Below are 55,324 nucleotides of genomic sequence, written 5' to 3'. Positions count from 1 at the left end.
GGAGTGACCATGGCGGTCAGCATCCGTCCGAACGGAGCGTCAGTCGTTGTGCTGGGTGCCATGCAACGAACGGTACCGTTCCGGCCGATCGACTTGGACCCGCAGGTCGAAGCCGACCTACCCCAAAATGGGAGGAAGCCGCCGCCACACGCTCGGGGGTACGCGTGGCGGCGGCTCCCACATCCGACATCGTGGCACGCAAATGCCTCGTTACGGGGTCAGTCCGGCCACTTCCCGGACTCGGTTGGATAACGCGACCCCACGGTCATCTCGTGCAGCCGGACCCGGAGCTCCTCGACGTCGGGGGTGCGCACGAGATCGTTGCCGCGGACGGCCCACCAGAGGCCGGACCCGCCCCGTCCGATCCGCCAGCCGGCGAACTCGGCTGCCAGCTCGCCGATCCTGTCGGCGTCGTGCCGCGCGGACTGCTGAACGCCCATCGGCCTCGTCCCCACTTCCTTTGCCATCCGCCGGTCGTATCCTGACCGTCCGCACCGAGCCTTACCCCCCGGCATCCCGGACTATCCACCCCTTTTTACCTGGGCATACGCGAGAAACGAAACGTGACCGCGCAGGTTTCTCAGGCGCCAAGACTTTCTGTCGTCCGGGGCAGCCAGGTGGCGCGGTAACGGGCCCATTCGTCCGGGTTCGTGGTCCACTCCGCGTACACGCCGACGCCGTACGGCCGCTTCGGCGGCCGCTCCAGGTCGTCGATCCCGCGGCGGACGCCGCGCAGCGCGACGGAGAGGTCCTCCGACCACTCCATGAGGGGGCGGTAGGTGGGGACGCCCATGAAGACGGTCGTCCGGTCGCCGATGAGCTCCAGCGTCGTCCGGGTGTGCCGGGCGAAGTGCCATCCGGCGAGCGCGCGGGTCGGCAGCGACACGTCGTACGTCATGATCGCCACCTGGTCGGCCCGGTCCGCGACGGCGCGCAGGAAGTCCTCCGTCGGACGCGGCGGGTAGTGGAACGAGAACGACGTCCCGCCGCGCGGCAGGAGCGCCTTGTAGACGGGCTGCGCGGCGTCCAGGAGCGTCTGCTGCTCCAGCGCCACCGACAGCAGCCTGCCCCTGCTCCTCGTCAGCTCGCGGGTCCGGTCCATGAGCGTCAGGAACGCGCGGTCGTCGGGGTAGATGGGCTCGAAGTCGTAGTGGATGCCGTCGAAACCGAGATCGAGGAAGATCGCGTCGGTCCGGAGGACCTGCTCCCGGACGGCCGGGTCGTCGAGGTCGATGACGCCCTTGCCGTCCACCACCCGGATCTGGCCCAGGTACGCCTGCGCGCGGACGCCCGGCGCGTACTCGCGCATGGCCTCGATGAGCCGCCGCGCGTTGCGGTACTTGGCGGCGGGGACCGACCCGTCCGCCTCGAACGGGCCGGTGTGGAAGAACACGTCGGTGATGCGGTGCCGCTTCAGCAGGGTCCCGAGCGCGCGGTACTCGGCGTCCGTGTGCGGCTCCCCCACCCACTGGTGCCGGGCCCACAGCGCGTTGGCCTCGGTGCCGCGCGCCTCGGGCTCCTGCTGCCACCACACCCAGGCGCCGGCGAGCACGAGCGCGGCCAGGCCGAACCCGTAGGCCACCGCCCACCCCGTCCAGCGCAGAAGCCGCCCGACCCACCCGAATCTCCTCATCGGGCAATGATCCCGGATCATCCACCTACCTCGAACGCGCTCCACCAGGATTCCGTCTCGCCGCTCCCACACCGCGGCCACGAAATGATCATGGTTGGGCCGAGACCGCGCGCCGCGCGGGACGGCCGGGCGCGGCGCGGGAACCCTGTTGAGACGAGGCGGCTCGGCAGTGTCGGCCCCCGTGGTCTCGATGGGGAGCCGCCCCGGTCCTTACGTCCAGATGGATGGAGGTCGAGCCGGCATGCGAGTCCCACCGAGCCAGGGCGAGCCGCGCCCCCTGATCAGCACCCGAACGCTCGTGATCGTCTTGGTGGCGGTCGGCGCCGCCGTCCTCACCGCGGTGGCCCCGCGGTTCGCCGTTCCCATCGGCGTCGGCGTGGCCGTCATCACGCTCCTCGCCCAGATCGTGAAGGACTGACGAGCGCCTGCTCCGCCGGGTCCCGCGGGGCCCGGCGGACGCGGGTCCGCTGGGTGAGGGCGACGCACACCAGCACGGCCACGGCCGCGAGCACGGTCGTGGCGTCGACCACCTCGGCGAGCATGATCCCCGACCACGCCAGCGTCAGCACCGGCTGCGCGAGCTGGACCTGGCTGGCGCGGGCGATCCCGGCCCGCGCCAGCCCCTCGTACCAGGCGAAGAAGCCCAGGTAGGCGGAGAAGGCGGCGACGTAGCCGAAGCCGAGCACGGCGTGCCCGGTCCAGACGGGACGGGTGGTGGCGAGCAGCCACGCGGTCACCGGGACGGTGATGGGCGCCGCCAGCACGAGCGCCCAGGAGATGACGCGCCAGCCCGGCATGTCGCGGGCCAGCCGGGCCCCTTCGGTGTACCCGGCCGCGGCGGCGAGGAGCGCGCCGAACAGCAGCAGGTCGGCGGCCGTGACGTGGCCGGCGCCGCGGATCAGGGCGAAGCCGGTGACGCAGACCGTGCCGGCCGCGCTCGCGAGCCAGAACGCGCCGGAGGGCCGCTCCCCCGCGCGCAGCACGCCGCAGACGGAGGTGGCGGCGGGCAGCAGCCCGACGACGACCGCGGAGTGTGCGGACGAGGCGCCGTGGTCGAGGGCGAGCGTGGACAGCACCGGGAAACCGAAGATCACGCCGGCCACGACGACCGCGAGGCTCCCCCACTGGCCGCGGCGCGGAGGGCGCGCCCGGACCGCAAGCAGCACGGCCGCGGCGAGCAGGGCCGCGGCGGCGTTGCGGCCGACGCCGATCATGTACGGGTCGAGGCCTTCGAGCGCGAAGACCGTCGCGGGCAGGGTGAAGGAGTAGATCAGGACGCCCAGCCCGGCGAGCCACAGGCCGGGCCCGGAGGCCGGGTCCGCTACCGGCGTCAGGACAGTAGCGCTATCTTTGTTCCTCATGAAAGACGATAGCAGTGTGATGGCGCTCGCCGGAACGCTGCGCGCCGCCGTCCAGCGGATGAGCCCCGGGGAGCGGCTCCCGTCGAGCCGCGCGCTGGTCGAGCGGCACCGGGTCAGCCCGGTGACGGTGTCCCGGGCGCTGGGCGTGCTGGCCGCCGAGGGCCTGGTGGTGACCCGTCCGGGCAGCGGCACGTTCGCCGCGGAGCGCCGGGAGGGCGTCCCGGAGCCGGCCGACCTCGGCTGGCAGGCGGTGACGCTCGGGGACCGGTCCGTCGACCCGTCCGGGGTGGCGTGGCTGCTCACCCCGCCTCCCGAGGGCGTGGCCGCGCTCAGCGGTGGCTACCTGCATCCCTCGCTCCAGCCGGTGCGGGCGCTGGCCGCGGCGGGGGCGCGGGCGGCCCGGCGGCCGGACGCGTGGGAGATGCCGCCGCTCGGCGGGGTGCCGGAGCTGCGCGCCTGGTTCGCCCGCACCGTCGGGGGCGGCGTCGCCCCCGCCGACGTGGTGATCACCAGCGGCGGGCAGCAGTCGCTGACGACCGTCCTGCGGGCACTGCTCCCGCCGGGCGCGCCCCTGCTGGTCGAGTCGCCGACCTACCTCGGCGTCCTCGCGGTGGCGCGGGCCGGCGGGCTGCACCCGGTGCCGGTCCCGGTGGACGCGCACGGCGTGCGCCCCGACCTGCTCGCCGAGGCGTTCGCGATGACCGGGGCGCGCGTCCTCTACACGCAGCCCGCCTTCCACAACCCGACCGGCGCGGTGCTGGACGCGGAGCGGCGCGAGCGGGTGCTGGACGTGGCGCGCGCCGCCGGCGCGTTCGTGGTCGAGGACGACTTCGCGCGCCACCTCGGCATCGACGCGGCCCCGCCGCCGCCGCTGATCGCCGCGGACGGAGATGGCCGGGTCGTGCACATCGCGTCCCTGACCAAGGCCACCGCGCCCAGCCTGCGGGTGGCCGCGGTGGTGGCCCGGGGCCCGGTCGCCGAGCGGGTCCGCGCCACCCAGCTCGTCGAGGAGTTCTTCCCGGCGCGCCCGCTGCAGGAGACGCTGCTCGAACTGGTCAGCTCGCCCGGCTGGCCGCGGCACCTGCGCGCCGTCCGGACCGCCCTGCGGTCGCGCCGCGACGCGCTGCTCGCCGCGCTCGCCCGCGACCTGCCGGAGCTGCGCGTGAACCGCCCGGCGGGCGGTCTGCACCTGTGGGCCCGGCTGCCGGACGGCGCGGACGACGCCGCGCTGGCGGAGGCCGCCCTGCGCGCCGGGGTCCTGGTCAGCGCGGGACGGCCCTTCTTCCCCGCCGAGGCCCCGGCCCCGCACCTGCGGATCGGGTACGCGACCGCGGCCTCGGAGGCGGAGCTGGCGGAGGGCGTCCGCCGCCTCGCCGCCGTCCTGCTGTCATAGCGCGGTTGTCATGAGGCGGTGCAGAAGCAGAACTCGTTGCCCTCGGGGTCGCGCCACACCTGGAAGGGGGAGGCCGGGTTGCCCATCGGTTCGGCGGCGGGGGTCGCGCCCAGCCGGGCCGCGCGCTCGCCGGCGGCGCGGACGTCGGGGACGTCCAGGTCCAGGTGCAGCCGGTTCTTGACCTTCTTGCCCTCGGGGACGCGCTGGAAGGACAGGACCGGGCCGCCCTCCCCCAGCCGCTCCAGGTCGAGCCAGTCGGCGTTCGCGACCGTCGTCTTCAGGCCGAGCAGGCCGCCCCAGAAGGCCGCCATCGCCTCCAGGTCGGCGCAGTCGATCACGATGTTGCCCACCACCGGGGTCATCGGGCACCTCCGGTGAGGCCGACCGCGCCCGCGGAGCGCGCCGCGGCACGCGCGCAGTGCGGGGCCGGCCGGTCGCGGCGCGGCAGCGGCAGGCCGCCGAACCGTGCGCGCAGGCGGGCGCGCCGCTCGGCGGCCTTCTCCGTCGCCCGCGCGCGGGCGGTCAGCCTCGCCTCCACGATGTCGGCGTGGAGGCGCGCGTACTCGCGCTCCGCCCAGGCATGCCGCATCGCGAGCGCCCCCAGGTACGGCAGCTCGTTCATGTCGTCCTCCCGTTCATTGACACCACCAAAAGCCTAACGCCGGTGTCGCCGTCGCGCAACCGGTGAAACCTTTATGGCGGTGTCGCCGGTTGGTAGGCTTGACGAGGACAGGCAGGAGGGGCGATGGCCGACACTCGCGAGAACGAGGACGCCGCGCTGCTGCTGACCGGCTTCGTCAACACACTCGACGTCGAGTCGGGCGCGGACGCGCTCGCGACGCCCGGCGAGCTGGCAGGGTGGCTTGCCGACCGCGGCCTCGTCCCGGACGGGACGCGGGCCGGCGAGGCCGACCTGCGCACCGCGCTCACCCTGCGCGAGGGCCTGCGCGAGGCCATGTCCGCCAACCACGGGCCGCAGGAGTCGGACCTCCCCGGCGACCTGGACGACGCCCTGGCCGCCCTGCCGCTGCGTGTCGAGCTGACCGGCCCGCGCCCCGCCCTGCTGCCGCTCGACCCGCCCGGCACGGCCGCCGCGGGGCTCGCCCGCATCGCCGCCGCGATCATGGAAGCGGTGTCCGCCGGGATCTGGCCCCGGATGAAGGTCTGCCAGCAGGACACCTGCCGCTGGGCGTTCGTGGACACGTCCAAGAACCGGTCCCGGGCGTGGTGCTCGATGAGCACCTGCGGGAACCGCACCAAGACGCGCGCCTACCGGGCCCGGCGGCGCACCCCCGCCTGACCGGCGCTCGCTAGGGTGAGCGGGTCTCCGGATGAAGGCCGGGGCCCCGGAGAGAGGACGTGGGACGGCATGGCGGATGTGGGGGTGCGGCCCGCGCGGCGTGCGGACGCGGCCGCCGTCGCCGATATCCAGGTGCGGGCGTGGCGGCACGGGTACCGCGACCTGCTGCCGGCCGGCGTCCTCGACGAGGTGACCGGCGACGCCGCCGTGGAGCGGTGGCGGGAGAAATGGGCGGAGGCCGCCACGGCGCCGCCGAGCCCCCGGCACCGGCTGCTGGTCGCGGTGGCGTCCGACCTGGTCGTCGGCTTCGCCGCGCACGGGCCGGCCGAGGACCCCGACACCGGCCCGGACGACACCGCCGAGCTGATCGGCCTGCTCGTCGACCCGCTGCACGCCCGCGCCGGGCACGGCAGCCGGCTGCTCGCCGCCACCGTGGACCTGCTCCGCGAGGACGGCTTCACCACCCTGATCTCCTGGGTGTTCGAGGGCGACGAGGTCACCCGGTCGTTCCTCGGCTCGGCCGGGTGGGCGCCCGACGGCACCGCCCGCACCCTCGACATGGGCGAGCCCGTCCGGCAGATCCGGCTGCACACCGACATCGGCGTCCGGTGAGGGGTCGGTGAGCCGCACCGGCGTCCCGGCCATATCTTTGACGTCGTGCCCGAGTCCACCTCGCTGACCCCGCCGCGCGCCCCGGCGCCGGCGCCCGCCGCCCGGCACCGCCGGCTCGGCGTCGCCGTCATGAGCCTCGGCGTCTCGCTGGTCGTCGTGGACGCCACGATCGTCGGGGTCCTGCTGCCCCGGATCATCGGCGACCTGGGCCTCATGGCCACCGACGCCGAATGGGTCACCTCGGTGTACTCGCTGGTGTTCGCCGCGCTGCTCATCCCGTTCGGGCGGGCCGGCGACCTGTTCGGGCGGCGCCGAATGTTCGTGCTCGGCGTGGCGGTGTTCTCGGTGGCGAGCGTCGCCGCGGCGGTCGCCGGAAGCGGGTCGGCGCTGCTCGGCGCGCGGGCTCTGCAGGGCGTCGGCGCCTCGATGATCATGCCGGCGACGCTGTCCACGGTGAACGCGGTGTTCACCGGGCGGGACCGGGCCGTCGCGTTCGGCATCTGGGGCTCCATGATCAGCGGGATGGCCGCGCTCGGGCCGCTGCTCGGCGGGGCGCTGGCCACCGGCGGCGGCTGGCGGTGGGCGTTCGCCGTCAACCTGCCGCTCGGCGCCGTGCTGATCGCCGGGGCGCGGCGGTTCATGCCGGAGACCCGCCGGCCGGGGCGCGGGAGCGCGCGCCGCGAGATCGACTGGCCCGGCGGCGTGCTGTCCGCGCTCGGGCTCGGCGCGCTGGTGTGCGGGCTCATCGAGGGCCAGACCTACGGCTGGTGGACCGCGACCCGCCCGTTCTCCACGGCCGGGCCGGACTGGCCGGAGGGCGGCCTGTCGCCGGTCCCGGTCGTCATGGCCCTCGGGGCCGCGCTGATCGCGGCCCTCCTCCTGGTGGAGCGGTCCCGGGCGGCGGCCGGGCGCCCGGTGATGCTCGACCTCGACCTGTTCCGGATCCCGAACTTCCGGCGCGGGAACCTGGCCTCGGCCCTCATCAACGTCGGCGAGCTGGGCCTGCTGTTCGTCCTGCCGCTGTTCCTGCTCGGCGTGCACGGGACGAACCCGCTGCAGATCAGCCTGGCGATCCTGCCGCTGGCCCTCGGCGCGTTCGTGTCCGGCGGGTGCGCGGGCCGGCTCGCCAACCGGCGCGGCGCCCACCGGGTCGTGCAGATCGGCATGGTGCTGGAGGTCGCCGCGGTCACGGCGCTCGGCGTCACGGTCTCGGCGACGACCGGCTGGCCGGGCCTCGCGCCCTGGATGCTGCTGTACGGGCTCGGCCTCGGCCTGACGGCGGCGCAGCTGACGAACGTGTCGCTGGCGGACGTCCCGCCGGACCGGTCCGGGCAGGCGTCCGGGACGCAGTCCACGGCCCGGCAGGTCGGCGCGGCGCTCGGCATCGCCGCCATCGGGACGGTGTTCGCGACGAGCCTCGGGCACGCGATGGCCGACCGGCTGTCCGGCTCGGCGCTGCCGCCCGAGCAGCGCGCCGCCATGGCCCACGGCCTGCGGGAGAGCGCCGGGACCTACGGACGTGATCTTCACGACACCCCGGGCCTCGCCGCCGAGGCGCGCGCCGCCGACGCCAGCCTCGCCGCCGCGACCAGGCACGCGGCGCTGACCACCGCGGCGATCCTCGCGCTCGGGCTCGGCCTGTCGCTGCGGCTGCGCCCAAGTAGTGATCTTCATCGGGAAGAATCGGACCGCCAGCCCCCTGTCGTCCCACAGAACAAGCGGTGATCGTGGCCACGCTCTCCCAATGGGTCGCCGGCTCCCGGCCCCGAACCCTGCCCGCCTCCCTCGTCCCCGTCATCGTCGGCACCGGCGTCGCCGCAGGCCAAGGCGACCCCGTCTGGTGGCGCGCCGTCCTCGCCGCGGTCGTCGCCCTCGTGCTCCAGATCGGGGTGAACTACTCCAACGACTACAGCGACGGCATCCGCGGCACCGACGAGGACCGCGTCGGCCCGCTCCGGCTCGTCGGGTCGAAGGTGGCGCCGCCGAAGCAGGTCCTCGCCGCGGCCCTCGGCTGCTTCCTCGCCGCCGCCGTGGCCGGGCTCGTCCTCGCCGCGGTGACGACCTGGTGGCTCCTGCTCGTCGGCGCGTGCGCGATCCTGGCCGCCTGGTTCTACACCGGCGGCAAGACCCCGTACGGCTACCGCGCGCTGGGCGAGGTCTCGGTGTTCGTCTTCTTCGGCCTGGTCGCCGTCGTCGGGACGGTCTACGTCCAGGTCGAGGCGCTGCCGTGGGAGGCGTGGGCGGCGGCGGTGCCGATCGGGCTGCTGGCGTGCGGGCTGCTGGTGGCCAACAACCTGCGCGACATCCCCACCGACCGCGAGTCGGGCAAGCGGACCCTCGCCGTCGTGCTCGGCGACCGCTGGACCCGGATCCTGTACGCGGCCTGCACCGCGCTGCCGTTCATGATCGTCCTGGCGCTGGGGGCGGTGCGCCCGTGGGCGCTGATCGCGCTGCTCGCGGCGCCGCTGTCGCTGCCGCCGACGCAGAAGGTGCTGAACGGCGCGGCCGGCCCCGCCCTGATCCCCGTCCTGGGCGAGACCGGCCGGCTCCAGATCGCCTACGGCGTGCTGCTGGCGGTCGGCCTGGCGCTCTGACCCCCGGCGGCGCCCCTCGCGTCGCCGTGGCTCTCGGCGAGCAGGACGGCGCCGGTGAGGCCCATGAGGAGCCCGCCGAGCACCCCCGCCAGGGCGGTCAGGCCCGCCGCGGCGGTGAAGTCCGACGCCAGGCCGGCCGGCTGGCCGATCATCACGAGCAGCCCGTACAGGGACCCGGTGAACGTGGCGGCGGACCCCACCCAGGCGGCGGCGAGCGGCGCAGCCAGGGGCCCCGGCCGGCCCGCGCGCCGGACCATCAGCACGAGCGCGGCCGCACCGGCGATCGCCAGCACGCCCCAAGCGCCGTCGGCCAGATGCTGCGGCACGTTCCGGTGGTCGAGGACGTCGCCGCGGAGGCCCGCCGTCCCACCGAACGCCCAGTACAGGTGCACGGCGGCGAAGGCGAACGCCGGGACGGCCGCGGCCCGTGCCAGGAGCGCCTGCAGCGACGAGGTCGCGCCCTTGGGGAGGTCCTTCGTCCGGGTCGTGAAGACCCAAGCCCACCGGTCCCGCGAATACAGGACGAACGCCGTCAGCAGCCCGAGCCCCTGCACTGTGAACCCCGTGTAGACGAAGCCGTACACCCAGCCCTGGAGCCCGTTGGCGTCTCCGGTCACCGGCTGCGCGGAGAACAGCGTCTGCAGGAGCGTCCCCAGCGGGACGGCGAGGACGATCGGCGCGAGCAGCCCGGCCGCGACCCAGATCGGCGCCAGCACCAGCCAGGCCGGCAGGCGCCGCCCCCAGGGGAACGTGAACGCCATCGCGACCAGCACGGCCACCGCGTCCATGCCCATGGTGATCGCGTTGCCCGCGTAGAGCGCGCTGTCCTCGGCGGCGGAGACGTCGTTCCAGCCGACCGTGCTGCCGGAGAGCCACGCGATCTTGATGGTGAGGTAGGGGACGCACGCGGCGATCGTCGCCGCGCACACGGCCAGGCGCAGGCGGCCGGGACCTCGGCGCGCGGCGCGCGCCCGGCCCGGCAGCGGATGGGCTGAAACGGTCATGCTCCGACGATGCGCCAGACCGCCCGTCCCGCGCCTCCCGCCGCCGGGTGACGCGCGTCCCCCGCGAGGGTGAACGCCGCCCGCTAGCCCCAGCTGATCTCGGGCAGGCCGGCGTCGACGAGGGCCTTGTTGACCGCGCTGAACGGGCGCGTCCCGAAGAACTTCTTCGCGCTGAGCGGGCTCGGGTGCGCCGACTCGATCACCGTGTGCTGCGGGCCGGTGATCAGGCGGGCCTTCTTGCGCGCGTAGGCGCCCCACAGGACGAACACGACGCGCTCGGTCTTGTCGTTCAGCGCGCGGATCGCGGCGTCGGTGAAGTCCTCCCAGCCCTTGCCGGCGTGCGAGCCCGCCTCGCCGGCGCGCACGGTCAGCACGGCGTTCAGCAGCAGGACGCCCTGGTCGGCCCACCGGGTGAGGTCGCCCGACGCGGCGGCCGGGACGCCGAGGTCGGTGGCCAGCTCCTTGTAGATGTTGCGCAGCGACGGGGGCAGCCGCACGCCGTCGCGGACGCTGAAGCTGAGCCCGTGCGCCTGGCCGGGCCCGTGGTAGGGGTCCTGGCCGAGGATCAGCACGCGGGCGCGGTCGAACGGGCAGTGCCGGAACGCGTTGAACAGGTCGTCGCGCGGCGGGTACACGGTCTGCCCGTCGTACTCCCCCGCGACGAACGCGCCCAGCGCGGCGGTGGCGAGCGGATCGAGCAGCGGGTCGAGCCGCTCCCGCCAGTCGCCGGGCAGCAGTTCCATCAGGTCGAGGGACATCGTCGGGCCTCCGGGGAACGTGATCTCCAGTTCCCCGAAACACTAGTGCGGACCACTGACACGCCAGGCCGAATCCGGGGAGCGCGAGTGCTCCGACCCTAGGATGACGCCATATGCCCGATTCCCCCCGGCGGCGGCTGCTCCGCGCATCCGCGCTGCTCGCCGTCCTCGTCCTGCCCGGCCTCGGCGCCGGCTGCGGCCGCCCGTCCGGGCCGGTGACGCTCACCGTCCTCGCCACCGGGTCCATGACGGAGGTGTTCGGCGAGATCGCGACGGCCTACCACCAGGACAACCCGGGCGTCCGGCTCCGGCCGGTGTTCGGCGGCGCGCCCGAACTCGCCGACCGGCTGTCCGAGCACGACCCGGGCGACGTCCTGGTGACGGCGGACGGGGCGAGCATGGAGGAGACCGCCGAGCAGCTCGGCGCGCCCCGGCGGACCGTCGCCAGCGGCGCGCTCACCATCGCCGTCGCGCCCGGCAACCCGCGCCGGATCCGAGGCCTGCGGGACCTGCGGAGGCCGGGCCTGCGGGTCGTCGTCGGCGCCGGGACGGTCCCGGTGGGCCGCTACACCCGCCAGGTCCTCCGCAAGGCGGGGCTGACCGTCCGGTGGAGCAGCGAGGAGATCGGCGCGCGGGCCGTCCTGGACCGGATCCGCGCGGGCGAGGCCGACGCGGGGCTGGTGTTCATCACCGACATGCGCTCGGCCGGCATCGCGGCGAGCAGCGTGCCCATCCCCGCGGACCAGAACGTCACCGCCGCCTTCCTCGCCGCCCCGGTCCGCGGCGGCGCCCACGAGGACGACGCCGCGGCGTTCGTGTCGTGGCTGGTCACACCCGCCGCGCAGAAGCTGTTCAACAAGTACGGCTTCGTCACCCCGGCCTCCCTCCGCTGAGGCGGCCCCGCGGAGCGCGGGAACGGATGGGGGGCCGACTCCGTTGACCTCCCCGGGGACCCGACGGGGGTTCCGGTGCCGGCCGGCACGGCGGGCACCAGCGAGAGCACCGCGATCGATCCGGGGAGATGGCAGACGTGCCGGAGCAGCGACCCGCGCCAGGGTCCGACGAGGCGCCACGGCCCACCACGGGCACCACCACGCCGCGGCCGGGCGGGACGCACCGCTCGGCCGCCGGGCCCGACCGGCGCCGGTCCGTCCCGCCCCGCACCGATCCGGAGCAGCCGTGGCGCGCCGAGGGCGTTCCCGGCCGAAGCGAGCGGCCGGTGCGCCGCCTCGGCGGCTGGAAGCCCGGCCGCAACACCGGCGTCTTCTGGGCGCTGCTCCTCGCCGTCTTCGCGCTGAGCTACGTCTCCATGCACGTCACCGGGCAGAAGGAGCGGGTGACGATCCCCTACACGGCGTTCACGCAGCAGGTCGCCGCCGGGAACGTCAAGGACGTCTACACCAAGGGCTACGAGATCCAGGGCCAGCTGAAGAACAGGCAGCAGGTCCCCGGGCAGCGGGACGCGGGCGAGACCTACACCGCGTTCGAGACGCTGCGGCCCGCGTTCGCCGACGACAAGATCTACACCCAGATGGTGCAGAAGGGCGTGCAGGTCGAGGCCAAGCCGGTCAACGCGGACCGCGGGCCCCTCGCCAACCTCCTGCTCTCGCTCCTGCCCACCCTGCTGTTCGTCGGCCTGTGGATCGGCGTGATGGTGTGGCTGCAGCGCCGCATGACCGGCGGCGGGGGCGGCGGGCTCATGGGCGGCTTCGGCCGGTCTCCGAAGCCGGTCACACCGGACGAGAAGCGCGCCACCTTCGCCGACGTCGCCGGCATCGACGAGGTCGAGGCGGAGCTCAGCGAGGTCGTCGACTTCCTCAAGGACCCCGGCAAGTACCGCCGGATGGGCGCCCGCGTCCCCCGCGGCGTGCTCCTCACCGGTGCGCCCGGCACCGGCAAGACGCTGCTCGCCCGCGCCGTCGCCGGCGAGGCCGGCGTCCCGTTCTACTCCGCCGCCGCGTCGGAGTTCATCGAGATGGTCGTCGGCGTCGGCGCGGCCCGCGTGCGCGAGCTGTTCACCGAGGCCCGCAAGACCGCGCCGTCCATCATCTTCATCGACGAGATCGACACGATCGGCCGGGCGCGCGGCGGCGGCGCGAGCATGGGCGGGCACGACGAGCGCGAGCAGACGCTCAACCAGATCCTCACCGAGATGGACGGGTTCTCCGGCTCCGAGGGCGTGGTGGTGATCGCCGCGACGAACCGGCCCGACATCCTCGACCCGGCGCTGATGCGCCCCGGCCGGTTCGACCGGCAGGTCGCGGTGTCCCCGCCCGACCTGGACGGGCGCGTCGCGATCCTGCGGGTGCACACCCGCGACGTCCCCCTCGCCACCGACGCCGACCTCACCTCGATCGCGAAGATGACGCCCGGCATGACCGGCGCCGAGCTGGCCAACCTCGTCAACGAGGCCGCCCTGCTCGCCGTCAAGCACGAGAAGGACGCCGTCGCCATGGACGAGTTCCAGAGCGCGCTGGAGAAGGTGCAGCTCGGCACGCGGCGCTCCCTCGTCATGCCGTTCGAGGAGCGGCGCCGGACGTCCTACCACGAGTCCGGGCACGGGCTGCTCGGCATGCTGCAGCCGGGCGCCGACCCCGTCCGCAAGATCACCATCGTGCCGCACGGCCGCGCGCTCGGCGTCACCGTGTCCACGCCGGACGACGACCGCTACGCCTACGACGAGCGCTACCTGCGCGGCCGGATCATCGGCGCGCTCGGCGGCATGGCGGCCGAGGAGCTGGTCTTCGGCGTGATCACCACCGGCTCGGAGAGCGACCTGGAGCAGGTCACCAAGATCGCCCGCGGGATGGTGGGCCGCTGGGGCATGTCGCCGAAGGTCGGCCCGCTGTCGATCCTCCCCGCGGACGGCGACGGCCCCATGGGCCAGTACGCGGCCCAGGGCACGCTGGACGCCGTCGACCTGGAGGCCCGCCGGATCGTCGACGAGTGCTACGCCGAGGCCCTGGAGACGCTCCGCGCCAACCGCGACCGGCTCGACTCGCTCGCCGCCGCCCTCCTGGAGAACGAGACCCTCGACGAGAAGGCCGCCTACGCCGCCGCCGGCGTCGACCGCACCATCCGCGAGGCCGACCTGTCGAAGACCTGACCCCGCCGGGCGAACGCCGGAGGGTGCGAACGCCGGTCACATCCGCCGCGTCCGGTCCGTCAGTGCTATGACGGAGCCGACGAGGGGAACGTGATGGACGAGCGCGAGTTTCTGGCCGAGCGGTTCGAGGAGCACCGCACCCACCTCAGAGCGGTCGCCTACCGGATGCTGGGCTCGCTCGCCGAGGCCGACGACGCCGTCCAGGAGTCCTGGCTGCGGCTCAGCCGCTCCGAGGCCGGCGGCATCGAGAACCTGGGCGGGTGGCTGACGACCGTGGTCGGGCGGGTGTGCCTGGACATGCTGCGCTCGCGCACGTCCCGCCGCGAGACCCCTCTGGAGGAGCGTCTCCCCGACCCGGTCGTCGGCCCGGCCGCCGGACCGGACCCCGAGCACGCGGCGCTGATGGCCGACTCGGTCGGGCTCGCGCTGCTGGTCGTGCTGGAGTCCCTCACGCCCGCCGAGCGGCTGGCGTTCGTCCTGCACGACACCTTCGGCGTCCCGTTCGAGGAGATCGCCCCGATCGTGGGGCGGTCGCCGGCCGCGGCGCGGCAGCTGGCCAGCCGCGCCCGCCGCCGGGTGCGCGGGACGGCGCCGTCCCCCGAACGCGACCCTGTGCGGCAGCGGGCGGTCGTCGACGCGTTCCAGGCCGCCGCGCGGGACGGCGACTTCGAGGCGCTCGTCGCCGTCCTGGACCCGGACGTGGTGCTGCGCGCGGACGTGGGCGCCGTCGCCGGCGGCCTGACCGAGATCCACGGCGCCGCGGGCGTCGCCGGGCAGGCCCTCGCCTTCCGCGGGAGCGCCGGCGTGGCCGTGCCCGCGCTGGTCAACGGGACCGCGGGGATCGTCAGCTTCGAGGAGGGCCGGCCGAAGTCGGTGCTGGCCTTCACGATCGCGGACGGCAGGATCATCGAGATCGACATCCTGGCCGACCCCGCCCGCCTCGCCGCGCTGGACCTCTCCTTCCCCGGCTGACGCGCGCCGGGCGCCGCGCCGTGGAGGGGTTCCCCGGTGTTCTGCCGTAGTCGGCCGGGGTCGCCGGGCGGACGTCCGTCACAGCGTCTCCGGGAGGTCGGCGACGGTGAGGGTCCGCATGCCCTGCAGGGCCTTGAGGACCGTGGGGTGCGGCACCGCGTGGACGGTCGGGAGGATCGGGTCGGCGGGGTAGGCCAGCGCGTCCTCGGACGCGGAGAAGGCCACGTCCGTGCCGCGCGGATCCAGGCGGACCCAGCGGTCGTCGACCAGGGCGGCGGTCAGGCCGTGGACGAAGCGGGGGCACAGCTGGTAGCAGAGGCCCGCCTGGACGCCGCCCGCGCGGAGGAGGGCGGCCAGGGCGTGCGACTGGGCGAAGCAGAGGCCGGTGCCCTGGTCGAGGACGTCCGAGGCACGCCACGTGACGCGGGTGTCGCCGGTGTCCATGGGGTGCGAGATCCGGTCGCGGACGTGGTCGAACGCCGCGCGGGCGTAGGCGATGTCGTCGCCGGTGCGCAGCTCCGAGGCGATCGACTGGACGATCGGGTGCTCGATGTCGATCGCCTCGGAGGCGGCGAGGTAGTCCCAGGGCTCGGCCGCGAAGTCCATCACAGCCCGAGGAGCGTCTCGATGCCGATCGTGAGCCGGTCCATCTCGGGGACCCTGCGGACGGCGAGCAGCACGCCGGGCATGAACGACTCGCGGTTCATCGAGTCGTGCCGGATGGTGAACAGCTCGCCGTGGCCGCCGAGGACCACCTCCTGGTGGGCGATGGCGCCGGACATGCGGACCGCGTGCACCCGCACGCCGTCCACGTCGGCGCCGCGCGCCCCGTCGATCTCGGAGGTGGTGGCGTCCGGGGACCGGGACACCCCGGCCTCGGCGCGGGCGGCGGCGACCAGCTCGGCGGTGCGGTACGCGGTGCCGGAGGGGGCGTCCGCCTTGTTCGGATGGTGCGTCTCGACGATCTCGACGGACTCGAAGAACGGGGCCGCCTTCCGCGCGAAGTGCATCATCAGCACCGCGCCGATCCCGAAGTTCGGGGCGATGATGACGTTCCCGGCCGACTCTTCGGTGAGCCAGGAGCGGACGGTGTCGAGGCGGGACGGATCGAACCCGCTGGTGCCGACGACGGCGTGCAGGCCGTGCTCGACGCACCACTTCAGGTTGTCCATGACGACGCCGGGGTGGGTGAAGTCGACGACGGTCTCGGCGGCGGTCAGGGCGTCGAGCGCGTCGCCCTGGTCGACGGCCGCGACGAGCTCCATGTCGTCCGCCCCCTGCACGGCACGGCACACCTCGGCTCCCATGCGGCCCCGCGCGCCCAGCACCCCGACCTTGATCACGTCTTCCTCCCGGTTCGCGTCCCGCCCGAGCCTATCGTCAGAAGCGCTTGCCCAGCTCGCCCGCCTCGGAGTGCGCGGTGCGGCGGCCGGTCTCGGCGTCGGCGGTGGCGAGGTCCGGGCGGAACTCGACGGTGCTGATGTCGGTGATCCCCGTCCAGCGCAGCCAGCCCTCCAAGAACGGGGCCTGGTGGTCGCGGCCGAACGCGGGCGGGCGGCCCTCCCCGTAGACGGCGCTGGTGTAGACGACGGCGGCCTTCTTGCCGCGCAGCAGGCCGCGGTACCCCTCCAGCGGGTCGAAGGCGAACACCCAGCCGGGCTGCGAGACGACGTCGATGAACTGCTTCAGGATGTACGGGACGCTGGAGTTCCACATCGGCACGCTGAACAGGTAGCGGTCGTAGGAGTCGTAGCGCTCGAAGACCTCGCGGGCGGCCTGCCACGCGGCGACCTGCTCCCCGGACGGCTCCTCCCCCGAGAGCACGGTCATCTTGGCGCCCGCCCCGGCGGGGCCGAACTCGGGGAGCGAGCCGTCCCACAGGTCGAAGTGGTCGACGACGTCGCCGTGGACGTCGCGGTAGGCGTCCAGGAACGTCGTCGCGATCGCGAGCGACTCGGAGGCGCCCGCGCGGGGCGAGGCGGAGATGTGCAGCAGACGGGACATGGGGGCGTTCCTCTCGAAACAGCATACGGACCGGAGTCCGATTACTCCTGGAAGAGTAACGGACTCCGGTCCGGTTAACAACCCCGTCCCGCGGTCAGGCGGTGAACTCCCGGTCCCCGACCGGTCCGATCACGGTGAGGGCCTGCGGGCCGGCGAGGACCTCGGCCGCGATGGCCCGGACGTCGTCGAGGGTGACGGCCTCGACGCGCGCCAGGACCTCGTCCACCGGGAGCAGCGACTCGTAGACCAGCTCGCTCTTGCCGATCCGGCTCATCCGGGAGCCGGTGTCCTCCAGGCCGAGGACCATGGCTCCGCGCAGCTGCCCCTTGCCGCGCTCCAGCTCCTCGGCGGTGAGGCTCTCCTCCGCCGCCGTGCGGAGCTCGTCCCGGCAGATCGCGAGGACCTCCTCCGCCTTGGCCGGCTGGCAGCCCGCGTAGACCCCGAAGATGCCGGTGTCGGCGTACTGGGCGGTGTAGCTGTAAACCGAGTACGCCAGACCGCGCTTCTCGCGGATCTCCTGGAAGAGGCGGGAGGACATGCCGCCGCCGAGCGCCGCGTTCAGCACGCCGAGCGCGAACCTGCGCTCGTCGGTGCGGGACGTCCCGGCGCCGCCGAGGATGATGTGGGCCTGCTCGGTGTCCTTGTCGATGACGACGGTGCGCGGGTCGATCGGCGCCGGCGTCCCGTCGAGGCGGGGCGCGGCGGGCGCGGCGTCGCCGGTGAGGTGCTCGGCGAACGCCCCGGACACCAGCCGGACGACCTCGTCGTGGTCGATGTTGCCCGCCACCGACACCACCAGGCGGGACGGAACGTAGTGCTCCCGGTAGTAGCCGTGGATCCGGTCCCGGGACAGCGCGTTGATCGACTCCTCGGTGCCGAGGATCGGGCGCCCGAGCGGGGTGTCGCCGTACAGCGCGGTGGCGAACTCGTCGTGGATCAGGTCGCCCGGGTCGTCGTCCCGCATGTGGATCTCTTCGAGGATCACCCCGCGCTCGGCCTCGACGTCCTCGGGGCGGTTCACCGACTCGGCGACCATGTCGGACACCACGTCCACGGCGAGCGGCAGGTCGGCGTCCAGCACCCGCGCGTAGTAGCAGGTGTACTCCTTGGCGGTGAACGCGTTGAGGTCGCCGCCGACCGCGTCGATCGCCGCGGAGATCTCCAGCGCCGACCGCCGCCGCGTGCCCTTGAACAGCACGTGCTCCAGGTAGTGGCTGGCGCCCGCGTCGGCGGGCGCCTCGTCGCGGGAGCCGACCGCCGACCAGATGCCGAACGCGGCGGACCGCACGGTCGGCATCGACTCGGTGATGATCCGCAGCCCGCCGGGCAGGACGGTGCGGCGCACCGCGCCGGCACCGTCGGTGTGGATCGTGGTGGTGGTGCCGGGCTCCTGCGCCCTCGCCGGCAGGGTCACTGTCGCTCACATTCCATGGTGGGAAAACGGCCGGCCCGCCCGTGGCGGGCGGGCCGGCCGGTTCATGCCGGGGGTCAGGAGTTGCGCTGGCCTACGTCGTCGCCGCCGCGGCGGGTGCGGCGGCGCCGCGGCCCGCGCCGCTCGCCGTCCTCGCGGCGCTCCCGGCGCTCGCCGGAGTCGCCCTCGCCGGACGCGGCGGCCGGGGCGGCCGGGGCGCCGCCCTCGCCGCCGTCCTCCGCCTTGTCGGCGGCCTCGCGCTCGACCACCTCGACCGGCACCAGCGACAGCTTGCCGCGCTGGTCGATCTCGGTGACCTCGACCTGGATCTTCTCGCCGACGCCCATCACGTCGTCGACGTTCTCGATCCGGGCGCCGCCGTGCAGCTTGCGGATCTGCGACACGTGCAGCAGGCCGTCCTTGCCGGGCAGCAGCGACACGAACGCGCCGAACGTCGTGGTCTTGACGACGGTGCCGAGGAAGCGCTCGCCGACCTCGGGCATGTGCGGGTTCGCGATCGAGTTGATCGCCTGCCGGGCGGCCTCCGCGGACGGCCCGTCGGTCGCCCCGACGTAGATCGTGCCGTCGTCCTCGATCGTGATGTCGGCGCCGGTGTCGTCCTGGATCGAGTTGATCATCTTGCCCTTGGGGCCGATGACCTCGCCGATCTTGTCGACCGGGACCTTGATGGTGATGATCCGCGGCGCGTTCGGGCTCATCTCGGCGGGCGCCTCGATGGCCTCCTGCATCACGTCCAGGATCGCCAGGCGGGCGCCCTTGGCCTGCTTCAGCGCGGCCCCCAGCACCGAGGCGGGGATGCCGTCGAGCTTGGTGTCCAACTGCAGCGCGGTGATCAGGTCGCGGGTGCCGGCGACCTTGAAGTCCATGTCGCCGAACGCGTCCTCGGCGCCGAGGATGTCGGTGAGCGTGACGTACTCGTCGCTTTCGTTGATCAGCCCCATCGCGATGCCCGCCACCATCTGCTTGAGCGGGACGCCCGCGTCCAGCAGCGACATGGTGGACGCGCAGACCGAGCCCATCGAGGTGGAGCCGTTGGAGCCGAGCGCCTCCGACACCTGCCGGATCGCGTACGGGAACTCCTCGCGGGACGGCAGCACCGGGATCAGGGCGCGCTCGGCGAGGGCGCCGTGCCCGATCTCGCGCCGCTTCGGCGAGCCGACGCGGCCCGTCTCACCGGTGGAGTACGGCGGGAAGTTGTAGTTGTGCATGTAGCGCTTGGTGCGCTCGGGGTTCAGCGTGTCGATCGTCTGCTCCATGCGGAGCATGTTCAGCGTCGTCACGCCGAGGATCTGCGTCTCGCCGCGCTCGAACAGCGCCGAGCCGTGCACGCGCGGGATGACGTGCGCCTCGGCGGTCAGCTGCCGGATGTCCTTCAGGCCGCGGCCGTCGATGCGCAGCCCGTCGCGGATGACCCGCTCGCGGACCAGCTTCTTGGTGACGGCGCGGTAGGCGGCGGAGATCTCCTTCTCGCGCCCCTCGAACTGCTCGGCGAGCTTCTCGGCGGCGGTCGCCTTGATCTCGTCCAGCCGGGTCTCGCGCTCCTGCTTGCCGGCGATGGTGAGCGCCTGCGCGAGGTCGTCGCTGACCGCGTCGGTGACGGCGGCGAGCACGTCGTCCTGGTAATCCAGGAAGATCGGGTACTCGGCGGTCTCCTTCGCGGCGACGGCCGCGAGGTCGCTCTGCGCCTTGCACAGCACCTTGATGAACGGCTTGGCCGCCTCGAGGCCCTCGGCGACGCTCTCCTCGGTCGGGGCGGCCGCGCCCTCGCCGACGAGCTTGAGGGTGTCGCGGGTGGACTCCGCCTCGACCATCATGATCGCGACATCGCCGTCGGCCAGCACGCGGCCGGCCACGACCATGTCGAAGGTGGCGCGCTCCAGCTCGGGGTGGGTCGGGAAGCCGACCCACTGGCCGTCGATCAGCGCGACGCGCACGCCGCCGATCGGCCCGGAGAACGGCAGCCCGGCCAGCTGGGTGGACATCGAGGCGGCGTTGATCGCCACGACGTCGTACAGGTGGTCCGGGTGCAGCGCCATGATCGTCTCGACGATCTGGATCTCGTTGCGCAGGCCCTTGGTGAACGACGGGCGCAGCGGCCGGTCGATCAGCCGGCAGGTGAGGATCGCGTCCTCGGAGGGACGGCCCTCACGGCGGAAGAACGAGCCGGGGATCCGCCCGGCCGCGTACATCCGCTCCTCGACGTCCACGGTCAGCGGGAAGAAGTCCAGGTTGTCCTTGGGCTTCTTCGACGCGGTGGTCGCCGACACCACCATCGTCTCGTCGTCGAGGTAGGCGACGGCGGAGCCGGCGGCCTGCCGGGCCAGCCGGCCCGTCTCGAAGCGGATGGTCCGGGTGCCGAACGAGCCGTTGTCGATCACGGCCTCGGTGCTCTGCGCGCCGTCTATGCGCACGGCTTCTGTCACGGGAAACCTCCTCAAGGTTCCATTTCGGTCCTCGCGGCCGTTTCCCGTTGGCTTGTCACGCTGCCGGTCTTCGATCGAAGCACCCGGATCGACAGGTCCGCCGATACGGCGGAACGGATCCGGAAGCCACTACCGAGGACCGGCCCGCACCAGCGGTGTCCGCGAGGCTTGTCTGTAATTGTCCGGCCGGGGCCCTCCCGGGCACGCCGACGGTAAAAGGAAGGGAGTGGCCCCGCGGGCCACTCCCCGACCGCACTAGCGGCGCAGTCCGAGTCGCTCGATCAGCTGCCGGTAGCGGTTGATGTCCTTGTTGCTCAGGTACTTCAGGAGCCGGCGACGACGGCCGACCAGCAGCAGGAGGCCGCGGCGGCTGTGGTGGTCGTGCTTGTGCTCCTTGAGGTGCTCGGTCAGATCGTTGATACGGCGCGTCAGCAGCGCGACCTGGACCTCCGGGGATCCGGTGTCACCCTCAGTGGTCGCGTACTCGGCGATGATCTGGTTCTTGGTGGCGGTGTCGAGCGACACGTGGCTCCTTCGATGAATTCGTCACCCGCAGATCCAGGGCCCGGTGGGCGCAACGGGTCCGCATGGTGCGTGTTAAGAGAGTGGCGGGCCGCATGAGGGTGCAGCCAACCGCACCGGGGCCCATCCCGGCGACTCTTCACCGTACCATGTCGTCTTAACTGCAAGACCGGCTGTGTTGACTGCAAGCCGAGGCTTCCGCGCGACGGTTTGTTTACGACGTGATCTCTCTGGCACGTACCACGTCGCGGTGCATTTCCTCGATGAGGGCCTCGATCGAGTCGAACTTCAGGGTGTCGCGGATGCGGGCGGTGAAATCGACGGCCATGTGCTCGCCGTACAGGTCGAGGTCGTCGCGGTCCAGCGCGTACGCCTCGACGGTGCGCTCCCCGGCCCCCTCGAACGTCGGGTTGGTGCCGATGGAGATCGCGGCGGGCCAGCGGAAGGCGGGGTACCGGTCGCTGTCGGCCACCAGCCAGCCGCCGTAGACGCCGTCCGCCGGGACGGCGGTGTGCGGCAGCGTCTCCAGGTTGGCCGTCGGGAACCCGAGCGCGCGGCCCCGCTGGTGGCCCCGCACGACGACGCCCTCGACGCGGTGCGGGCGCCCCAGCGCCTGCGCGGCGGCCTCGACGTCCCCCGCGTCGAGCCGCTCGCGGATGTAGGTGGACGAGATCGTGTCCCCGTTGGCCACCAGCGGCATGCCCTCGGCGGTGAAGTCGTACTTGTCGCCCAGCTCGCGCAGCAGCGCGACGTTCCCCTTGGCCTTGTGGCCGAACCGGAAGTCCTCGCCGACGATGACGTGCGCCGCGTGCAGCCGGTCGACCAGGACCGACTGCACGAACTCGTCCGGCGGCACCTTCGACAGCTCCAGCGTGAACGGCACGACCACGACCGCGTCCGTGCCGAGCCCTTCGAGCAGCTCGACGCGGCGCCGGGTGGTGGCGAGCAGCGGCGGGTGCGTGCCGGGGCGCACGACCTCGTCCGGGTGCGGGTCGAACGTGATGACCACCGAGCGCAGGCCGCGGCGGCGCGCCTCGTCCGCGGCGGCGCCGACGATCCGCTGATGGCCGCGGTGCACGCCGTCGAACACCCCGATGGTGACCACAGAGCGGCCCCAGTCCGCGGGTACCTCGTCGAGGCCATTCCAGCGCCGCACCATTCTCTCCCTGCGTAGGACGTGCCTGACCGGTCTCTCCTGCCGTCCTAGAGTGCCATGCGGAGGCGGCGGCGGTCGCACCCAGGGGGCATGGTGGGGGCGTGGCGGGCGGCACCGGGCCTCAGCCGGACTGGTACACGACCAGCGAGACCGCGATGTACTGCAGGACGTAGGCCGCCAGCGTGAAGGCGTGGAAGACCTCGTGGAAGCCGAACCAGCTCGGCGACGGGTCCGGCCGGCGCAGGCCGTACACCACTCCCCCGACGCTGTAGCAGACGCCGCCGATCGCGACCAGGACGCAGGCGGCGATCCCCGCGCCGTCGAGGAACTGCGGCAGGAAGAACACCGCGACCCAGCCCAGCACGATGTAGAGCGTCACGTAGAGGGCGCGGGGGGCGCCGATCCAGACGGTCCGGAACACCACGCCCGCGACTGCCCCCGTCCAGACGGTGGCGAGCACGGCGACGCGGGCGCCGCCGTCCAGGGCCAGGACGGCGAACGGCGTGTAGGTCCCGGCGATGATCAGGTAGATGTTGGCGTGGTCGAAGCGGCGCAGCACCTCGATCAGACGGTGCGAGCGCTGCCGGTGGTACGTTCCCGAGATCCCGAAGAGCATCCCCGATGCCGCCACGTACACCGCCGACGCGAGCCGCGCCTCCACGCTCGGGCCGAGCGCCACCAGCACCAGGCCGGCGACGAGGACCGCGGGGAACGCGCCGAGGTGCAGCCAGCCGCGCAGCCGCGGCCGGGTCGGGGACGCCACCGGGGAACGGTCGTTGACAGTGGTCACGGACACCTCCTCACAAGCGAACCTACGGTTACGTAGGTTACGCGGGCGTAAGTTGGTATGCACCGTTTCCGCCCGGTGATGCTCACCACGAACGCCCGCCGTTCAGGGGACGAAGACGGCGAGGGGCTTGGCCACCCTGCCCTGCTCCTCGACGAGGGCGAGCAGCGTCCCGTCCGGCGCGAAGACGCCCACCGGGCCCGGGCCGAGCCCCGCGGCCGGGAGGCGCCCGCCGTGCGCGACCTTCCGGGCGTCCTCGTCCGACACGTCCCGCCGCGGGAACACCGCCGCGACCGCCTCGTCCATCGGCAGGATCTCCAGCTCTCCGGCGAGCTGGTCGAGCGTCCGCGCCAGGGAGAGGTCGTACGGCCCGACCCGCGTGCGCCGCAGCGCGGTCAGGTGGCCGCCGCAGCCGAGGGATGCGCCGAGGTCGCGGGCCAGCGACCGGATGTAGGTGCCGGACGAGCAGGCGATGGACGCGTCCACGTCGACCAGGTCACCGTGCCGCCGCACGTCCAGCACCGTGAAGGCGTGCACGGTCACCGGGCGGGCGGCCAGCTCGACCTCCTCGCCCTTGCGGGCCATCTTGTAGGCGCGCTGCCCGTTCACCTTGATCGCGCTGACCTGCGGCGGGATCTGCCGGATCGGCCCGGTCAGCTCCGCGACGGCCGCCCGCAGCGCCTCCTCGGCGACGTCCGCGGCGGACGCGGTCGCGGTGGTCTCGCCCTCGGCGTCGTCGGTGTTGGTCGACTCGCCCAGCCGGATCGTGGCGTCGTAGCCCTTCTCCGTCAGCGCGAGATGCCCGAGCAGGCGCGTCGCCTTGCCCACCCCGAGCACCAGGACGCCCGTCGCCATGGGGTCCAGCGTGCCGGCGTGCCCGACCCGCCGGGTCTTCGCCAGCCGCCGCATCCTCCCGACGACGTCGTGCGACGTCCAGCCGGCGGGCTTGTCCACGATGACGAGTCCCGAGTTCTCCACGCGCGCTCCGCTTCCGTCGTCCGGTGTCAGTCGTCCGGTTCGCCCGGCACGCGCAGCGCCGCGCGCAGCCGGTCGATGATGCAGGCGGGCTCCCCGCCCATCGTGAACGCCGCGGCGGTGCGATGCCCGCCCCCGCCGAGCGCGACGCAGGCGCGGCCCACGTCGACCGAGCCCTTGGAGCGGGTGGAGACGTACCACTCGCCCCGGTCGTTCTCCTTGCACACCACCGCGACCTCGGCCTCGTCGGTGCGCCTGAGCTGGTCGATGACCCCTTCGAGCTGGTCGTAGTGGACGCCGCGGGCGTCCCGGTCGGCGCGCGCGATCGTCGTCCACACCAGGCCCCGGCCGCCGGCGGCGTCGCGTTCCAGCCGGGCCCGGCCGAGCGCCCCCGCGAGGACCTGCAGGTAGCCGAACGGCGCCCGGTCCCACAGCTCGCGGCTGACGGCGTCCGGGCGGACCCCGGCGGTCAGCAGCCGCCCCGCCAGGTCGTGGACCTCCGGCGTCGTGCACGGGTAGCGGAACGAGCCGGTGTCGCTCGCGAGCCCCGCGTACAGGCCCTGGGCCATGTCGCGGTCCAGGGGGACGCCGAGCCGGCGGATCAGCTCCTCCACCAGCACCGCGGTGGCGGCGGCGTCCGGGTCGACCAGCCGCACCCCGCCGAACCCGGTGTTGGACGCGTGGTGGTCGACGACGATCAGCGCGCCGGCCCGCCCGGCGGCGCCGGCGAGCGAGCCGAGCCGGGCCTGGCCCGCGGCGTCCAGCGAGATCATCAGCTCCGGGGCGTCCGGCATCCGCGCGGGCTCGACGAGGATCTCCTGGCCCGGGAGGAACCTCAGGATCGCCGGGACCCCGAACGGCTCGCCGAACGACGCCAGGCACCGCTTGCCCAGCGCGCGCAGGGCGCGCCCGAGAGCCAGCATCGAGCCGAGCGCGTCGCCGTCGGGGGCCACATGGCAGGCGAGGCAGATCTCCGCGGCCTCGTGGATCAGCTCGACCGCGCGGTCCCAGTCGAGGTCGCCGCCCGCGGCGCCGCGCCCGGCGGGGGCGGCGGCCCCGGCCGGGCCGTTCACGGCGACGGGCGTGCGGAACGGCCGTCCTCGCCGCCACCCGCGACGTCATGCCCGTCGAAGTCGTCGTCCTCGTCGGCGTCCTCGTCGTCCTCGTCGGCGTCGGTGCCGGTGTCGTCGTCCTCGTCGGGGACGGGCTCGCGGTAGGGGTTCGCGTCACCGGCGTGGGACGCCCCCTGCGCGGCCCGCGCCACCTCGGCGTCCCGGGCGCGGGCCTGGGCCAGCAGGTCGTCGATGTGCGCGGCGTTCTCCATCAGGGAGTCCATGACGAAGGTGAGGCTCGGCGTGTGGCGCACGCCCGTCTTCCTGCCCACCTCCGAACGGATGACTCCCTTGGCGCTCTCCAGCGCGGCGGCCGTCTCGGCGCGCTCGCCGTCCGACCCGTAGACCGTGTAGTACACGGTCGCGTCGCGCAGGTCGTTGGTGATGCGGGTGTCCGTCACGGTCACGAAGCCGAGCCGCGGGTCCTTGATCCGCCGTTCCAGCATCTCGGCCACGATCTGCTGGATGCGGTCGGCGAGCTTTCGCGCCCGAGCTGCGTCCACCATGATCGCACTCCCTTTCTATGGTCCGGGCGAAGAGGGTCGTCCTCGCTCTTTCATTGTGGGGGGACGCCCGCCGTCGCGCCGGGCCGTCAGTCCTCGTCGTTGAAGAGACGCTGCCGGGCCGCCAGCAGTTCGATCTCCGGGCGCCCGGCCACGAGCCGTTCGCACTGGTCGAGCACGCGGGTGCAGTTGGCGGCCGTCGCCGAGACCACCGCCACCCCGATCTCCGCCCTGCGGTGCAGGTCGTTGTCGCCGGTCTCGGCGACGGCCACCGCCGGGAAGTGCTTCTGCACCTCGGCGATGATGGGCCGGACGACGGACCGCTTCTGCTTCAGCGAGCGGACGTCCCCCAGCAGCAGGTCGAGTGTCAGCGCACCCACGTACACCTGGTCGATCACCTCGGGTCTCTCAGAATGCGGAACGCGGCCGTCCGCCGCGTTCCCGAACATGACGGACGCCAGGCTAGAAGTCCGCCTGGCGCCGTGTCACCCGAAAAAGATCATCTCGCCGGCGTGCCGGTGGACCGGCCGCCGGGCCGGCTCGCCCGCGCGGCCCCTGCAGGGACCGCGCGGGCGTGCCGTCCGCCTCAGTCGCGGGGCTTCTCCCGCATCTCGAAGCACTCGATGACGTCGCCGAGCTTGATGTCGTTGTATCCCACGCCGATACCGCACTCGAAGCCCTCGCGGACCTCGGTCGCGTCCTCCTTGAAGCGGCGCAGCGACGACACCGTGAGGTTGTCGGAGACCACGACGCCGTCGCGGACGAGGCGGGCCTTGGCGTTGCGCTGGATGATCCCGGAGGTGACCATCGAACCGGCGATGTTGCCGATCCGCGGCACCTTGAAGATCTCCCGGACCTCGGCGGTGCCGAGCTGGGCCTCCTCGAACTCCGGCTTGAGCATGCCCTTGAGGGCCGCCTCGATCTCCTCGATCGCCTGGTAGATGATCGAGTAGTACCGGATGTCGACGCCCTCGCGGTCGGCCAGCTCCTGCGCGTTGCGCTCCGGCCGCACGTTGAAGCCGATGATGACCGCGCCCTCGGACGCCAGCGACAGGTTGACGTCGTCCTGCGTGATCGCGCCGACGCCGCGGCGGATGATCCGCAGGTTGACCTCGTCGCCCACGTCGATCTTGAGGAGGGAGTCCTCCAGCGCCTCGACGGAACCGGACACGTCGCCCTTGAGGATGAGCAGCAGCTCCTGCCGCTCGCCCCGCTCCAGGTCCTTGAACAGCTCTTCCAGGGAGCTGCTCTTGCGGCTCTTGAGCAGTTCGGCGTTGCGCTTGCGCGCGACCCGCTTGTCGGCGATCTGCCGGGCGACCCGGTCGTCCTCGACGACCAGGAAGTTGTCGCCCGCGCCGGGCACGGCCGCGAGGCCGAGCACCATCACCGGACGGGACGGGCCCGCCTCCTCGACGCTGTTGCCGTTCTCGTCGAGCATCGCCCGGACGCGGCCGTTGGCCACGCCGCAGACGATCGAGTCGCCGACCCGCAGCGTGCCGCGCTGCACCAGCACGGTCGCCACGGCGCCCCGGCCCTTGTCCAGGTGGGCCTCGATGGCCGAGCCCTGGGCGGGCATGTCGGGGTTGGCCTTCAGGTCGAGCTCGGCGTCGGCGGTCAGGACGATCGCCTCCAGCAGCCCGTCGATGTTGACGCCCTGCTTGGCGGACACGTCGACGAACTGGGTCGAGCCGCCGAACTCCTCGGCCACGAGGCCGTACTCGGTCAGCTGCGCCCGCACCCGGTTCGGGTCGGCGCCCTCGACGTCGATCTTGTTGACCGCGACCACGATCGGCACCCCGGCCGCCGTGGCGTGGTCGATCGCCTCGGTGGTCTGCGGCTTGACGCCGTCGTCCGCGGCGACCACCAGCACCACCAGGTCGGTGGTGTCGGCACCGCGGGCGCGCATGGCGGTGAACGCCTCGTGGCCCGGGGTGTCGATGAAGGTGATCTTGCGGTCCTCGCCGTCGACCTCGGTCTCGACCTGGTAGGCGCCGATGTGCTGGGTGATGCCGCCGGCCTCGCCCGCCTGCACGTTGGCGTGCCGGACGGCGTCCAGCAGCTTGGTCTTACCGTGGTCGACGTGGCCCATGACGGTGACCACCGGCGGACGCGCCTGGAGGTTCTCCTCGCCGCCCTCGTCCTCGCCGTACTCGATGTCGAACGACTCGAGCAGCTCGCGGTCCTCGTCCTCGGGGCTGACGACCTGGACGTCGAAGTCCAGCTCCAGCCCGAGCGCCATGAGGTCGTCGGGGTCGACCGACTGGGTCGCGGTGACCATCTTGCCGAGGTGCATCATGATCGCGACGAGCGACGCCGGGTTGGCGCCGATCTTCTCGGCGAAGTCGGTCAGGGACGCGCCCTGCGGCAGCCGGATGGTCTTGCCGTTGCCGCGCGGGGCCGAGACGCCGCCGACGGCGGGCGCCTGCATGTTCTCGAACTCCTGGCGGCGCGCCCGCTTGGACTTGCGCCCGCGGGCCGGACGCCCGCCGGGCCGCCCGAAGGCGCCCTGCGTGCCGCCGCGGCCGCGGCCGCCGCCACCGGGGCGCGGGCCGAAGCCGCCGCCCGGACGGCCGCCGGCACCCGCGCGGGGGCCGCCGAAGCCGCCGCCACCGGGACGGCCGCCGCCACCGGGACCGCGACCGCCGCCGCCTGGACCGCGACCGCCGCCACCCGGGCCGCGACCGCCACCACCGCCACCACCGGGGCCGCCGCGCCCGGGGGCGCCGGCGGGCCGCGAGGACGGCATGTTCATCGGGCTCGGACGCGGGCCGCCCGGCCGGGGCGGCATGCTGCCCGGGTTCGGGCGCGGACCGCCCGCACCGGGGGCGCCGCCGGGACGCGGACCGGGACGCGGACCGCCCGCGGCACCACCGCCGCCGGGACGGTCACCGCCCGGACGGGGCCCGGGACGCGGGCCCGGCTTGGGCGCCTGGCCCATGCCGGTGTTGGTCGAGCTGAACGGGTTGTTGCCCGGACGCGGACCGCCGGGGCCGCGGCCGCCGCCGCCCTGGCGCGGACCCGGGCGCGGACCCGGCTTGGGCGCGCGGGGACCCGGCTTGGGCCCGCCCGGTGCGCGGTTGCCGGTGCCCGGACCGGACGCCGGCGGGGCGCTCGGCCCCTGCGCGGCCGGCGCGTTCACCGGCGTGCTCGGCGCCGGCGGGACGGCCGGGCGCGGGCCCGGCTTGGGCGCTCCGCCCTGGCCGCCCTGGCCACCCTGACCACCGGGGCCACCCTGACCACCGGGGCCGCCCTGACCACCGGGGCCGCCCTGACCACCGGGACCGCCCTGGCCACCGGGACCGGCGGGGGCCGCGGGGGCCGGCTTGGGCGCGGAGGTGCGCGGACCGGGGCGCGGCCCCGGACGTGCGCCCTGAGAATCGGAACCGCCGCCGGGCGGACCCGGGCGCGGCGGTGCGGACGGGCGCGGCGCCTGCTTCTTGGCCGCGACCCGCCGGTCCCCCTGCTTGGGGGACGAAGAAGAATTTGAGAAGGCTTCTGTCAGCCTGCGAACGACCGGCGCCTCGATCGTGGAGGACGCCGAACGCACGAACTCGCCCATTTCCTGGAGCTTGGCCATGACGACCTTGCTCTCTACACCGAACTCCTTGGCGAGTTCGTAAACCCGGACCTTCGCCACTGCACTCCCTACTCGGTCCGGGGGTGCGGCCTCCGGACCGTCGCTAACTTGCCGTACTCATCGCGGCGTGCTCATCGAGCGCTCATAGCAATCTCGACCTGCTTCCGACTAGACGTCGCTTACCATTCGGCCATCCTGCTGCTGTGCGGCGCGTGCCGCAAGCCGCCGGCGCAGCGCACCGGAGTCGAGCGGCCCCGGAAGGCGGAACGCCCTCGGGAACGCCCGACGTCGCTCTGCGAGCTCCAGGCACTCCGGATCGGGATGCAGGTACGCACCCCGCCCCGGCAGCCGTCCTCGGGGGTCGGGGACGAGGACGCCCTCGACCGCCACCAGACGCAGCAGGTCGGACTTGACCGTGCGAACCCGGCAGCCCACGCACATACGAACAGGGGCCGCCCGGCCACGTTCCATGAGTCTACCGCGCCGAGGCGTCGGCGGGGCCGGTCGCATGCTCTCCTGGCGTAGAAGATCCGGATTGGCCGGAGCCGGCGGCCTTCGGGGGCGTCTGCCCGGGCTCGGTGTCGGACCGGATGTCGATCCGCCAGCCGGTGAGCCGCGCGGCGAGCCGGGCGTTCTGCCCCTCCTTGCCGATGGCCAGGGACAGCTGGTAGTCGGGCACGACCACCCGGGCGACCCGGCCGTCCGCGTCGACCACCTCGACACTCGAAACGCGCGCCGGGGACAGGGCATTCCCGACGAACTCCGCGGGGTCCTCCGACCAGTCCACGATGTCGATCTTCTCGCCGTGCAGCTCGGCCATCACGTTGCGGACCCGGCTGCCGAGCGGGCCGATGCAGGCGCCCTTGGCGTTCACTCCCGGCTTGCGCGAGCGGACCGCGATCTTGGTGCGGTGCCCGGCCTCCCGCGCGATCGCCGCGATCTCCACGGTGCCGTCGGCGATCTCCGGGACCTCCAGCGCGAACAGCTTGCGGACGAGGTTCGGGTGCGTCCGCGACAGCTGCACCGACGGGCCGCGGTGGCCCTTGCGGACCTGGACGACGTACGCGCGCAGCCGCTCCCCGTGGTCGTAGTGCTCGCCGGGCACCTGCTCCTGCGGCGGCAGGATGGCCTCGATCTTGCCGAGGTCGACCAGCACGTTGCGGGGGTCCTTGCCCTGCTGGATGATGCCGCTGACGATGTCGCCCTCGCGGCCCGCGTACTCGCCGAAGGTCAGCTCGTCCTCGGCGTCGCGGAGCCGCTGCAGGATGACCTGCTTGGCCGTGGTGGCGGCGATGCGGCCGAACCCCGTCGGGGTGTCGTCGTACTCGCCGACCTCGTTGCCCTCGTCGTCGGTCTCGGTGGCCCACACGGTGACGTGCCCGCTCGTGCGGTCCAGTTCGACGCGCGCCTTCGGCGCCGCGCCCTCCGTCCGGTGGTAGGCGATCAGCAGGGCGTCTTCGATGGCCTTGACGGCCACGTCGAGCGAGATGTCCTTCTCGCTCTCCAGTGACCGCAGGGCGGTCATGTCGATGTCCACGAGGTTCCCCCCTCTAGTCCGGCTCAGCCGGAGAACGCGTTTCCTCGGCCTTGTCAGCAGCGGGTTTGAACTCCACCTGCACACGGCCGCGCCCCAGCTCGCCGAGGCCGAACCGGCGCCGCACGGTCTCCGGCGCGCCCTTGGCCCCGGCTCCCTTGCCCCGGCGCCCACGGACGACGTCGATCTCGACGGCCTCGTCGTCGGCCGCCACCACGCGGCCCTCGACCTGGCCTCCCTCCGTCAGCGGGGCGACGACCAGCCGGCCGACGGCACGGCGCCAGTGCCGCGGCTCGGTGAGGGGGCGGTCGACACCGGGCGAGGTCACCTCCAGCACGTAGGGCGAGGTGCCCATGACGTCGGACTCGTCGAGCAGCCCGGAGGCGATCTCGCTCAGCCGGGCGATGTCGTCCAGCGCGACTCCGCCGTCGCCGTCCACGACGATCCTGACCAGCCGCCGGCGGCCCGCCGGGCGCACGTCGACCTCCTCCAGGTCGAAGCCCGCCGCGGTCACCTCGGGCGCGAGGAGCCGGGTCAGCTCGGCGGCCGCGGCGTCGCGCGTCGGGCGGGCCGGGGCGCCGGGCTGCCGGCCGCGCCTCCCTTGAGCGCGGCCGCCGCTGGACTCGACGCTCATGGGCCCTCCTCCTGTTGTGCCGCCGCGACGCGGGGGTCCCCGCTCGTCCGTTGACACCTCAAGACTATCGACCCCCGGAGACCGCAGCGGTCTTTCGGACGGCTCACCGGCGCGGCGGATATGGAATGCTTGAGCTGGCCCGATGGACGCGTCCGGAGACCCGCGGTCACAGCGGGCCACCACCACACCACCGGGTGAGGAGACTCCCTTGCCAGAGGCCGTGCCGCCCCTGCCGGGAAACCTGTCGCGCCGGGCCCTGCTGGGGCGGGGGCCCCTGCTCGGCGGCGCGGCGGCGATCGCGATGCCGTGGCTCGCGGGTTGCACCGCGAAGGCCGCGCCGCGCGGGGACGTGCCCACGCTCGTCGGCGCCATCGCGTCCGAGCAGAACCTGATCGCCGCGTACGAGGCGGCGCGGTCGGCGGACGCCTCGCTGGCCGGGCGGCTCGACCCCGTCCTCGCCCGTCACCGGAGCCATCTGGCGGTCCTGAAGCGGCACTACGTCCCGGGTTCGGGCGACCGGGCCGGCGAGGGCGGCGCCATCCCGCCGCCGAGCGCGGCGCCCGTCCCCGCCGGTGCCCGGGGCCTGGCGGCCCTGCGCGGCCTGGAGGAGCGGGCGGCGCGGGCGCGGGCCGCGGAGGCCGCGAAGTCCGGCCCGGCGCTGGCCCAGCTGCTCGCCAGCATCGGCGCGTGCGAGGCGGGGCACGCGATGGCGGTCAGGGGCGATCCCCCGCCCGTCCGGTCGACGACGGACGCCGAGGCCGCGCGGGCGGCGCTGGCCGCCGAGCACGCGGCCGTCTACGGGTACGGGGTGCTCGGCTCGCGGCTGCGCGGGACGCTCCGGCAGGTGGCGAAGGAGAGGTGGAACGCGCACCGCGCCCAGCGCGACACGCTGGCCTCGATCCTGTCGATCAAGCGGGTCGCGGCGGCGCCCGCCTACCGGCTGCCCGTCAAGGTCACGTCCGCGCGCGCCGCCGCCCAGCTGGCCGCGGCCCTGGAGGACGGCCTCGCCCCGGCCTACGTCGGCCTCGCCGCGGCCTCCTCCCCGGACCTGCGGGCCTTCGCCGCCGACGGGGCGCAGCGGGCCGTGGCGTGGTCGGCGCGCTGGCGCGCGAGGGCGGGGCTCGCCGCTCCCGCGGGCGCCTTCCCCGGGCTGCCGGACGCGGCGCTGTCCCCCCGTCCCGAACCGGGTGAGTGATCTCCGGCACGCGGGGAACGAAGTGCCCGAATCACGGCGTTAGTCCCATTTGCAGGGACGATCCGAGAGGAGGGAGCACAGTGACCACGACTGCGCGGCCGGGCGGGACGAGCGCCCTCGACGAGCTGCGGGCCGCCTACCACGAGCAGCTCACCCGGCTCGCGGCCGAGCGCGACGCGGCCCGCCGGCAGGCGCGCCGGGCCCAGGCCCAGGCCGACGTGGCGCGCGCCGACCTGGCGAGTCTCAAGAGCCGCGTCGCCGAACTGCTGAACGCCGCCGCGCGGCATCTTCCGGACCTGCCCCCCGTCGAGGAGCCCGCCACGCCGGAGATCCGCGCCGCCGGGGAGTCGCGGGCGCTGCCGGCCGCCGGAGCGGACACGCCCTCCGGGAAGGGCGACGCCGCGGACCGCTCCGCGCACGCCGCCTGACCGGGTAGGAGCGGCCCGTCCAAGGGCCGCGCCGAGACCGCCGGGCGCGGTCGTCCCGGCGGTCTTCCCCCTCGGGGTCCAGTAAGGTCCACCAGATGACCGCGTACGGCCTTCTCGTCTCCCCCTCGCACAACCGGGTCTATGCGCAGGCCGCCGCCGGCCTGGTGAAGGCGGAGCTGGAGGTGTTCGCCGAACGCGCCCTCGGCGGACGCGTCCACGACATCGAGGAGACCGCCATCGGCGGCGTCCCCTACGTGACCTTCTCCGCCGACCGGCTGAGGGACCAGGACGTCCGTCTCCTGTCGAACCTGTCGTCGCTGTACGCGCTGTTCGAGATCGAGGGCGACCTGCTCCGCCCGGTCATGCTCCAGCCCCTCGACCTGTTCGGCAGTGATCTGCTGACCATCCAGAAGTACTCCGGAAAGACGAACGAGTACTTCACCAGGCTGCTGCTGAACGTCACCGCGATGGCGACCGACTCCCCCATGGACCTGGTCACCGGCCGCCCCCGCGTCCTCGACCCCTTGTGCGGCCGGGGCACCACGCTCAACCAGGCCATGATGTACGGGCTGGACGCCGCCGGGATCGACATCGACGCCAAGGACTTCGACGCCTACGCGGCCTTCATCAAGACCTGGCTGAAGAACAACCGGGTCAAGCACCAGGCCGAGATCACCAACATCCGGCGGGAGAAGGCCGTCCTCGGGCGCCGCCTGCACGTGACGCTGGGCGCGTCCAAGGAGCGGTACAAGAGCGGCGAGACGATGGAGATCACCGTCGTGAACGCCGACTCGCTGGGCGCCGGCAGGTTCTTCCGCCCGGCCTCCTTCGACCTGATCGTGACGGACGCCCCGTACGGGGTGCAGCACGGCAGCCGCGCCAAGGGCGCGCAGCCCGGCCGCAAGGGGAAGCCGAACCTCTCCCGCAGCCCGGTCGAGCTGCTCGCGGCGGCCGTCCCCGAGTGGACGCGCCTCCTGCGTCCGGGAGGCGCCATCGGGATCTCCTGGAACACCTTCGTCGGACGCCGCGAGCAGCTCGCCGAGATCCTCGCCTCCAGCGGCCTGGACGTCCGCGACTCCGGCGCCTACCGCGGCTTCCGCCACCGCGTCGACCAGGCCATCACCCGCGACCTCATCGTCGCCGGCAAACCCGCGTCAGGGTGAGTGCCACCTCTCCACATGCGGGAGGAGTTCGGCCAGGTCGTGGATGCGGGCGTCCGGCGGTGTGAGCCCGGGACGCTCGAAGGCGGGGGTCGTCTGGTGGATGATCTGGACGGCCCGCAGGCCGGCGGCCTTGGCCCCGTGGATGTCGTCGTAGGGGCGGTCGCCCACGAAGACGCAGGAGGCGGGGTCGGTGGCGCCGACGGCGTCCATCGCGGCGCGGAACGCCCCGGCGTGCGGCTTCGTCCAGGGGATCTCGCTGGAGTAGACGGCGCCGTCGAGCATCCCGAGCACGTCGTCGCGGGCGAAGACGCGCTCGTGCCACGCGCGGCTCCAGATGGTGTTGGACAGCACGCCGATCTTGATGCCGCGCTCGCGGAGGGCGGTGAACAGGCCGGGGACGGCGGGGTCGGTGTGGGTGTGCGGGGTCCAGGTCTCGAAGTGGGTGGCCAGGAGCTCCTCGGTCGGCTCCAGGCCGGCCATCGCGAACGCCTCGGCGAGGGTGGCGCTGCGGTGCTCCTCGGTGCCGCGGCGCCACAGCTCGTCCTCGGCGGCGACGAGCGCGGCGACGGTCTTCTCGATCGTGTCCGCGGGGAGGTGGGCGGAGCAGATGGCGTGCCACATCTCGGCCAGTTCGAGGTCGTGCCAGGGGGTCAGCGTGCCGCCCCAGTCGAAGATCACAGCTTGTACGCCCATGACCGGATCGTAACCATCCGGGCGCGTTGAACGATCACCCATGTACGCGGTGGATCGTCCCGGAGGGCGCGGCCGGGTCACCCACGTCCCGTCGAGGAGCCCTCCATGCGCAGACCCCTGCTCGCCGCCCTGCTCTCCGCCGCCCTGCTGGGGGCCGCGGTCCCGGCGGCGGCCGACCCGATCCCCGATGGTCCGGGGAGGGGCTTCGTCCCGTCCTACATCGGCGGTCCGGCCGTGCCGAGGCCCCTCGCCGGACGTCCTGTCCCGGCCAACCCGCACCAGGGACCGGCGGGGACGTCGTCCATGCACGCCGACAGCTACGCGTCCGACACCTACCCGTTCCCGGGGCCGCTCGGCCGCGATCCGCGGGTGGGGAACGAGGCCAAGGGCGGCGGCCTGCCGGGCCTGTGCTCGACGGTGACCTTCGCCCGGCGGACCGGCCTGATCGTCGCGCAGTGCACGCGGGGGCAGAACTTCGTCCTGCGGCTGATCGATCCGAGGACGCTGAAGGACCTCGCGACGTACGACCTGCCGCCGAGGCCGTCGACAGTCCAGGCGGTGTTCTCGCTGAGCCTGGACAAGGTGCTCACCGACACCTCGGGCGGGGCGTACTACTACCTGGACCCGCAGGACCGCGCCGTCCTCGCGGACTCGGCCTTCCACCTGCGCCGTTTCGCCCACGAGAAGGGTCCGGACGGGACGTGGCGCTTCACGGTCACCGACGACTGGGACCTCAGCGGGCACCTTCCCCACGACTGCGCCACCTGGACGAACCCGTGGCCGAAGGGCGAGTGCGACCCGATCACCGCGGTCGGGCCGGACTGGGACGGCCTGATCTGGTGGATCACGCGCAACGGGCGCGTCGGCACGGTGAATCCCAAGACGGGGACCGTTCGGATGACGCGGCTCCCAGGCGAGGGCATCCAGAACTCCTTCGCGGCGGCCGAGAACGGCGTCTCGATCGTCTCCGACCATGCGCTCTACCGGATGCGTGCCGGCACGGACGGAACGCCGGCAATCGTCTGGCGCGAGGCGTACGACAGAGGCAGCGGACGGAAGCCCGGCCAGATCGACCAGGGCTCCGGCACAACTCCCACCTTCTTCGGTGACGGCTATGTCGCCATCACCGACAACGCCGATGACCGCATGCACGTCATAGTCCGTCGCAGGGACGACGGCGGGCTCGTCTGCCAGATTCCCGTGTTCGGTAGCGGAGCCAGTGCCACGGACAACTCTCTCGTTGGCTACGGGAACAGCCTGTTCGTCGAGAACAACTACGGCTACCGCAACTTCTTCGAGCTCCCGCCTGGAGGATCGTCCACGGGCGGAGTGAGCCGCGTGGACGTGAAGCCGGGCGGAAACGGCTGCGAGACCGTCTGGACGAGCAAGGAACGTTCGCCGTCCACCGTCGCGAAGGTCTCCGTGCCCGCCGGACTCCTGTACCTCTACACGAAGGAACCGCGCAAGGACTTCATCGACGCCTGGTACCTGACGGCAGTGGACGTCCACACCGGGAGAACCTCCTTCAAGGTGCTCACCGGGACCGGCAAGTGGTTCGACAACAACTGGGCGCCCATCACCCTCGGCCCGGACGGGACCGCCTACGTGGGCGTCGTCGGCGGGCTCGTCGCCGTCCGCGACCGCGAGTAGGGCTCCGGACATCGGGGATACCGGTCCGATCAGCGAATCCGAGGCGACGGAGGAGTCATGAGGGAACGCCGACCGGGCGAGGGCAGGGACTTCCGCGCGGACATCGACGACATGGGCGACGACGAGCAGGAGGAGGAGATCGCCCTGACCGAGCAGTACGTGGAGGATCCGCCCGACGACCATGTCATCGAGGTGCCCGAGGAGAGCGAGGACGGCGTCGGCATCAGCGACTACGAGAAGCAGTCGGCCCGGCGCGGCGAGGAGGAGCGGTGGCCCGACCCCAACGTCCCCGCCGAGAGCGACGCGGTGAACCCCACCCGCCGGCCCTGACCTGCGCCGGTCTGTGACGCGGGTGGCGAGAGTCACTTTGCGGTTCGTTTTCGCACTTCGGGGAATGTCATAGGCGGGCCGTAGGTTGCGCAATGCGAGCGAGCTTGCGAGGTGACCGGGACATGGACGACACAGTCACGGCACCGGTCCGTTCCCAGGACGATGTCGAGTCCTCGAACCCGTTCCAGGACGGGCCCGGCGAGCAGGCGGCACGGGGTCCCTGGTGGCGGCGCAGGGCCGGGCTGATCGTCCAGTGGGCGCTCGTCTTCGGCGCCCTCGCGGCGCTGCCGCTCTACGGTGACGAGCTTCCCGACCTCGGTGCGATCTGGACGGCCGCGTCGCACGCCGACCCGGGCTGGCTCGCCGTGGTCGTCCTCGCGGTCGCGGGGTCGATGGGCGCCTTCGCCCGGCTCCAGCGCCGGCTACTGCGCATCGGCGGGCTGCGGATGACGATGCGCCGCGCCTTCGCGATCACCTATGCGAGCAACGCCCTGTCCACCACGCTGCCCGCGGGGCCCGCGGTCAGCGTCGTCTACACCTTCCGGCAGTTCCGCCGCGGCGGGGCGTCGGCGCGGCTCGCCACCGCGGTCATCCTGGCCGGCGGCGTGATCACCACGACCGCCTACTCCCTGATCGGCCTGCTCGCGCTGCTGTCCGACCCGCACGCCCGCCGGTTCGCATTGCTCGCGCTCACCGTCCTGGCGGCGCTGGCCGTGCTGCTCGTCCCCGCGCTGCGATGGAGCGGGTTCCGCGCCCTGGCGACGGCGCCGCTGCGCCGCGCCCACCGGGCCGTCCTCGCCCATCCCCGGATCGCACCGCACGCCGAGCGGCTCTCCGGCGTCCGCGACGTCCTGCGGCCGACCCGCGGCGACTGGGCCGCGCTCATCGCGCTCGCCCTGCTGAACTGGGTGTTCGACATCCTGGCGCTGCTCTCGGCCGCGCACGCGGTGGGCGTCGCCGTCGACCCCAACGGCGTCGCGCTCGCCTACTTCGCCGCCCAGGCGGCGGGCAGCATGCTCCCGCTGCTCCCCGGCGGCCTCGGCGCCATCGAGGGCAGCATGGCCGCGTCCCTGGTCGCGTTCGGCGCGACCCTGTCACCTGCCGCCGCGGCCGTCGGCCTCTACCGGCTCGTCTCCTACTGGGCGGTCGTCGCCGTCGGCTGGATCGCGTGGGCGGCCCTGCACGAGGGCCCGCGCGTCCCGGCCCGCGTCAGGGCCCACCTGGCCGGCGCCGGGCGGCTCGCCCTGAACGGCATGACGTCGGCCGCGTGCGTCACCCCGTACGCCGCCGTCCTGCTGACCCCGCCCGCCGAGGCACCGCGTTCCTGATCACGGGTGCCGGATCACGGCTCGGTCCCGGGACCGAACCGCGGCCGGGACCTTCGGCTGAGATCGCGCCCCCGGGGAATCAGCACGGGCGACGGGAGGCTTTAGTGGTCATCGACGCATCCCCGCCAGGAACGGACCTCTATGCACGGATCGCCCAACGGCTCGTCCGGCCCCTCCGCCGCCCGCGTCGACGCGGCCGCGTTCCGCTCGGTGCTGAGCAGGTTCGCGACCGGCGTGGTCGCCGTCACCGCCGTCGACCCGGCTCCGGGACGTCCCACGGGCCTTGCCGTGAACTCCTTCACGTCCGTCTCCCTCGACCCGCCCCTGGTGGCGTTCTGCGTGGCCCACACGAGCCGGACATGGCCCCGGCTGCGCGCCGCCGGCCGCCTCTGCGTCAACATCCTGGCCGAGTCGCAGGTCGACGTCACCGAACGGCTCGCGTTCGGGAACGGCGACGAGAAGTTCACGGGCATCGGCTGGTCGCACACCCCCGGCGGCGCCCCGCTGATCAGCGACGCCCTGGCGTGGATCGAGTGCTCGGTCGAGCAGGAGCACCTCGCCGGCGACCACATGATCGTCGTAGCGCGCGTTCACGACCTGGCCCAACACCACGACGGCCCACCCCTGATCTTCTACAACCGCTCCTACGGGACGTTCGCCCGTGAACGCGACTAGACGGGACTGTCTTCGGGGGCTCTGAGTCTGGCGAGGACTTGGACGGGGTCGGCGAGGACTTCGGCGAAGGCGAACTCGGCGGCGCCGACGAGGGTGGTGTCGTCGCGGAGGGCGGCGGTGCGGAGCTTGACCTTCTCGCGGGAGGCAGCGAGGGCGCCGTTGGTGAGGACGCTGCGGATGGGGGCGGCGGCGCCGAGGTAGATGTCGCGCAGCGTCCCGCCGAAGACGATCATGCCGGGGTTGAAGATGTTGACGAGGTTGGCGACGCCGAGGCCGAGCCAGGAGCCGACCCGGTGCAGCGCCTCGCGGGCGACGATGTCGCCGGCGTCCGCGGACAGAACGATCTGCCGGACGGCGTCGCGCCCCGCCTGGCCGGGCTCCTCCTCGCGGCCGGCGTGGTGCAGCAGCGCCCGCTCCCCCACCTCGGCCTCCAGGCAGCCCTTCGCGCCGCAGGCGCAGAGCCGGCCGCCGGGATTGATGATCATGTGGCCGATCTCGCCGCCGAAGCCCTGGTCGCCGCCGAGGAGCCGGCCGTGGGCGATGATGCCGCCGCCGACGCCGACGTCGCCGTGCAGGTAGATGAGGTCGTCGCAGCCGACCCCGGCGCCGCGCTCGTGCTCGGCGAGGGCGCCGAGGTTGGCGTCGTTGCACACCGAGACCGGGATGCCGAGGCCGAGGCGGCGCGACAGCGCGTCCCCGAGCCGCAGCTCGCCCACGTCGAGGTTCGGGCCGAACATGATGGTGTCGTCGGAGCGGCGGACGGTGCCGGGGAACCCGAGCGCCGCGCCGACGCAGACGGCGTCGCGTTCGGCCTTGCGGACGAGGGAGCGGGCGCCCGCGACCAGGACGCCGAGCAGGTCCGAAGGTTCGGAGTCGCGGGCCCGGGGGCCCTCGCGGCGGTCCAGGACGACGCCGCCGAGGCCGACGCGGGCGACGACGAGCCGGTCGACGCCGACCTCGAACGCCAGCACGTAGACGCGGGTGGACTCGGGCCTGACCACGAGCGACGGGCGCCCGGCCCGGCGTCCGGGGCCGCGCGGCAGCTCCTCGCGGACGAGCCCGGCGGCGGTGAGGTCGGCCGTCAGGGCCATGATCGTGCTGCGGTTCAGACCGAGGGACTCGGCGAGCGTCGCCCGGGACGCGGGGCCGCGCAGGTGCACGAAGCGCAGCAGGGTTCCGAGGTTGTGGCGCCGGATGTCCTCTTGTGACGGGCCCGCCTTCATCATCGGCGCAGCCCCACCGGTCCGCCGCCTCCCGAAGTGATCAGCTCGACGACCTGGCGGTGGGTGACGTCGGCGGTCCTGACCTGGGCGACCATCCGGCCGAGGTAGAGGGCGGCGATCCGGTCGGAGATCGCGAAGACGTCGTTCATGTTGTGCGAGATCAGCACGACGGCGAGGCCCTTGTCGGCGAGGCGCCGCACGACTTCGAGGACCTGCTGGCTCTGCGCGATGCCGAGCGCGGCCGACGGCTCGTCCAGCACCACGACCTTGCTGTCCATCAGGACGGCGCGGGCGATGGCGACGATCTGCCGCTGCCCCCCGGACAACGTGGAGATCCGGCGCCGGACCGAGCCCAGCGTGCGGACGGCGAGGCCGGACAGCGCGGCGCGGGCCATCTCCTCCATCGTGTCCTCGTCCAGGGTCAGGCCGCTGCGCTGCTCCCGTCCGAGGAACATGTTCTGCACGATGTCGAGGTTCTCGCAGAGCGCGAGGTCCTGGTGGACGATCTCGATGCCGAGGCGGCTGGCGTCCCGCGGGGCGCCGACCCGGACCTGCCTGCCCTCGAAGCGGTACTCGCCCCGGTCGAGCGGGTGGATGCCGCCGATGCAGTTGACCAGCGTGGTCTTTCCCGCGCCGTTGTCGCCGATGAGCGCCGTGATCTCGCCGGGGTACGCGGAGAACGAGACGTCCTGCAGGACCTGGACGGAACCGAAGCTCTTGTCGATGCCGCGCAGGTCGAGCGCCGGTGTCTTCGACATGCCGACTGGCTCCCACCGTCCCACACCGCCGCCACCCGCCAGGCGGTCGAGGTCAGTGAGCGTACCAGCCGGGTTCCCCGCGCGGGAACGGCCGGGCGCGGCGCCGGGAGCGGGCGCCCACGCCGGGGAGCCGGTGGTGCGCGCCACCGGCTCCCAGGCGTCCCCGGCCGGGTTCACGGGATCACCGGGTTCCCGCCGTCACCGGCCGGCCACCGACCGGCGGCGCCTGGCCAGCGCGTCCATCGTGGCGGCCAGCAGCAGCACGACGCCGGTGATGAGGAAGCTCAGGTAGGCCCTGGTGCCGAGCAGGCCGAGCCCGTTCTCGATGATGGCGATGACGAGCCCGCCGAGCACCGCGTCCCGCGCCTTGCCGCGCCCGCCGAACAGGCTGGTCCCTCCGATGACGGCGGCGCCGACCGCGTACAGCAGCGTGTTGCCGCCGCCCGCGTCGGTGGCGACCGAGTTCAGCCGGGACGCGGCCACGATGCCGCTGACCGCCGCCAGCCCGGAGCCGATCATGAAGACGGAGATCCGGATGCGGGCGACGTTGATGCCGGCCCGGCGCGCGGCCTCGGCGTTGCCGCCGACGGCGTAGATGTGCCGCCCGTAGCCGGTGCGGCCGAGCACGAAGGTGCAGACGATCAGCAGCACGCCGACCAGCAGCACGCCCCACGGGATGCCGCCGAGCGTGATCAGCGGGCTGGGCGCCCGGTCCAGGCTCAGCACGTAGGTGCTGATCAGCAGCGCCGCGGCCACCACGGCCGACTGCGCGAGCACGAACTCCAGCGGCTTGGAGTGCAGGTCGCGGACGCGCTGGCGACGCCAGCGCACGATCTGGGTGGCGGCGTAGCCGACCGCGCAGGCCGAGGCGAACGTCCAGCCGAGCCAGATCGGCATGTTCTTGTTGGCGAGCGCCACGATGACGTCGTCGCGGACGGGGACGGTGCCGCCCTCGCCGATCAGCCTGAGCGTGATGCCCTGCAGCCCGAGGAAGAACGCCAGCGTCACGACGAACGACGGGATGCGCAGGACCGAGACGAGCCAGCCGATCACGGTGCCGATGATGATCCCGCTCGCCACCGCGCTGATGATCGCGACGTACCAGGGCTGGCCGGCGTCCACGACGAGCTTGGCCATCACGGCCGCGCTGAGGCCGCTCGCCACGCCGGCCGACAGGTCGATCTCGCCGACCAGCAGCACGAACACCAGGCCCATCGCGAGGATGGTGATCGGGAGCGCCTGGGTGGACAGGTTGGCGATGTTGGCCTTGCTGAGGAAGGTGTCGGGCTTCAGCGCGGTGAACAGCACGACGAGGGAGATCAGCCCGAGGATGGCGGGCAGCGCGCCGAGCTCACCGGACTTGATCTTGTTCCAGTAGTCCAGCGCGGCGGAGCGCATGTCGTGCTCGCGGCGGTCGGCCGCGAAGTCCGAATCCGCCAGCTTGTCCATGGCGACTTTCTTCTGCCTGGGGAGGTCGGTGGACACGTGGTCCCCCTTCAGATGCTCTCGGCGGCGGTCGTCGGCGCGAGACCGAGATCGCCGGAACGGCCGGCGGTGATGAGCTCCACGACCTGGCCGTGGGTGACCTCGGAGCGGGCGACGTCCGCTGCGACACGGCCGAGGTAGAGCGCGGTGATGCGGTCGGCGACCTCGAACACGTCGTTCATGTTGTGCGAGATCAGCACGACGGCGTGCCCGCTGTCGGCGAGCCGCCGGACGAGGTTGAGCACCTGCCGCGTCTGGGCGACGCCGAGCGCGGCGGTGGGCTCGTCCAGGATCACGACCTTGGACTCCCACAGCGCCGCCTTGGCGATGGCGACGGTCTGGCGCTGCCCGCCGGACAGGCTCGACACCTGCTGGCGGACGGACTTGACGGTGCGGACCGACAGGCGCGAGAGGACCTCCCGCGCGGCCTCCTCCATCGACGCCTCGTCCAGCACGAGCCCCCGGCGGCGCTCGCGGCCGAGGAACATGTTCTGCACGATGTCCAGGTTGTCGGCGAGGGCGAGGTCCTGGTAGACGACCTCGATGCCGAGATCGGCCGCGGTGCGCGGCCCGTCGATGGTCACCGGCCGCCCGTCGAACTCGACGTGCCCCGAGTCGATCGGGTGGATGCCCGCGATGCACTTGATCAGGGTCGTCTTGCCCGCTCCGTTGTCGCCGACGAGGGCCATGACCTCGCCCAGCCGCAGCGTGAAGTCCACGTCGTGCAGGACGTGGACGGCACCGAAGCTCTTGTTGAGCCCGGTCAGGCGGAGGACGGGGTCTCCGTTTTCAGCCACGTGTTTCCTTCCGAGTCTTGTCGCCCGTGGCGGGCCCCCGGCGTCCCGGGTTTTCCGGGTACCCGGGACGCCCTCAGCGGTGTGGGACCCGCCACGAGGTAAGGGCAGGGAGCGTTATTGGACCGCGATGCCCGCGGCCTTGCACTTGGCCGCGTACGCCCCCTTGCAGAGGTCGGCCGCCTTGACGGCGCCGTCGTCGATGACCTGCTTGACGTTCTCCTTGGTGATGCCGATCGGGGTGAGCAGCACCGACGGGACGTCACGCTTGCCGACCGGGTCGTGCTCGGTGGCGGTGGTCTCGCCCTTCTCGCCCTTGATCAGCGAGACGGCCAGCTTGACGGCCGCGTCGGCCTCCTGCTTGGTCGGCTTGTGGACCGACGTGCACTGCGTGCCGTCGAGGATGTTCTGCAGGCCCTGCAGGGTGGCGTCCTGGCCGGTGACCGGGACCTTGCCGGCCCGCTGGTTCTTCTTCAGGATCGAGATCACCGCGTTGCCGAGGTTGTCGTTCGCGGCGAGCACGCCGTCGATCTTGCCCTTCTGCTCGGTCCACATCTGCTCGAAGAGCGTGGCGGCCTTCTCGGCCTTCCAGTCCGGGACGGGCTGCTCGGCGACCTTCTTGTACGTGCTGACCTTGTCGAGGACGTTGTGCGAGCCCTTGGCGAACAGGGTCGCGTTGTTGTCGGTGGGCGAACCGTTGAGGTAGACGATGTTGGCGTCCTTCTCGCCCAGGCACTTCTTCAGGCCCTCGGCCATCGTCTCGCCGACCTTCACGTTGTCGAACGACACGTAGTAGTCGGCGACGCCGCCGAGCGTGAGCCGGTCGTAGTCGATGGTCTTGACACCCTGGGCCTGGGCCTTGCGCTGCACGGCCGCGGCGGAGTTCGAGTCGAGCCCGGTGATGAGCAGGACGGTGACGCCGCTGGTGAGCATCTGGTCGGCGATGGTCTGGAACCGCTGGGCGGAGCCCTCGGCGTTCTGGATGTCGCTCTCGACCCCGGCGGCCTTGAAGGCCTGCTGGAGGTAGGGGCGGTCGAAGTTCTCCCAGCGGGCGGAGGAGGCGGTGTCGGGCAGGATCACGCCGACCTTTCCCTTGGCCGCTCCGGAGTCGCCGCCGGAGTCGTCGCCGTCGTCGCCGCACGCGGTGAGGCTGAGCGCCGCGGCCGTCGTGAGGGCCATCAGGCTGAGGATCCCCTTGCGCATAGCCCGGGTCCTTTCTGGGCGTGGCCGCGTGCCGCGGCCGGGGGTGGCCGGTGCCGGTGGGCGAGATCACATTCCCACCGACGTGAATGTTGTGCCCCGCAACTTATGTCGCGTTCGCCTGTCGCGCCAGACCTCGCGCCCGCTTGATTTGTTGTCGGCGGTAACAATCAAGTAACGCGAGATCAACACGGGTGAAACGGGAGATGGCGGGCGGCGGCGGGACGGGTGGCGGCAGGCGCCCGCCGGACCCGCCTCCAGCGGGCCCGGTCAGCGAAATGTTTCGCGGCTCAACATTCAGCGAGCGGCGAGGACGAACGCGACCCGGTCGGCCGCGCCGGCCACGTCGTCGGCCGCCCCGATGCGCTCCGCCCACGACCACCAGTACCACCAGCCGTCGGCACCCTGTTCCGCCAGGATGTTCTCGGTGAGGGCGGCCGCGTCCGGGGTCATCACGTGCAGGCTGGGCGACTGGCCGCGGGGCAGGGTGAGGCGCACCCGGAGACCGCGCTTGACCAGCTCGTCCCCGAGCTCTTCCAGATATTCGATCCGCGTCTTCGACGGCGCGGCCGTTCCCGTATCGTCAGGCGTCATCCTTGTTCCTCACGGATTCCGCGCGGCCCGACGTGCCTTCAGCGTCCCGCTTCGCCCGCCCGTGTGCAAGCACCTCGGCTGGTCAACCGGGTGATGGCGGGGCGAGCGGACACGCGCGCACCCCGCGTTTCGGAGGTCGGCGGAACCTTATCCGGGATATCTTGCGCCTAACACATCAACCGGAACTTGGGGGCGGACGATGACGGTGGGCGCGGGTGCGGAGCCAGGGGCCGGCCCGTCCGCGACTCCGGCGGGCGGCACCGCACGCGGATCGCGGACATGGCACCGGTTCCACTACGCGATCGGAGTCTTCCTCATCGCCTACGGCGCCGCGGGCCTGCTCAGCGCGGCGGTGCTGTGGGGCGACCGGGTCGAGGAGATCGAGGGCTACTTCGGCTCCGGTCCGGCGACGGCCGTCCTGGTCCTGGTCAAGGTGGCCGAGATGCTCCTCGTCCTCTCCGCCGCGGCCGGGCTCGTCCTGCGCCGGGACATGCTGCTCGTCCCGCCGATGGCCGGCTGGATGGCCGGGTTCGCCATGTTCGCCGTCCTGGACGTCTTCACGGGCAGGTGGGGCGGTCTTCTCCAGCACCTGGTCTATCTGGCGGGGTTCGTCGTCCTGCTGTTCGTCTCCTACGGGCTGAGCGCGAAGGCCCAGCTCGCGGCCGCCAGGAAGGGCGCCGCGCCGGCCGCGCCCGACACGCCGGGACGCGGGCCGGGCGGCCTCACCCGGACCCAGGAGTTCGCCCTCCAGGCGATCAACCGGGCCGCCTCGCGGGCCGCGTCGCTGACCGGGCCGCGGCAGCGCCCCGAGCCGCGCGACTGATCTTGGCAGAGTTGCCGTTGGTGCCGTTGGCGCGCGGTGCCACGTTGTGGCTCATGAGAGCCCGAAAACTGACGTTGCCCCTGGTGCTGGCGGCGTCCCTGGCGGTCCCGGCGTCGCTCGGCGCGCCCGCCGCCGCGCAGCCCGCCGCGCCGGCGGCCGGCTGCGACCCCACGCGGACCGCACCGGTCTACCGCGGCAAGGTCCCCTCTCCCCAGCAGGTCCTCGGCTTCGACCTCGGGGAGCGTCCCGTCACCGCCGCCGAGTCCGACAGGTACCTGGAGACGGTCGCCGCCAAGAGCGAGCGGGTCGTGTCCGGAACCCTGGCGACCACCGCGCAGGGACGCCCGCTGAAGTACGCGATCGCGGGACGCCCCGAACTGATCTCCAAGGCCGGGCTGGCCAAGGTGCGGCTGGAGGCCGGCCTGCTGCGCGACCCCCGCACGCCCGCCGCGCTCGCCAGGCGGATCACCGAGCGCGGGGTCCCGATCCTGTGGGTCAGCGGGAACGTCCACGGCGACGAGCCGAGCGGCACGGACGCGGCGCTGCGGGTCCTGCGCGACCTCGGTGACCGCGGCGACTGCGCCGCCACCGGGATCCTCGCGAACGCGCTCGTCATCGTCCTGCCGACGCAGAACCCGGACGGGCGCGAGCTGAACACGCGGCAGAACGCCTACGGCTTCGACATGAACCGCGACTGGTTCGCGCGCACCCAGCCCGAGACCGACGGCAAGCTGGCGATGCTCAACCAGTACCCGCCGGTCCTCTACATCGACGCGCACGAGATGGGCGGGACGTCGTACTTCTTCCCGCCGAACGCCGACCCGATCTACCACGAGACGCCCGAGCAGGCCGTCGGCTGGATCAACGACACCTACGGCGCGGCGATGGCGGCCGAGTTCACGCGGCAGGGCATCGACTTCTTCAACCGCGACGTCTACGACCTCTTCTACCAGGGCTACGGGGACTCGGTCCCGACCAGCGCCTTCCACGCCGCGGGGATGACCTTCGAGAAGGGCGACCAAAGCCCGTATCCGGAGCGGGTCGAGGAGCAGTACCTCACCCAGTGGGTGTCGCTGTCCGCCGCGGCCCGCGACCGGCGCCGCATCCTCACCGAGTGGCGCCGGATGACGGTCGACGCCCACGCGCAGGGCAAGGCGGGGACGCTGGAGCCCAACCACGTCTACAACCCGCCCAACCAGGTCGACCGGCCGGTGCCGGACCGGAAGGTGCGGGCCTACTTCCTCCGGGACGACGACCCGGCCAAGCGCGCCGCGGTCCGCCACATCGTGCGCAGGCTCCAGCGCATGGGCGTGCGCGTCGAGAGGCTCGTCCGGCCGCTCACCGTCCCCGACTTCAAGGCGTACGGGCAGCCGGAGGCCAGGACGACGCTGCCCGCGGGCACGTACGTGATCTCCATGGCGCAGGGTCGGAAGCACTGGATCCAGGCCATGCTGAACGAGGATTCCTACACGCCGTTCCCGTACTTCTACGACGTGACGGCGTGGAGCCTGCCGCTGCTCGCGAACGTGTCCGGCGGGTCGTCCGGCGCCGTCCTGCGCCCGAAGGCGGTACCGGTGCCGACCCCGGCGGCGCCGCGGCCCGGACACGAGGGAAAGGCGCCCAAGCTCGCGATCCTGCAGCTGTCGGAGACGTCGTCCTCGGCGCGGCAGTCCACGGGCTGGCTCCGGCACCGCCTCGACCGGGACTGGAAGCTCCCGTTCACGCTGCTCACCCCGGCGGACGTCGCCGCGGGCAAGCTCACGGGCTTCGGCGTGGTCCTCGCGCCGAACGGCCCGGCCGCGTCCGCCCACACGGCGCTCGGTGACGCGGGCCGCGGTGCGCTCCAGCGGTGGGCTCGGGACGGCGGCCGCTACGTCGGCTGGCAGGGCGGCGCCCAGCTCGCGGCACGGCTCGGGCTGACGACGGCGACGCTGGCCGAGCCGACGTCCGACATCCCCGGCACGCTGCTGCGCGTGAAGGTGGACGGCGCGAGCCCGCTGGCGAAGGGCGTCGGCGCCACGGCCTGGAACTTCACCTCCTACGACCTGGTCATGAAGGCGTCCAGCGGCGTCGCCGTGGCGTATCCGGAGGCGGGCTCGCCCGACTGGTTCGTCTCCGGGTACGAGCGCGGCGCGTCCGAGCTGGGCGGCACCGCCGCGGTCGTGGACCAGCCCGTCGGCGAAGGACGGTCCGTGCTGTTCGCGGCCGAGCCCAACTTCCGGGCACTGACCGACGGGACGGCCGAGCTGCTCTACAACGCGATCCTGGGGCCCGACCCGGCGAAGGCGGCGGCGCCGCAGGCGAGCGCGACGGCCAAGGCGGCGCAGGAGGCGGCCGGGCTGCCGTCGTACGAGTCGCCGATCCGGGTGTCGGTGAAGGCGGCGGACGCGGCCGGAGCCGTGTCCGTGCTGCGGTCGGTCGGCGCGAAGTGGGCGGAGCGCCGCGCCGGCGGCGTCGTCCACTACGTGATCGACAACCCGCGGGGGCTGCCGGTGGACCACCACCCGTTCGCCGGCCGCCTGCCGTCCCTCATCCGCGCCGCCGGCATCACGCCGGTCGCGCTCACCCTCCCCTGATCCGCGGGCGCGGCGCGCCGGGCCCGTCCCGGCGCGCCGCGCCTACCGGCGGACGAGCCAGGCGGTCGCGGTCATCGTGCCCGGCGCGACCTCGGTGAACCCGCCGTCGCGGACCGCGACCCCCGCCTCCTTCACGCAGCGGCTCCACGGCACGTCCCGGACCAGGTGGACGGGCGCGCCGGCCTCGACCCACGCCGCCACGTGCCTGCGGCGGCCGCGGCGGAGGAGGAGCTGGGCGGCGTGCCCGCACTGGGCGGCGGCCTTCCCGGTCGTGATCGTCACGTCCGGGTTCAGGGCGATCGCGGCGTACGGGGGCTCGGGCGGCGGGCCCGGCTCCGCCTCGTCGGGCAGATCCAGGCCCGCCACCTGGAGCTTGGCCAGCTGCGGCGGGAGGTCCGACACCGGGCCGGGCGGGAACGCCCGCACCTGCGCGCCCGCGTGCTCGACGGTGACGCCGGGCAGCGCCCCGGCCTCCGGCCAGCGGACGCCGCGGGCGCGCCGGGTCACCTTCCTGATCCGGCGCGCCTCCCACTCCCGGACGGCCTCGTGCCACTCCCCCTCCGGGTCGGCGGCCCGCGGATCGGTGAGCAGCCTCACGACCGCGGTCGCCGCCGCCTCGCAGACCGCGCCGTGATTGGGCGGATCGGCCTTCTCCGCGCGTACCACCAGTTGCATGGCCCATGGCGGATCATCGAGGGGGTCGTAGTCAGGTCGCACGCGTGGAGTATTCCAAATCCGATCCGGCTTTCCCGACACGGATGTGGGTACTGCAACTCTTGCCGTCCCCCGTACGTCGGTTCAGGTGGGAGGTCGCCCGTGACCCATGGCGCGTGGAACGATTCCATACCCGGGATCGGCACGTTCTTCGTCGGCATCGACGTCGCCCCCGGCCGTTACCGCTGCGAGGACGGCAAGGGCGGCTGGTGGGTGCGCTTCACCGGTCCGGGCGGCGGCGACCCCGTCGGCTCGTGGCCGCTGCCCGCCGGGCCGACCGAGATCGAGATCGCGCCGACCGACTTCGCGTTCGAGACGCACGTGTCCACGTCCTGGCGCCGCATCGCGCCGCCGCGCTCCCCCGGGGACGGCGCCCCCGCCGAGCCGCGGCCCGTCGCCGATCCCGCGCTGCGGGCCGAGCTGGACACCATCGTCGCGCGCCGCAAGCCGCTGCTGTGGCTGGCGCCGCTGTCGGTCCTCGCGCTCGGGCTGATCGGCTCCCCGCTGCTCGGCTCGCTGTGGCTGATCGGCCTCGGCATGCTCGCGGTGCTGGTCGCGCTCGGCACCCCGTCGGTCTCGCTGGACCTGCGCCGCGCCCGGGAGCTGGAGCGGCGCCGCGACCGCTACCTCACCCCGGAGGACTTCGACGACGAGGGCCGCGCGCTGCTGGCGCGCGTCCAGACCGCGATCGACGCCGTCCGCGACTCGCAGGTCAACCGCGAGGGGCTGCTGGACGCCGTCGACAACGCCGTCACGCTGCCGCGCCAGGAGTGGGAGATCGCGCAGGTCCTGGCGAAGCAGTCGAAGCTGCGCGCGGAGCAGGAGGAGATGGCCGCGGCCGACACGATCCCCGAGGTGGAGGCGGCGCTGCGCCCGCTGCGCGACAAGCTCGACGTCTCGGTGGAGGCGGTGACGCGCCGCGTCGAGGCGCTCGAACGCTACGCCGAGCGGGCCCGCGCGGCCGACGAGGTGCTGCGCGCCCAGCGGCATCTGGAGGCGATCGCCGAGAAGGCGCACGAGTACGACGAGCTGCTCGCCGACACCGTCCGCGACGACCTGGCGCTGCCCGCGATCGAGCGCCTCACCGAGCAGGGCGACGAGCTCGTCCGCACCCTGCGGGAACGCCTCGCGAAGGCCGCCGAGGCCGGCGGGGAGCTGCCGCCCCCGTCCTAGGGCGGGGCCGCGCCGTCAGAAGAGCGCGTCCAGGTGGTGCCGCAGGATCTCCGTGGCCGATTCCGGACTCCGCCGCCCCACCAGCACGCTCGTGCCCAGGCCGTGCGCGAGCGCCAGCATCCTCGCCGCCTCCATCGCCGGGTCTCCGGGCACGCCCGCGTCCGCGAGGACCCCGGTGAGCCGCCGCTCCAGCCGGTCGGGGCCGTCCACGAACGGCTGCGCGGCCAGCGACGGCTCGGTCAGCGCCAGCACGGCGTAGGACGTCCACACCTGGTGGAAGGCGCGGCTCTCCGGGTCGGTCGGCAGCGCCTCGGCGAGCAGCGCCTCGACGACCTCGCGGGGCGAGGGGTCCTCCAGGCCCTCCAGGCGGGCCGCCCACCGCTCGTGGCTCTGCCGTTCGAGCCGCTCCAGCGCCGCGTTCATCAGCTGCGCCTTGCTCTCGAAGTAGTACTGGACGAGCCGCAGCGAGACACCGGCCTCGGCGGCGACCGAGCGCATGGTCACGGCGTGCAGCCCGTCCCGCCCGGCGACACGGACCAGCCCGTCGATGATCTGCGCGCGCCGCGCGCCGTGGTCGGCCGTCCTCGGCACGCACCCTCCTCCCGTTATGTGATACGAACGTATCATTATGGTACGGCTGTATCACCAAGGAGGCCGGATGACGTCGCGGCAGCGGCTCGTGCTCGCCCTGGCCTGCGCGGCGCAGTTCATGGTCGTGCTGGACGTGTCGGTCGTGAACGTCGCGCTGCCCTCGATCCAGGCGCGCCTGGACGTCGCGCCCGCCGGCCTGCCGTGGATCGTGAACGCCTACGCGCTGCCCTTCGCGGGCCTCCTGCTGCTCGGCGGCCGCCTCGCCGACCTCTGGGGGCTCCGCCGGACCCTGGCCATCGGCCTGGCGCTGTTCACCCTCGCGAGCCTCGCCTGCGGCCTGGCGGGCTCACCGGCCGCGCTCATCGCCGCCCGCGCATGCCAGGGCGCGGGCGCGGCCGTCCTCGCGCCGGCGACGCTGACCGTCCTCACCACCGCGTTCGACGAGGACGTCCGCCCGCGCGCCCTGGCCGCCTGGACGGCGGTGGGCCTCGCGGGCGGGACGGCGGGCAACCTCGCCGGCGGCCTCCTCACCGACGCGCTGTCCTGGCGCTGGATCTTCCTGGTCAACGTCCCGGTCGGCATCCTGGCCCTGCTGCCCGCCCGGCTGCTCCCGGGCCGGACCGGCGGGCGGCGGCGCCTGGACGTCCCCGGAGCCGCCCTCGCCACGGGCGGCGTCACGGCGCTCACCTACGGCATCACCCGCGACTGGAACGCTCTCGCACTGCTCGCCGGGGCCGCCGCGCTCGCCGCGTTCGCCGTCCTGCAGACCCGGTCGGCGGCGCCGCTGATCCCGCCGCGGCTCTTCCGCGTCCGCGCGGTCGCGGCCGGGAACGCGACCATGCTGCTCGCCGGGGCCTGCCTCAACCCGATGTGGTTCTTCCTGGCGCTGTCCATGCAGAACGTCCTGCACCTCAACGCGTTCCAGACGGGGCTCGGCTTCCTCCCGCACACCCTCCTGACGATCGCGGTCGCCCTCCACGTCACGCCCAGGCTGATGAGGCGCGCGAGCGACCGCACGCTGATCACCGCCGGCGCCCTGATCGCGGCGGCCGGCTTCCTCTGGCAGAGCCGCCTCTCCCCCGGCGGCGCCTACCTGCCGGACGTCCTCGGCCCGGCGGTCCTCGTCTCCGCCGGCGGCGGCCTCCTCAACACCCCGCTGACCAACACCGTCACCTCGGGCGCTCCCGCCCGGGACGCCGGCGCCGCGTCCGGCCTGATGAACACCACCAAGCAGGCGGGCGCCGCCCTGGGCCTCGCCGCCCTGGCCGTCCTCACCGCCCACGAGGAGACCTACGACCGCGCCTTCCTGATCATGGCGGCCCTCCTTCTCGCCGCCGCCGCGACCGCCCGCGTCCTCCCCGGCCCGGCGCGGCCTTGTCACGATCGTGATCGTTCCGCGCCCGCGGAGCGCTCGGGGAAGCGCGAAGATCGCGGCACATGACTCAAGAGGGCATGAACGGCGTTCCTCCCCGCTGCGCCGCATGCCGTGTCCAGGAGGTGTGGATGCGTCCACGTCGAACCTTTCCGGCCCTGCTCACCGCGCTCGCGGTGGCGGCACCGGCGTCCATCGCGGGGAGCATGGGAGCGGCCCGGGCCGCGGACGTGCCGCCGGCGCCCACCGTCATCTCGACCGACTACCCGTCCGACGGCGCGTGGCACGGCGGCGTCGGGATCTACGGCGACTTCACGTTCGATGACCCGAGCGACCAGGCGGCACGGTACACCGTGGCCATCAGCGGGCAGCCCGGCCTGGACCTGCCCACGCAGGACGGGGCGCCGGTCACCGTGCCGATCGCCCCCCAGCGCAGCGGTCCCGTCATCCTCACGGTCCAGTCCTTCGGCCCCGCCGGGGAGAACAGCCCGACGACCTCCTACGAGTTCCGGGTCAGCGCGGGCAGCGCCCCGAAGGCGCACTGGAAACTCGACGAACCGGCCGGAGCTCAGGAGCTCGTGGCGGAGACCCGTGACGGCGAAGCGCCGGTCACCGCGCAGGTGACCGGGCAGGTCGCCCCCGGCGCCGAGGGGCAGGTCGGGACGGCGGTGCGGCTGGACGGCGGCCATGCCGACACCGCCTCGCTCGTGGACACGACCGAGAGCTTCACCCTGTCCGCCTGGGTCCGGCCGGCGGCGGGCGGCGACGCCGTCGTCGTCGCGGCGACCGGAAGGCGCAGGAACGCCTTCTCGCTCCAGTCGCGGGACGGGCACTGGGCGTTCGTCCAGACCGGTTCGGACTCCGCGGGCGCCCCGGTCACGCGGGCCGTCGCGGAGCAGCCCGTCCATCCCGGCACGTGGACGCACCTGGCCGGCTCGTACGACGCCACGCAGAAGAGGCTGCGGCTGTACGTGAACGGCGCGCTCGCCTCCGATGCGGCGGCCGGCGCCACCGCGTGGAACGCGCGGGGGCCGCTCCGGCTCGGCGCGGGCGTCCGGCCCCGCAGGCACCCCTTCCACGGCGATCTCGACGAGGTCAGGGTGCACGACCGGATCATCGTCCCGAGCGAGGCGGCGGAGCTCGTGCGGGTGCCGAAGCAGACCCGCGGGCGCTGGAAGTTCGACGTCGACGGCGCCGACGACTCCTCGTCCGTCAATGCCATGGCGCTGCGCGGCGGGGCGGTCATCGACCCGTCCGCCGGGGCCGCCTGGGTGTCCCCGGCCGGGCTGCTCCTGGACGGCACCGGCGGCTTCGCCGAGACCGCCGGCCCCGCCGTCCGCACGGACGGGAGCTTCACCCTCACCGCCTGGGTGGACACGGGGCGGCTCCCGGCGCGGGCCGCGACCCTGCTCTCGCTGCCGGGCGAGAACGTGAACCGGATGGCGCTGCGGTTCCAGCCGGGGGCCGACCCCGGCACGTACCGCTGGCAACTGGTGATGGCCGACTCCGACAGCCCGGACGCGAAGGTCACCATCGCCGAGCACACGACGGTCAGCGGGTCGTGGGACCAGCTCGCGGTCGTCTATGACGCCCCGACCCGGACGATGGCCCTGTACGTGAACGGCAATCCCGACGGGGACCGGTCGGTGAAACCGGACGTCGGCGCGTTCGCCGCCGGGGGCGCCCTCCAGGTCGGGCGGTCCGCCATCGGAGATCCCGAGTACTGGCCGGGAGCCGTCGACGACGTCTGGGCCGTGCGGGGAGCGCTGAGCCCGGAGCAGATCGTTTCCCTGCGGCCGGACCAGGACACCATCGGCGAGTTCGACTGACACCGAGCGTGCGGTGGTGCCCGCCCCGGGCGCCACCGCACGGATCGCCCTAGGCGACGAGGGTGCGGACCTGGGAGCGGGAGGTGAAGAGTTCGGCGCGCATGCCGGTGGCGCGGGCGGCGCGGACGTTGCGCTCGCTGTCGTCGAAGAAGAGCACGTCGGCGGGCGTGACGCCGAGGCGCTCGGCGCAGATCTCGTAGGCGCGCGGGTCGGGCTTGGCGACGCCGATGTCACAGGAGTAGACGCGCGCGTCGAAGCGGGCGAGCCAGCCGCCGTGCCGGGCCTCGAAGCGGGGCACCAGGTCGCCGATGATGTTGGACAGCAGCCCGAGCGTGCGGCCCTCGTCGGCCAGCTCGCCGACGAGCGCGACCATGTCGTCGTCGACCTCGGTCCAGCTGTCGAGGTCGGCCTCGTTCAGCGCCGCGACGTCGGGGAACGTGACGCCGAGCAGCCCGGCGACGTCCGCCCAGTAGGAGGCGCTCTCCTGGCCGGCGTCGTAGGCGGGGCGGCAGGCCCAGTAGGCGTCCCAGAACGCGGGGCCGGGCGCCCCGGCGAGCTCCTCGATCCGCCGCACCGCCTCGGGGGTCTGGGTGCGGGCGATCACTCCGTACAGGTCGAACACGATCACGTCGGACATGGGGCCGAGCCTATGCGGCGGGGGCGAGCGGGGTGGACGGCACCTGTAGCAAGCGCTTGCTGTCCCCCGTACGCTGGTGCGGCCGCGACACGAGCAAGCGGTAGGGCGAGACGGCATAATGAGAGGGTGACGACCACGAGCGCCAAGTCCGGACGATCGAGAACCCGCGCCTCCGGCGAGAGCGGCCAGCGCCGCCGCGGCCGGGGATCGGCGGCGCTGGCCTCGGAGCGCCGCGAGCACCTGGTGAGGCTCGCGGCCGAACTGTTCGCGGAGAAGGGCTTCCAGGCCACGACGGTCCGCAACATCGCCGAGGAGGCGGGCATCCTCTCCGGCAGCCTGTACCACCACTTCGACTCCAAGGAGTCGATCGTCGACGAGATCCTCTCCGGGTTCTTCACCGACATCATGGCGGGCTACCAGGCGGTGATCGACGAGAACCGCAACCCGCGGGACACGATCGCGGGGCTCGTCCGGGTCGCGTTCGGCACCCTGGAGCCGCACCGGGCCGCCATCACGGTCATGCAGAACGACTGGAACTACCTCCGCGGGATGGACCGGTTCGCCTACCTGATCAAGTCCGAGGACGAGGTCGAGAAGATGTGGGTGAACACGCTCCAGGCGGGCCAGGCGGAGGGGCTGTTCCGCCCCGACCTCGACCCGAAGCTCACCTACCGGATGATCCGCGACACCGTGTGGGTGGC

At 73.4% G+C, this 55,324-nt stretch carries 56 protein-coding genes (2 of these 56 cut by a window edge); 22 read left to right on the top strand and 34 right to left on the bottom strand.

Features of this window, described 5'->3' with window-relative positions:
* The 3 genes from dapA to ABGB11_RS33290 form a co-directional block, all read right to left on the bottom strand.
* On the bottom strand, positions 1-62 hold the 5' portion of the coding sequence (gene dapA, locus ABGB11_RS33300; RefSeq protein ID WP_347639435.1) for a 4-hydroxy-tetrahydrodipicolinate synthase. The gene continues 877 nt to the left of window position 1, outside the view; 62 of the gene's 939 nt are visible here — the first part of the coding sequence; its start codon is at positions 60-62; its stop codon lies beyond the left edge, outside the window.
* 156 nt (positions 63-218) lie between these two features.
* Positions 219-467, bottom strand: a complete 249-nt coding sequence (locus ABGB11_RS33295) for a hypothetical protein (RefSeq protein WP_255271549.1) — start codon at positions 465-467, stop codon at positions 219-221.
* A gap of 113 nt (positions 468-580) precedes the next feature.
* Positions 581-1,633, bottom strand: a complete 1,053-nt coding sequence (locus ABGB11_RS33290) for a hypothetical protein (protein ID WP_347639434.1) — start codon at positions 1,631-1,633, stop codon at positions 581-583.
* 241 nt (positions 1,634-1,874) lie between these two features.
* Between ABGB11_RS33290 and ABGB11_RS33285 the strand changes: the two genes are divergently transcribed.
* A complete protein-coding gene (locus tag ABGB11_RS33285; protein ID WP_347639433.1) occupies positions 1,875-2,051 on the top strand; it encodes a hypothetical protein in 177 nt (58 codons plus the stop codon).
* On the opposite strand, the gene ABGB11_RS33280 is transcribed toward ABGB11_RS33285, so the two are convergent.
* Positions 2,020-2,994 carry a DMT family transporter gene (locus ABGB11_RS33280; RefSeq protein ID WP_347639432.1) on the bottom strand — a complete coding sequence of 325 codons (975 nt, stop codon included), beginning with the start codon at positions 2,992-2,994 and terminating at the stop codon, positions 2,020-2,022. The genes ABGB11_RS33285 and ABGB11_RS33280 overlap by 32 nt on opposite strands.
* Between ABGB11_RS33280 and ABGB11_RS33275 the strand changes: the two genes are divergently transcribed.
* Positions 2,993-4,387: a PLP-dependent aminotransferase family protein gene (locus ABGB11_RS33275; protein ID WP_347639431.1), complete on the top strand. Its 1,395-nt coding sequence runs from the start codon at positions 2,993-2,995 to the stop codon at positions 4,385-4,387. The genes ABGB11_RS33280 and ABGB11_RS33275 overlap by 2 nt on opposite strands.
* Before the next feature lie 8 nt (positions 4,388-4,395).
* Here ABGB11_RS33275 and ABGB11_RS33270 read toward each other — a convergent pair whose 3' ends face one another.
* Both ABGB11_RS33270 and ABGB11_RS33265 read right to left on the bottom strand, forming a co-directional pair.
* Complete coding sequence (locus ABGB11_RS33270; protein WP_347639430.1) at positions 4,396-4,749, bottom strand: VOC family protein; 354 nt, start codon at positions 4,747-4,749, stop codon at positions 4,396-4,398.
* Positions 4,746-5,009: a hypothetical protein gene (locus ABGB11_RS33265; RefSeq protein ID WP_347639429.1), complete on the bottom strand. Its 264-nt coding sequence runs from the start codon at positions 5,007-5,009 to the stop codon at positions 4,746-4,748. The genes ABGB11_RS33270 and ABGB11_RS33265 overlap by 4 nt, the downstream gene beginning before the upstream one ends.
* 123 nt (positions 5,010-5,132) lie before the next feature.
* On the opposite strand from ABGB11_RS33265, the gene ABGB11_RS33260 reads away from it, so the two are divergent.
* The 4 genes from ABGB11_RS33260 to ABGB11_RS33245 all read left to right on the top strand — a co-directional run bounded on the left by ABGB11_RS33260 (position 5,133) and on the right by ABGB11_RS33245 (position 8,893).
* A complete protein-coding gene (locus tag ABGB11_RS33260; protein ID WP_347639428.1) occupies positions 5,133-5,687 on the top strand; it encodes a CGNR zinc finger domain-containing protein in 555 nt (184 codons plus the stop codon).
* 69 nt (positions 5,688-5,756) lie between these two features.
* Entirely contained in the window at positions 5,757-6,299 is a 543-nt protein-coding gene (locus ABGB11_RS33255; RefSeq protein WP_347639427.1) for a GNAT family N-acetyltransferase, read from the top strand.
* Positions 6,300-6,344: 45 nt separating this feature from the next.
* Entirely contained in the window at positions 6,345-8,024 is a 1,680-nt protein-coding gene (locus tag ABGB11_RS33250) for an MFS transporter (protein WP_347639426.1), read from the top strand.
* A 2-nt stretch (positions 8,025-8,026) separates the two neighbouring features.
* Positions 8,027-8,893 (top strand): 1,4-dihydroxy-2-naphthoate polyprenyltransferase, encoded by an 867-nt coding sequence (locus tag ABGB11_RS33245; protein WP_347639455.1) that lies wholly within the window; start codon positions 8,027-8,029, stop codon positions 8,891-8,893.
* Here ABGB11_RS33245 and ABGB11_RS33240 read toward each other — a convergent pair.
* On the bottom strand, positions 8,857-9,897 hold the full coding sequence (locus ABGB11_RS33240; protein ID WP_347639425.1) for a hypothetical protein: 1,041 nt from the start codon (positions 9,895-9,897) through the stop codon (positions 8,857-8,859). The two genes, ABGB11_RS33245 and ABGB11_RS33240, sit on opposite strands and share 37 nt — an antisense overlap.
* An 83-nt stretch (positions 9,898-9,980) precedes the next feature.
* Positions 9,981-10,655, bottom strand: a complete 675-nt coding sequence (locus tag ABGB11_RS33235; RefSeq protein WP_347639424.1) for a uracil-DNA glycosylase — start codon at positions 10,653-10,655, stop codon at positions 9,981-9,983.
* Between the two features lie 113 nt (positions 10,656-10,768).
* Here ABGB11_RS33235 and modA point away from each other — a divergent pair, with 113 nt between their 5' ends.
* The 3 genes from modA to sigJ all read left to right on the top strand — a co-directional run bounded on the left by modA (position 10,769) and on the right by sigJ (position 14,733).
* Positions 10,769-11,548, top strand: coding sequence for a molybdate ABC transporter substrate-binding protein (gene modA / locus ABGB11_RS33230; protein WP_347639423.1), 780 nt, complete (start codon positions 10,769-10,771; stop codon positions 11,546-11,548).
* Between the two features lie 137 nt (positions 11,549-11,685).
* Positions 11,686-13,761 (top strand): ATP-dependent zinc metalloprotease FtsH, encoded by a 2,076-nt coding sequence (ftsH, locus tag ABGB11_RS33225; protein WP_347639422.1) that lies wholly within the window; start codon positions 11,686-11,688, stop codon positions 13,759-13,761.
* 93 nt (positions 13,762-13,854) lie between these two features.
* Complete coding sequence (sigJ, locus tag ABGB11_RS33220) at positions 13,855-14,733, top strand: RNA polymerase sigma factor SigJ (protein WP_347639421.1); 879 nt, start codon at positions 13,855-13,857, stop codon at positions 14,731-14,733.
* 78 nt (positions 14,734-14,811) lie between these two features.
* Here the strand turns inward: sigJ and ABGB11_RS33215 are convergent, their stop codons facing one another.
* The 16 genes from ABGB11_RS33215 to rimP all read right to left on the bottom strand — a co-directional run bounded on the left by ABGB11_RS33215 (position 14,812) and on the right by rimP (position 31,392).
* Positions 14,812-15,339 (bottom strand): transglutaminase family protein, encoded by a 528-nt coding sequence (locus ABGB11_RS33215; protein ID WP_347639454.1) that lies wholly within the window; start codon positions 15,337-15,339, stop codon positions 14,812-14,814.
* Positions 15,339-16,076: a 4-hydroxy-tetrahydrodipicolinate reductase gene (gene dapB / locus ABGB11_RS33210; RefSeq protein ID WP_347639420.1), complete on the bottom strand. Its 738-nt coding sequence runs from the start codon at positions 16,074-16,076 to the stop codon at positions 15,339-15,341. Before dapB ends, ABGB11_RS33215 begins: the two co-directional genes overlap by 1 nt.
* A gap of 37 nt (positions 16,077-16,113) precedes the next feature.
* The gene (locus ABGB11_RS33205) at positions 16,114-16,737 is read right to left on the bottom strand and encodes an NAD(P)H-dependent oxidoreductase (protein WP_347639419.1); all 624 of its coding nucleotides are present in this window, start codon (positions 16,735-16,737) and stop codon (positions 16,114-16,116) included.
* Positions 16,738-16,831: 94 nt separating this feature from the next.
* Positions 16,832-18,151, bottom strand: coding sequence for a pitrilysin family protein (locus tag ABGB11_RS33200; protein WP_347639418.1), 1,320 nt, complete (start codon positions 18,149-18,151; stop codon positions 16,832-16,834).
* 74 nt (positions 18,152-18,225) lie between these two features.
* Positions 18,226-20,574, bottom strand: a complete 2,349-nt coding sequence (locus ABGB11_RS33195) for a polyribonucleotide nucleotidyltransferase (protein ID WP_347639453.1) — start codon at positions 20,572-20,574, stop codon at positions 18,226-18,228.
* A 273-nt stretch (positions 20,575-20,847) separates the two neighbouring features.
* A complete protein-coding gene (rpsO, locus tag ABGB11_RS33190) occupies positions 20,848-21,117 on the bottom strand; it encodes a 30S ribosomal protein S15 (RefSeq protein WP_021599383.1) in 270 nt (89 codons plus the stop codon).
* Between the two features lie 211 nt (positions 21,118-21,328).
* Positions 21,329-22,270: a bifunctional riboflavin kinase/FAD synthetase gene (locus ABGB11_RS33185; RefSeq protein WP_347639417.1), complete on the bottom strand. Its 942-nt coding sequence runs from the start codon at positions 22,268-22,270 to the stop codon at positions 21,329-21,331.
* Positions 22,271-22,391: 121 nt separating this feature from the next.
* The gene (locus ABGB11_RS33180) at positions 22,392-23,060 is read right to left on the bottom strand and encodes a hemolysin III family protein (protein WP_347639416.1); all 669 of its coding nucleotides are present in this window, start codon (positions 23,058-23,060) and stop codon (positions 22,392-22,394) included.
* Between the two features lie 102 nt (positions 23,061-23,162).
* A complete protein-coding gene (gene truB / locus ABGB11_RS33175) occupies positions 23,163-24,035 on the bottom strand; it encodes a tRNA pseudouridine(55) synthase TruB (RefSeq protein ID WP_347639415.1) in 873 nt (290 codons plus the stop codon).
* Positions 24,036-24,061: 26 nt separating this feature from the next.
* Positions 24,062-25,105, bottom strand: a complete 1,044-nt coding sequence (locus ABGB11_RS33170) for a bifunctional oligoribonuclease/PAP phosphatase NrnA (protein WP_347639414.1) — start codon at positions 25,103-25,105, stop codon at positions 24,062-24,064.
* Positions 25,102-25,650, bottom strand: coding sequence for a 30S ribosome-binding factor RbfA (rbfA, locus tag ABGB11_RS33165; protein ID WP_347639413.1), 549 nt, complete (start codon positions 25,648-25,650; stop codon positions 25,102-25,104). Before rbfA ends, ABGB11_RS33170 begins: the two co-directional genes overlap by 4 nt.
* 86 nt (positions 25,651-25,736) lie before the next feature.
* Positions 25,737-26,033 carry a DUF503 domain-containing protein gene (locus ABGB11_RS33160; protein ID WP_347639452.1) on the bottom strand — a complete coding sequence of 99 codons (297 nt, stop codon included), beginning with the start codon at positions 26,031-26,033 and terminating at the stop codon, positions 25,737-25,739.
* A 200-nt stretch (positions 26,034-26,233) separates the two neighbouring features.
* Complete coding sequence (gene infB, locus ABGB11_RS33155) at positions 26,234-29,284, bottom strand: translation initiation factor IF-2 (protein WP_347639412.1); 3,051 nt, start codon at positions 29,282-29,284, stop codon at positions 26,234-26,236.
* Positions 29,285-29,392: 108 nt separating this feature from the next.
* Positions 29,393-29,665: a YlxR family protein gene (locus tag ABGB11_RS33150; RefSeq protein ID WP_347639451.1), complete on the bottom strand. Its 273-nt coding sequence runs from the start codon at positions 29,663-29,665 to the stop codon at positions 29,393-29,395.
* A gap of 34 nt (positions 29,666-29,699) precedes the next feature.
* On the bottom strand, positions 29,700-30,749 hold the full coding sequence (gene nusA, locus ABGB11_RS33145) for a transcription termination factor NusA (RefSeq protein WP_347639450.1): 1,050 nt from the start codon (positions 30,747-30,749) through the stop codon (positions 29,700-29,702).
* A gap of 25 nt (positions 30,750-30,774) precedes the next feature.
* A complete protein-coding gene (rimP, locus tag ABGB11_RS33140; protein WP_347639411.1) occupies positions 30,775-31,392 on the bottom strand; it encodes a ribosome maturation factor RimP in 618 nt (205 codons plus the stop codon).
* A 208-nt stretch (positions 31,393-31,600) separates the two neighbouring features.
* On the opposite strand from rimP, the gene ABGB11_RS33135 reads away from it, so the two are divergent.
* The 3 genes from ABGB11_RS33135 (at position 31,601) to ABGB11_RS33125 (ending at position 34,178) form a co-directional block, all read left to right on the top strand.
* Complete coding sequence (locus ABGB11_RS33135) at positions 31,601-32,587, top strand: DUF4439 domain-containing protein (protein WP_347639410.1); 987 nt, start codon at positions 31,601-31,603, stop codon at positions 32,585-32,587.
* Between the two features lie 80 nt (positions 32,588-32,667).
* Positions 32,668-33,015: a hypothetical protein gene (locus ABGB11_RS33130; protein ID WP_347639409.1), complete on the top strand. Its 348-nt coding sequence runs from the start codon at positions 32,668-32,670 to the stop codon at positions 33,013-33,015.
* A gap of 95 nt (positions 33,016-33,110) precedes the next feature.
* The gene (locus ABGB11_RS33125) at positions 33,111-34,178 is read left to right on the top strand and encodes an SAM-dependent methyltransferase (RefSeq protein ID WP_347639407.1); all 1,068 of its coding nucleotides are present in this window, start codon (positions 33,111-33,113) and stop codon (positions 34,176-34,178) included.
* Here ABGB11_RS33125 and ABGB11_RS33120 read toward each other — a convergent pair.
* Positions 34,170-34,871 carry an HAD family hydrolase gene (locus ABGB11_RS33120; RefSeq protein ID WP_347639405.1) on the bottom strand — a complete coding sequence of 234 codons (702 nt, stop codon included), beginning with the start codon at positions 34,869-34,871 and terminating at the stop codon, positions 34,170-34,172. The two genes, ABGB11_RS33125 and ABGB11_RS33120, sit on opposite strands and share 9 nt — an antisense overlap.
* Before the next feature lie 105 nt (positions 34,872-34,976).
* Between ABGB11_RS33120 and ABGB11_RS33115 the strand changes: the two genes are divergently transcribed.
* From ABGB11_RS33115 to ABGB11_RS33100, 4 genes are all read left to right on the top strand, one after another.
* Positions 34,977-36,521 (top strand): hypothetical protein, encoded by a 1,545-nt coding sequence (locus ABGB11_RS33115; RefSeq protein WP_347639403.1) that lies wholly within the window; start codon positions 34,977-34,979, stop codon positions 36,519-36,521.
* Positions 36,522-36,578: 57 nt separating this feature from the next.
* Positions 36,579-36,851 carry a hypothetical protein gene (locus ABGB11_RS33110; protein WP_347639401.1) on the top strand — a complete coding sequence of 91 codons (273 nt, stop codon included), beginning with the start codon at positions 36,579-36,581 and terminating at the stop codon, positions 36,849-36,851.
* A 122-nt stretch (positions 36,852-36,973) separates the two neighbouring features.
* Complete coding sequence (locus ABGB11_RS33105) at positions 36,974-38,179, top strand: lysylphosphatidylglycerol synthase transmembrane domain-containing protein (RefSeq protein WP_347639399.1); 1,206 nt, start codon at positions 36,974-36,976, stop codon at positions 38,177-38,179.
* Between the two features lie 141 nt (positions 38,180-38,320).
* Entirely contained in the window at positions 38,321-38,854 is a 534-nt protein-coding gene (locus tag ABGB11_RS33100) for a flavin reductase family protein (protein WP_347639397.1), read from the top strand.
* Here ABGB11_RS33100 and ABGB11_RS33095 read toward each other — a convergent pair.
* The 6 genes from ABGB11_RS33095 to ABGB11_RS33070 all read right to left on the bottom strand — a co-directional run bounded on the left by ABGB11_RS33095 (position 38,851) and on the right by ABGB11_RS33070 (position 44,908).
* Positions 38,851-40,077: an ROK family transcriptional regulator gene (locus ABGB11_RS33095; protein ID WP_347639449.1), complete on the bottom strand. Its 1,227-nt coding sequence runs from the start codon at positions 40,075-40,077 to the stop codon at positions 38,851-38,853. The genes ABGB11_RS33100 and ABGB11_RS33095 overlap by 4 nt on opposite strands.
* Complete coding sequence (locus tag ABGB11_RS33090) at positions 40,077-40,835, bottom strand: ATP-binding cassette domain-containing protein (protein WP_347639395.1); 759 nt, start codon at positions 40,833-40,835, stop codon at positions 40,077-40,079. The genes ABGB11_RS33095 and ABGB11_RS33090 overlap by 1 nt, the downstream gene beginning before the upstream one ends.
* A gap of 198 nt (positions 40,836-41,033) precedes the next feature.
* On the bottom strand, positions 41,034-42,320 hold the full coding sequence (locus ABGB11_RS33085) for an ABC transporter permease (RefSeq protein WP_347639393.1): 1,287 nt from the start codon (positions 42,318-42,320) through the stop codon (positions 41,034-41,036).
* Positions 42,321-42,331: 11 nt separating this feature from the next.
* Positions 42,332-43,117 (bottom strand): ATP-binding cassette domain-containing protein, encoded by a 786-nt coding sequence (locus ABGB11_RS33080; RefSeq protein WP_347639391.1) that lies wholly within the window; start codon positions 43,115-43,117, stop codon positions 42,332-42,334.
* Positions 43,118-43,231: 114 nt separating this feature from the next.
* Entirely contained in the window at positions 43,232-44,317 is a 1,086-nt protein-coding gene (locus ABGB11_RS33075) for a sugar ABC transporter substrate-binding protein (RefSeq protein WP_347639389.1), read from the bottom strand.
* Between the two features lie 294 nt (positions 44,318-44,611).
* Entirely contained in the window at positions 44,612-44,908 is a 297-nt protein-coding gene (locus ABGB11_RS33070; protein ID WP_347639387.1) for a hypothetical protein, read from the bottom strand.
* Positions 44,909-45,107: 199 nt separating this feature from the next.
* On the opposite strand from ABGB11_RS33070, the gene ABGB11_RS33065 reads away from it, so the two are divergent.
* Complete coding sequence (locus tag ABGB11_RS33065) at positions 45,108-45,731, top strand: hypothetical protein (RefSeq protein ID WP_347639385.1); 624 nt, start codon at positions 45,108-45,110, stop codon at positions 45,729-45,731.
* Between the two features lie 53 nt (positions 45,732-45,784).
* A complete protein-coding gene (locus tag ABGB11_RS33060) occupies positions 45,785-48,307 on the top strand; it encodes a M14 family zinc carboxypeptidase (RefSeq protein ID WP_347639383.1) in 2,523 nt (840 codons plus the stop codon).
* Positions 48,308-48,349: 42 nt separating this feature from the next.
* Here the strand turns inward: ABGB11_RS33060 and ABGB11_RS33055 are convergent, their stop codons facing one another.
* Positions 48,350-49,024, bottom strand: a complete 675-nt coding sequence (locus ABGB11_RS33055; protein ID WP_347639381.1) for a hypothetical protein — start codon at positions 49,022-49,024, stop codon at positions 48,350-48,352.
* A 99-nt stretch (positions 49,025-49,123) separates the two neighbouring features.
* Between ABGB11_RS33055 and ABGB11_RS33050 the strand changes: the two genes are divergently transcribed.
* On the top strand, positions 49,124-50,194 hold the full coding sequence (locus ABGB11_RS33050; protein ID WP_347639379.1) for a hypothetical protein: 1,071 nt from the start codon (positions 49,124-49,126) through the stop codon (positions 50,192-50,194).
* A 15-nt stretch (positions 50,195-50,209) separates the two neighbouring features.
* Here the strand turns inward: ABGB11_RS33050 and ABGB11_RS33045 are convergent, their stop codons facing one another.
* A complete protein-coding gene (locus ABGB11_RS33045; RefSeq protein WP_347639377.1) occupies positions 50,210-50,785 on the bottom strand; it encodes a TetR family transcriptional regulator C-terminal domain-containing protein in 576 nt (191 codons plus the stop codon).
* A 67-nt stretch (positions 50,786-50,852) separates the two neighbouring features.
* Between ABGB11_RS33045 and ABGB11_RS33040 the strand changes: the two genes are divergently transcribed.
* Positions 50,853-52,226 (top strand): MFS transporter, encoded by a 1,374-nt coding sequence (locus tag ABGB11_RS33040; RefSeq protein ID WP_347639375.1) that lies wholly within the window; start codon positions 50,853-50,855, stop codon positions 52,224-52,226.
* Between the two features lie 62 nt (positions 52,227-52,288).
* Complete coding sequence (locus ABGB11_RS33035; protein WP_347639373.1) at positions 52,289-53,986, top strand: LamG domain-containing protein; 1,698 nt, start codon at positions 52,289-52,291, stop codon at positions 53,984-53,986.
* Between the two features lie 49 nt (positions 53,987-54,035).
* On the opposite strand, the gene ABGB11_RS33030 is transcribed toward ABGB11_RS33035, so the two are convergent.
* Positions 54,036-54,623 carry an HAD family phosphatase gene (locus ABGB11_RS33030; protein ID WP_347639371.1) on the bottom strand — a complete coding sequence of 196 codons (588 nt, stop codon included), beginning with the start codon at positions 54,621-54,623 and terminating at the stop codon, positions 54,036-54,038.
* Positions 54,624-54,749: 126 nt separating this feature from the next.
* Here ABGB11_RS33030 and ABGB11_RS33025 point away from each other — a divergent pair, with 126 nt between their 5' ends.
* Positions 54,750-55,324: the 5' portion of a TetR/AcrR family transcriptional regulator gene (locus ABGB11_RS33025; protein ID WP_347639369.1), read on the top strand. The gene runs 94 nt beyond the window's last position; 575 of the gene's 669 nt are visible here — the first part of the coding sequence; the start codon lies at positions 54,750-54,752; its stop codon lies beyond the right edge, outside the window.

Source organism: Actinomadura sp. B10D3 (genome assembly GCF_039871695.1).
GTDB lineage: Bacteria > Actinomycetota > Actinomycetes > Streptosporangiales > Streptosporangiaceae > Spirillospora > Spirillospora madurae.
Note: the sequence above shows the minus strand (reverse complement) of the source record. Positions and strands in the feature narration are given on the sequence as shown.

What these genes read in the sequence shown, in the direction of transcription:
- ABGB11_RS33295 (WP_255271549.1), bottom strand. Translation starts at nt 467, where the DNA reads ATGGCAAAGGAAGTGGGGACGAGGCCGATGGGCGTTCAGCAGTCCGCG.
- ABGB11_RS33290 (WP_347639434.1), bottom strand. Translation starts at nt 1,633, where the DNA reads ATGAGGAGATTCGGGTGGGTCGGGCGGCTTCTGCGCTGGACGGGGTGG.
- ABGB11_RS33285 (WP_347639433.1), top strand. Translation starts at nt 1,875, where the DNA reads ATGCGAGTCCCACCGAGCCAGGGCGAGCCGCGCCCCCTGATCAGCACC.
- ABGB11_RS33275 (WP_347639431.1), top strand. Translation starts at nt 2,993, where the DNA reads ATGAAAGACGATAGCAGTGTGATGGCGCTCGCCGGAACGCTGCGCGCC.
- ABGB11_RS33280 (WP_347639432.1), bottom strand. Translation starts at nt 2,994, where the DNA reads ATGAGGAACAAAGATAGCGCTACTGTCCTGACGCCGGTAGCGGACCCG.
- ABGB11_RS33270 (WP_347639430.1), bottom strand. Translation starts at nt 4,749, where the DNA reads ATGACCCCGGTGGTGGGCAACATCGTGATCGACTGCGCCGACCTGGAG.
- ABGB11_RS33265 (WP_347639429.1), bottom strand. Translation starts at nt 5,009, where the DNA reads ATGAACGAGCTGCCGTACCTGGGGGCGCTCGCGATGCGGCATGCCTGG.
- ABGB11_RS33260 (WP_347639428.1), top strand. Translation starts at nt 5,133, where the DNA reads ATGGCCGACACTCGCGAGAACGAGGACGCCGCGCTGCTGCTGACCGGC.
- ABGB11_RS33255 (WP_347639427.1), top strand. Translation starts at nt 5,757, where the DNA reads ATGGCGGATGTGGGGGTGCGGCCCGCGCGGCGTGCGGACGCGGCCGCC.
- ABGB11_RS33240 (WP_347639425.1), bottom strand. Translation starts at nt 9,897, where the DNA reads ATGACCGTTTCAGCCCATCCGCTGCCGGGCCGGGCGCGCGCCGCGCGC.
- ABGB11_RS33235 (WP_347639424.1), bottom strand. Translation starts at nt 10,655, where the DNA reads ATGTCCCTCGACCTGATGGAACTGCTGCCCGGCGACTGGCGGGAGCGG.
- modA (WP_347639423.1), top strand. Translation starts at nt 10,769, where the DNA reads ATGCCCGATTCCCCCCGGCGGCGGCTGCTCCGCGCATCCGCGCTGCTC.
- sigJ (WP_347639421.1), top strand. Translation starts at nt 13,855, where the DNA reads ATGGACGAGCGCGAGTTTCTGGCCGAGCGGTTCGAGGAGCACCGCACC.
- ABGB11_RS33215 (WP_347639454.1), bottom strand. Translation starts at nt 15,339, where the DNA reads ATGGACTTCGCGGCCGAGCCCTGGGACTACCTCGCCGCCTCCGAGGCG.
- ABGB11_RS33205 (WP_347639419.1), bottom strand. Translation starts at nt 16,737, where the DNA reads ATGTCCCGTCTGCTGCACATCTCCGCCTCGCCCCGCGCGGGCGCCTCC.
- rbfA (WP_347639413.1), bottom strand. Translation starts at nt 25,650, where the DNA reads ATGGTGGACGCAGCTCGGGCGCGAAAGCTCGCCGACCGCATCCAGCAG.
- ABGB11_RS33150 (WP_347639451.1), bottom strand. Translation starts at nt 29,665, where the DNA reads ATGTGCGTGGGCTGCCGGGTTCGCACGGTCAAGTCCGACCTGCTGCGT.
- nusA (WP_347639450.1), bottom strand. Translation starts at nt 30,749, where the DNA reads ATGACCGCCCTGCGGTCACTGGAGAGCGAGAAGGACATCTCGCTCGAC.
- rimP (WP_347639411.1), bottom strand. Translation starts at nt 31,392, where the DNA reads ATGAGCGTCGAGTCCAGCGGCGGCCGCGCTCAAGGGAGGCGCGGCCGG.
- ABGB11_RS33125 (WP_347639407.1), top strand. Translation starts at nt 33,111, where the DNA reads ATGACCGCGTACGGCCTTCTCGTCTCCCCCTCGCACAACCGGGTCTAT.
- ABGB11_RS33120 (WP_347639405.1), bottom strand. Translation starts at nt 34,871, where the DNA reads ATGGGCGTACAAGCTGTGATCTTCGACTGGGGCGGCACGCTGACCCCC.
- ABGB11_RS33115 (WP_347639403.1), top strand. Translation starts at nt 34,977, where the DNA reads ATGCGCAGACCCCTGCTCGCCGCCCTGCTCTCCGCCGCCCTGCTGGGG.
- ABGB11_RS33110 (WP_347639401.1), top strand. Translation starts at nt 36,579, where the DNA reads ATGAGGGAACGCCGACCGGGCGAGGGCAGGGACTTCCGCGCGGACATC.
- ABGB11_RS33105 (WP_347639399.1), top strand. Translation starts at nt 36,974, where the DNA reads ATGGACGACACAGTCACGGCACCGGTCCGTTCCCAGGACGATGTCGAG.
- ABGB11_RS33100 (WP_347639397.1), top strand. Translation starts at nt 38,321, where the DNA reads ATGCACGGATCGCCCAACGGCTCGTCCGGCCCCTCCGCCGCCCGCGTC.
- ABGB11_RS33095 (WP_347639449.1), bottom strand. Translation starts at nt 40,077, where the DNA reads ATGAAGGCGGGCCCGTCACAAGAGGACATCCGGCGCCACAACCTCGGA.
- ABGB11_RS33090 (WP_347639395.1), bottom strand. Translation starts at nt 40,835, where the DNA reads ATGTCGAAGACACCGGCGCTCGACCTGCGCGGCATCGACAAGAGCTTC.
- ABGB11_RS33075 (WP_347639389.1), bottom strand. Translation starts at nt 44,317, where the DNA reads ATGCGCAAGGGGATCCTCAGCCTGATGGCCCTCACGACGGCCGCGGCG.
- ABGB11_RS33070 (WP_347639387.1), bottom strand. Translation starts at nt 44,908, where the DNA reads ATGACGCCTGACGATACGGGAACGGCCGCGCCGTCGAAGACGCGGATC.
- ABGB11_RS33065 (WP_347639385.1), top strand. Translation starts at nt 45,108, where the DNA reads ATGACGGTGGGCGCGGGTGCGGAGCCAGGGGCCGGCCCGTCCGCGACT.
- ABGB11_RS33060 (WP_347639383.1), top strand. Translation starts at nt 45,785, where the DNA reads ATGAGAGCCCGAAAACTGACGTTGCCCCTGGTGCTGGCGGCGTCCCTG.
- ABGB11_RS33040 (WP_347639375.1), top strand. Translation starts at nt 50,853, where the DNA reads ATGACGTCGCGGCAGCGGCTCGTGCTCGCCCTGGCCTGCGCGGCGCAG.
- ABGB11_RS33035 (WP_347639373.1), top strand. Translation starts at nt 52,289, where the DNA reads ATGCGTCCACGTCGAACCTTTCCGGCCCTGCTCACCGCGCTCGCGGTG.
- ABGB11_RS33030 (WP_347639371.1), bottom strand. Translation starts at nt 54,623, where the DNA reads ATGTCCGACGTGATCGTGTTCGACCTGTACGGAGTGATCGCCCGCACC.